The 55,624-nt window shown below is 72.2% G+C and carries 57 protein-coding genes and 1 pseudogene (1 of these 58 cut by a window edge); 23 read left to right on the plus strand and 35 right to left on the minus strand.

The features are described 5' to 3' along the window. Positions 1–129: 129 nt before the first annotated feature. Both AB0J72_RS19245 and AB0J72_RS19250 read right to left on the minus strand, forming a co-directional pair. A complete protein-coding gene (locus AB0J72_RS19245; protein ID WP_363400464.1) occupies positions 130–684 on the minus strand; it encodes a DM13 domain-containing protein in 555 nt (184 codons plus the stop codon). A gap of 71 nt (positions 685–755) precedes the next feature. Next, positions 756–2,150, minus strand: coding sequence for a VWA domain-containing protein (locus AB0J72_RS19250; protein WP_363400466.1), 1,395 nt, complete (start codon positions 2,148–2,150; stop codon positions 756–758). Between the two features lie 167 nt (positions 2,151–2,317). Between AB0J72_RS19250 and AB0J72_RS19255 the strand changes: the two genes are divergently transcribed. Continuing rightward, entirely contained in the window at positions 2,318–2,809 is a 492-nt protein-coding gene (locus AB0J72_RS19255) for a hypothetical protein (RefSeq protein ID WP_363400468.1), read from the plus strand. Between the two features lie 83 nt (positions 2,810–2,892). Further along, on the plus strand, positions 2,893–3,306 hold the full coding sequence (locus AB0J72_RS19260; protein ID WP_363400470.1) for a hypothetical protein: 414 nt from the start codon (positions 2,893–2,895) through the stop codon (positions 3,304–3,306). Positions 3,307–3,360: 54 nt separating this feature from the next. Here the strand turns inward: AB0J72_RS19260 and AB0J72_RS19265 are convergent, their stop codons facing one another. Beyond that, complete coding sequence (locus tag AB0J72_RS19265; protein ID WP_363400472.1) at positions 3,361–3,957, minus strand: DUF308 domain-containing protein; 597 nt, start codon at positions 3,955–3,957, stop codon at positions 3,361–3,363. Between the two features lie 80 nt (positions 3,958–4,037). After that, positions 4,038–4,394 (minus strand): DoxX family protein, encoded by a 357-nt coding sequence (locus AB0J72_RS19270; RefSeq protein ID WP_363400474.1) that lies wholly within the window; start codon positions 4,392–4,394, stop codon positions 4,038–4,040. A gap of 108 nt (positions 4,395–4,502) precedes the next feature. Between AB0J72_RS19270 and AB0J72_RS19275 the strand changes: the two genes are divergently transcribed. Beyond that, on the plus strand, positions 4,503–4,877 hold the full coding sequence (locus AB0J72_RS19275; protein WP_363400476.1) for a helix-turn-helix domain-containing protein: 375 nt from the start codon (positions 4,503–4,505) through the stop codon (positions 4,875–4,877). 7 nt (positions 4,878–4,884) lie between these two features. Here the strand turns inward: AB0J72_RS19275 and AB0J72_RS19280 are convergent, their stop codons facing one another. Further along, entirely contained in the window at positions 4,885–5,646 is a 762-nt protein-coding gene (locus AB0J72_RS19280) for a thioredoxin family protein (protein WP_363400478.1), read from the minus strand. 203 nt (positions 5,647–5,849) lie between these two features. Between AB0J72_RS19280 and AB0J72_RS19285 the strand changes: the two genes are divergently transcribed. Continuing rightward, positions 5,850–6,518, plus strand: coding sequence for a sugar transferase (locus tag AB0J72_RS19285; RefSeq protein ID WP_363400480.1), 669 nt, complete (start codon positions 5,850–5,852; stop codon positions 6,516–6,518). A 52-nt stretch (positions 6,519–6,570) separates the two neighbouring features. Continuing rightward, a pseudogene (locus AB0J72_RS19290) lies at positions 6,571–7,677 on the plus strand (glycosyltransferase family 4 protein); the annotation flags it as partial. Between the two features lie 96 nt (positions 7,678–7,773). Here AB0J72_RS19290 and AB0J72_RS19295 read toward each other — a convergent pair. Further along, a complete protein-coding gene (locus AB0J72_RS19295; protein ID WP_363400482.1) occupies positions 7,774–8,544 on the minus strand; it encodes a DeoR/GlpR family DNA-binding transcription regulator in 771 nt (256 codons plus the stop codon). An 89-nt stretch (positions 8,545–8,633) separates the two neighbouring features. Between AB0J72_RS19295 and AB0J72_RS19300 the strand changes: the two genes are divergently transcribed. The 5 genes from AB0J72_RS19300 (at position 8,634) to AB0J72_RS19320 (ending at position 13,628) form a co-directional block, all read left to right on the plus strand. Beyond that, positions 8,634–9,509: a sugar isomerase gene (locus AB0J72_RS19300; RefSeq protein WP_363400484.1), complete on the plus strand. Its 876-nt coding sequence runs from the start codon at positions 8,634–8,636 to the stop codon at positions 9,507–9,509. Positions 9,510–9,517: 8 nt separating this feature from the next. Next, positions 9,518–10,366, plus strand: coding sequence for a PfkB family carbohydrate kinase (locus AB0J72_RS19305; RefSeq protein ID WP_363400486.1), 849 nt, complete (start codon positions 9,518–9,520; stop codon positions 10,364–10,366). Beyond that, complete coding sequence (locus tag AB0J72_RS19310; RefSeq protein ID WP_363400488.1) at positions 10,347–11,180, plus strand: class II fructose-bisphosphate aldolase; 834 nt, start codon at positions 10,347–10,349, stop codon at positions 11,178–11,180. The genes AB0J72_RS19305 and AB0J72_RS19310 overlap by 20 nt, the downstream gene beginning before the upstream one ends. A gap of 139 nt (positions 11,181–11,319) precedes the next feature. Further along, positions 11,320–12,753 carry a DUF1996 domain-containing protein gene (locus tag AB0J72_RS19315; RefSeq protein WP_363400490.1) on the plus strand — a complete coding sequence of 478 codons (1,434 nt, stop codon included), beginning with the start codon at positions 11,320–11,322 and terminating at the stop codon, positions 12,751–12,753. 179 nt (positions 12,754–12,932) lie between these two features. Then, entirely contained in the window at positions 12,933–13,628 is a 696-nt protein-coding gene (locus AB0J72_RS19320) for a hypothetical protein (protein WP_363400492.1), read from the plus strand. 15 nt (positions 13,629–13,643) lie between these two features. Here AB0J72_RS19320 and AB0J72_RS19325 read toward each other — a convergent pair whose 3' ends face one another. Both AB0J72_RS19325 and AB0J72_RS19330 read right to left on the minus strand, forming a co-directional pair. Then, positions 13,644–13,883, minus strand: coding sequence for a hypothetical protein (locus tag AB0J72_RS19325; RefSeq protein WP_363400494.1), 240 nt, complete (start codon positions 13,881–13,883; stop codon positions 13,644–13,646). Positions 13,884–14,020: 137 nt separating this feature from the next. Next, positions 14,021–15,943 (minus strand): CHASE3 domain-containing protein, encoded by a 1,923-nt coding sequence (locus tag AB0J72_RS19330; RefSeq protein ID WP_363400496.1) that lies wholly within the window; start codon positions 15,941–15,943, stop codon positions 14,021–14,023. Positions 15,944–15,985: 42 nt separating this feature from the next. Between AB0J72_RS19330 and AB0J72_RS19335 the strand changes: the two genes are divergently transcribed. Next, entirely contained in the window at positions 15,986–16,645 is a 660-nt protein-coding gene (locus AB0J72_RS19335; protein ID WP_344501371.1) for a response regulator transcription factor, read from the plus strand. Here AB0J72_RS19335 and AB0J72_RS19340 read toward each other — a convergent pair. The 7 genes from AB0J72_RS19340 to AB0J72_RS19370 all read right to left on the minus strand — a co-directional run bounded on the left by AB0J72_RS19340 (position 16,611) and on the right by AB0J72_RS19370 (position 23,509). After that, positions 16,611–16,967, minus strand: a complete 357-nt coding sequence (locus AB0J72_RS19340; RefSeq protein WP_363400499.1) for a response regulator transcription factor — start codon at positions 16,965–16,967, stop codon at positions 16,611–16,613. The genes AB0J72_RS19335 and AB0J72_RS19340 overlap by 35 nt on opposite strands. Positions 16,968–17,158: 191 nt before the next feature. Beyond that, positions 17,159–18,160, minus strand: a complete 1,002-nt coding sequence (locus tag AB0J72_RS19345) for a hypothetical protein (protein ID WP_363400501.1) — start codon at positions 18,158–18,160, stop codon at positions 17,159–17,161. Between the two features lie 64 nt (positions 18,161–18,224). After that, positions 18,225–20,264 carry an ATP-binding protein gene (locus tag AB0J72_RS19350; protein WP_363400503.1) on the minus strand — a complete coding sequence of 680 codons (2,040 nt, stop codon included), beginning with the start codon at positions 20,262–20,264 and terminating at the stop codon, positions 18,225–18,227. After that, positions 20,261–20,623 carry a response regulator gene (locus tag AB0J72_RS19355; RefSeq protein ID WP_363400505.1) on the minus strand — a complete coding sequence of 121 codons (363 nt, stop codon included), beginning with the start codon at positions 20,621–20,623 and terminating at the stop codon, positions 20,261–20,263. The genes AB0J72_RS19350 and AB0J72_RS19355 overlap by 4 nt, the downstream gene beginning before the upstream one ends. 50 nt (positions 20,624–20,673) lie before the next feature. Continuing rightward, the gene (locus AB0J72_RS19360) at positions 20,674–22,008 is read right to left on the minus strand and encodes a hypothetical protein (protein WP_363400507.1); all 1,335 of its coding nucleotides are present in this window, start codon (positions 22,006–22,008) and stop codon (positions 20,674–20,676) included. Continuing rightward, positions 22,005–22,226 (minus strand): hypothetical protein, encoded by a 222-nt coding sequence (locus AB0J72_RS19365; protein ID WP_360559930.1) that lies wholly within the window; start codon positions 22,224–22,226, stop codon positions 22,005–22,007. Before AB0J72_RS19365 ends, AB0J72_RS19360 begins: the two co-directional genes overlap by 4 nt. Before the next feature lie 59 nt (positions 22,227–22,285). Next, positions 22,286–23,509, minus strand: a complete 1,224-nt coding sequence (locus AB0J72_RS19370) for an MFS transporter (protein ID WP_363400509.1) — start codon at positions 23,507–23,509, stop codon at positions 22,286–22,288. Positions 23,510–23,521: 12 nt separating this feature from the next. Here AB0J72_RS19370 and AB0J72_RS19375 point away from each other — a divergent pair, with 12 nt between their 5' ends. Next, positions 23,522–24,145: a VTT domain-containing protein gene (locus AB0J72_RS19375; protein ID WP_363400511.1), complete on the plus strand. Its 624-nt coding sequence runs from the start codon at positions 23,522–23,524 to the stop codon at positions 24,143–24,145. Between the two features lie 79 nt (positions 24,146–24,224). Beyond that, positions 24,225–25,232, plus strand: coding sequence for a hypothetical protein (locus AB0J72_RS19380; RefSeq protein ID WP_363400513.1), 1,008 nt, complete (start codon positions 24,225–24,227; stop codon positions 25,230–25,232). Positions 25,233–25,236: 4 nt separating this feature from the next. Here the strand turns inward: AB0J72_RS19380 and AB0J72_RS19385 are convergent, their stop codons facing one another. Both AB0J72_RS19385 and AB0J72_RS19390 read right to left on the minus strand, forming a co-directional pair. Then, positions 25,237–26,310, minus strand: a complete 1,074-nt coding sequence (locus tag AB0J72_RS19385; RefSeq protein WP_363400515.1) for a branched-chain amino acid aminotransferase — start codon at positions 26,308–26,310, stop codon at positions 25,237–25,239. Positions 26,311–26,391: 81 nt separating this feature from the next. Next, positions 26,392–27,237: a fused MFS/spermidine synthase gene (locus tag AB0J72_RS19390; RefSeq protein WP_363400517.1), complete on the minus strand. Its 846-nt coding sequence runs from the start codon at positions 27,235–27,237 to the stop codon at positions 26,392–26,394. Between the two features lie 121 nt (positions 27,238–27,358). Between AB0J72_RS19390 and AB0J72_RS19395 the strand changes: the two genes are divergently transcribed. Genes AB0J72_RS19395 through AB0J72_RS19425 form a run of 7 tightly spaced genes read left to right on the plus strand, consistent with a single transcriptional unit; the run spans position 27,359 to position 34,727 of the window. Next, the gene (locus AB0J72_RS19395; RefSeq protein WP_363400519.1) at positions 27,359–28,237 is read left to right on the plus strand and encodes a xanthine dehydrogenase family protein subunit M; all 879 of its coding nucleotides are present in this window, start codon (positions 27,359–27,361) and stop codon (positions 28,235–28,237) included. A 2-nt stretch (positions 28,238–28,239) separates the two neighbouring features. After that, positions 28,240–28,725 carry a (2Fe-2S)-binding protein gene (locus AB0J72_RS19400; RefSeq protein WP_344501358.1) on the plus strand — a complete coding sequence of 162 codons (486 nt, stop codon included), beginning with the start codon at positions 28,240–28,242 and terminating at the stop codon, positions 28,723–28,725. Next, on the plus strand, positions 28,722–31,091 hold the full coding sequence (locus tag AB0J72_RS19405) for an aerobic carbon-monoxide dehydrogenase large subunit (RefSeq protein WP_363400522.1): 2,370 nt from the start codon (positions 28,722–28,724) through the stop codon (positions 31,089–31,091). The genes AB0J72_RS19400 and AB0J72_RS19405 overlap by 4 nt, the downstream gene beginning before the upstream one ends. Further along, entirely contained in the window at positions 31,088–32,002 is a 915-nt protein-coding gene (locus AB0J72_RS19410; RefSeq protein ID WP_363400524.1) for an XdhC family protein, read from the plus strand. The genes AB0J72_RS19405 and AB0J72_RS19410 overlap by 4 nt, the downstream gene beginning before the upstream one ends. Next, complete coding sequence (locus tag AB0J72_RS19415) at positions 31,999–32,865, plus strand: MoxR family ATPase (protein ID WP_344501355.1); 867 nt, start codon at positions 31,999–32,001, stop codon at positions 32,863–32,865. Before AB0J72_RS19410 ends, AB0J72_RS19415 begins: the two co-directional genes overlap by 4 nt. Then, positions 32,852–34,015: a VWA domain-containing protein gene (locus tag AB0J72_RS19420; protein WP_363400526.1), complete on the plus strand. Its 1,164-nt coding sequence runs from the start codon at positions 32,852–32,854 to the stop codon at positions 34,013–34,015. The genes AB0J72_RS19415 and AB0J72_RS19420 overlap by 14 nt, the downstream gene beginning before the upstream one ends. After that, entirely contained in the window at positions 33,999–34,727 is a 729-nt protein-coding gene (locus AB0J72_RS19425; RefSeq protein WP_363400528.1) for an SRPBCC family protein, read from the plus strand. The genes AB0J72_RS19420 and AB0J72_RS19425 overlap by 17 nt, the downstream gene beginning before the upstream one ends. Before the next feature lie 85 nt (positions 34,728–34,812). Here AB0J72_RS19425 and AB0J72_RS19430 read toward each other — a convergent pair whose 3' ends face one another. Beyond that, positions 34,813–37,308, minus strand: a complete 2,496-nt coding sequence (locus tag AB0J72_RS19430; protein ID WP_363400803.1) for a glycoside hydrolase family 9 protein — start codon at positions 37,306–37,308, stop codon at positions 34,813–34,815. Positions 37,309–37,442: 134 nt separating this feature from the next. Next, positions 37,443–37,892: a DUF6328 family protein gene (locus AB0J72_RS19435; protein ID WP_363400530.1), complete on the minus strand. Its 450-nt coding sequence runs from the start codon at positions 37,890–37,892 to the stop codon at positions 37,443–37,445. Between the two features lie 104 nt (positions 37,893–37,996). On the opposite strand from AB0J72_RS19435, the gene AB0J72_RS19440 reads away from it, so the two are divergent. Then, entirely contained in the window at positions 37,997–38,320 is a 324-nt protein-coding gene (locus AB0J72_RS19440; RefSeq protein ID WP_363400532.1) for a DUF6401 family natural product biosynthesis protein, read from the plus strand. A 54-nt stretch (positions 38,321–38,374) separates the two neighbouring features. Here AB0J72_RS19440 and AB0J72_RS19445 read toward each other — a convergent pair whose 3' ends face one another. The 3 genes from AB0J72_RS19445 to AB0J72_RS19455 are packed head-to-tail and all read right to left on the minus strand — an operon-like array spanning position 38,375 to position 40,864. Continuing rightward, complete coding sequence (locus AB0J72_RS19445) at positions 38,375–39,562, minus strand: esterase-like activity of phytase family protein (protein WP_363400534.1); 1,188 nt, start codon at positions 39,560–39,562, stop codon at positions 38,375–38,377. 55 nt (positions 39,563–39,617) lie between these two features. Then, entirely contained in the window at positions 39,618–40,136 is a 519-nt protein-coding gene (locus AB0J72_RS19450) for a hypothetical protein (protein WP_363400536.1), read from the minus strand. A gap of 20 nt (positions 40,137–40,156) precedes the next feature. Then, positions 40,157–40,864 carry a CAP domain-containing protein gene (locus AB0J72_RS19455; RefSeq protein ID WP_363400538.1) on the minus strand — a complete coding sequence of 236 codons (708 nt, stop codon included), beginning with the start codon at positions 40,862–40,864 and terminating at the stop codon, positions 40,157–40,159. Between the two features lie 227 nt (positions 40,865–41,091). Here AB0J72_RS19455 and AB0J72_RS19460 point away from each other — a divergent pair, with 227 nt between their 5' ends. Together AB0J72_RS19460 and AB0J72_RS19465 are read left to right on the plus strand one after the other, a co-directional pair. Beyond that, entirely contained in the window at positions 41,092–41,292 is a 201-nt protein-coding gene (locus AB0J72_RS19460; protein WP_344501347.1) for a PspC domain-containing protein, read from the plus strand. A gap of 65 nt (positions 41,293–41,357) precedes the next feature. Further along, positions 41,358–41,705: a DUF6401 family natural product biosynthesis protein gene (locus AB0J72_RS19465; RefSeq protein WP_363400540.1), complete on the plus strand. Its 348-nt coding sequence runs from the start codon at positions 41,358–41,360 to the stop codon at positions 41,703–41,705. 490 nt (positions 41,706–42,195) lie between these two features. On the opposite strand, the gene AB0J72_RS19470 is transcribed toward AB0J72_RS19465, so the two are convergent. From AB0J72_RS19470 to AB0J72_RS19530, 13 genes are all read right to left on the minus strand, one after another. Then, positions 42,196–44,100, minus strand: a complete 1,905-nt coding sequence (locus AB0J72_RS19470; RefSeq protein ID WP_363400542.1) for an MFS transporter — start codon at positions 44,098–44,100, stop codon at positions 42,196–42,198. A gap of 4 nt (positions 44,101–44,104) precedes the next feature. Next, a complete protein-coding gene (locus AB0J72_RS19475) occupies positions 44,105–44,815 on the minus strand; it encodes an LppX_LprAFG lipoprotein (protein WP_363400544.1) in 711 nt (236 codons plus the stop codon). A gap of 78 nt (positions 44,816–44,893) precedes the next feature. Continuing rightward, positions 44,894–46,369, minus strand: coding sequence for a glycoside hydrolase family 3 N-terminal domain-containing protein (locus tag AB0J72_RS19480; protein WP_363400546.1), 1,476 nt, complete (start codon positions 46,367–46,369; stop codon positions 44,894–44,896). An 86-nt stretch (positions 46,370–46,455) separates the two neighbouring features. After that, entirely contained in the window at positions 46,456–46,920 is a 465-nt protein-coding gene (locus AB0J72_RS19485) for a DUF4442 domain-containing protein (RefSeq protein ID WP_363400548.1), read from the minus strand. 29 nt (positions 46,921–46,949) lie between these two features. Then, the gene (locus AB0J72_RS19490) at positions 46,950–47,759 is read right to left on the minus strand and encodes a hypothetical protein (RefSeq protein WP_363400550.1); all 810 of its coding nucleotides are present in this window, start codon (positions 47,757–47,759) and stop codon (positions 46,950–46,952) included. A 20-nt stretch (positions 47,760–47,779) separates the two neighbouring features. Beyond that, complete coding sequence (locus tag AB0J72_RS19495) at positions 47,780–48,007, minus strand: hypothetical protein (protein ID WP_363400552.1); 228 nt, start codon at positions 48,005–48,007, stop codon at positions 47,780–47,782. Positions 48,008–48,064: 57 nt separating this feature from the next. Beyond that, positions 48,065–49,384 (minus strand): ABC transporter ATP-binding protein, encoded by a 1,320-nt coding sequence (locus tag AB0J72_RS19500; protein ID WP_363400554.1) that lies wholly within the window; start codon positions 49,382–49,384, stop codon positions 48,065–48,067. Positions 49,385–49,549: 165 nt separating this feature from the next. Then, a complete protein-coding gene (locus tag AB0J72_RS19505) occupies positions 49,550–50,422 on the minus strand; it encodes a DUF4230 domain-containing protein (protein WP_363400556.1) in 873 nt (290 codons plus the stop codon). Between the two features lie 68 nt (positions 50,423–50,490). After that, positions 50,491–51,651, minus strand: a complete 1,161-nt coding sequence (locus AB0J72_RS19510; protein ID WP_363400805.1) for an acyl-CoA dehydrogenase family protein — start codon at positions 51,649–51,651, stop codon at positions 50,491–50,493. Between the two features lie 1,312 nt (positions 51,652–52,963). Beyond that, complete coding sequence (locus AB0J72_RS19515) at positions 52,964–53,254, minus strand: type II toxin-antitoxin system VapB family antitoxin (protein WP_033364898.1); 291 nt, start codon at positions 53,252–53,254, stop codon at positions 52,964–52,966. Positions 53,255–53,321: 67 nt separating this feature from the next. Next, positions 53,322–53,927 carry a nitroreductase family protein gene (locus tag AB0J72_RS19520; protein ID WP_363400558.1) on the minus strand — a complete coding sequence of 202 codons (606 nt, stop codon included), beginning with the start codon at positions 53,925–53,927 and terminating at the stop codon, positions 53,322–53,324. After that, positions 53,914–54,852 carry an aldose 1-epimerase family protein gene (locus AB0J72_RS19525; RefSeq protein WP_363400560.1) on the minus strand — a complete coding sequence of 313 codons (939 nt, stop codon included), beginning with the start codon at positions 54,850–54,852 and terminating at the stop codon, positions 53,914–53,916. The genes AB0J72_RS19520 and AB0J72_RS19525 overlap by 14 nt, the downstream gene beginning before the upstream one ends. A gap of 16 nt (positions 54,853–54,868) precedes the next feature. Further along, a protein-coding gene (locus tag AB0J72_RS19530) for an MFS transporter (protein WP_363400562.1) crosses the window boundary here: on the minus strand, positions 54,869–55,624 show its 3' portion. The gene runs 480 nt beyond the window's last position; the window shows 756 of its 1,236 coding nt (coding positions 481–1,236); its start codon lies off the right edge, out of view; it ends in the stop codon at positions 54,869–54,871.

Raw genomic sequence — 55,624 nt, forward strand, 5'->3', positions numbered from 1 at the left:
CGCTTACGCGGTGCGGGTGGCCACCGCCCAGCTCAACACCCACGCCAACCCCTGGATCTGGGGACGGCCCGCACCACCGAACCGCACACTCCGCCACAAGTTCGTGTACCACCTTTAACGAACGTTGCACTAGGCGAGCTGCGCCGCCCCGAACGACACGGAGAAGCGCTTGCACCAGATCGTCACGGAGCGCAGGCTCGCGAGGTCGGTGCCGGCGGGGATCGCGTAGGCCTGGTCGCCCTTGTTGCCCTTCAGCCTGCCGAGTTCGACGTATTTGCCGTCGTCGAAGACCCGCCAGCCCGCCTTGCCCGCGACGACCTGCTGGTCGGTGAGCCAGACCCGCAGGTCCGGCCCGTCGGAGGTGCTCAGCCCGGCGATCTCCAGCCGGTGGGTGCCGTCGGCCGCCCGGACCAGCCGCGCCGTCCCCGACGTGTCGTGCTCGTGCGTGACGAACGCGCCGCTCGCCACGACGACCGGCGCCGCGGCGGTGCCGCTCCGCGTCGCTTCGGCGCTGCCCTGCACCTGACCCGTCGCGGTCGGCACTGTCGGCACTGTCGGCCCGGTCGGCGCCGTCAGGGCCTCGTGGACGGTGGTGTCGGTGAACAGGCGCCACGGCGCGAACCAGTACAGGCCGAACCCCAGCACGGCGACGAGGACGGCGGCGACGACCAGCTTCCATCTCATGCGCTTCAGTGAACCGGCCGCCCGTTCCGCGCGGCAGCCTCCGCGCGCTTACCGGGTGCTTACGGTTCGCCCTATGCGGGCAGGATGCGGGCCGCGGCGGCGGCGGTGTGCCAGCGGCTGACGAAGCCGAAGATCTGGCCGTACAGCTCGTCGTCGGAGAACTGGTCGATGTCGTCGATCGGGATGAAGCCCGCGTTGTCGACCAGGCCACCGCGGACGTTGTCGAGGCGGGCGAGGACGCCGTAGTCGGCCACGCCGAGGCCGAGGAACATCCAGTACACGGGGCGGTCGCTCGAACGGACCAGCAGCTCCGTGATCTGCTTCTCCGCGTGGACGCCGCCGTCGGACCAGAACAGCACGAGCGTCGGGTGGGGTGACGGCTCGGCGGCGGTCCAGTCCAGGATCTCCTTCATGACGCGGGGCTCGAAGTTGCCGCCCTCGGCGCGCTTCTTGTCGGCGGCCAGGCGGTCGAGGTAGTCGTGGGCGTCGGCGACGCGGACCGGGGCGGAGCGGACCGGGAAGTCGCCGAAGAACCACACCTCCATCTCACCGTTGTCGTCGAGGAGGTCGGCGATCACGACCATCCGCTCCAGGGAGCGCTGCATGACACCGGTGCGGAAGAGCTTCTTCGTGGAGCCGCTGCAGTCGATCGCCAGCACTACCCGGAACGTGCGCCCGTCGAGGCCGCTCTTGACGAGGGAGACGGCGACGGCGTACTTGCGCAGGTCGACGTTCGACGCGCCGGGCGCGGGCTTGGCGAGGCTGATCTGCTTGGCCTTCGTGAGGCCGACGGCCGGCGCCGCAGGCGACGGGCCCGCCGACGGTGGAGGCGGCGCGAAACCAACCGGCGCGGCGGCCGGAGCGGCCGAGGGCGGTGGGGGCGCGAAAGCCGGGGGCGCGAAGGCCGGCGCCGCAGTGGCCGGGGGCGCAGTGGCCGGGGGCGCGGGCTCCTCGTCGACCGTCAGGCCGGCGTCGGTGACCAGGCCGCGCAGGCCGTCGGTGAAGCCGTCGCCGACGCAGCGGACCTTGATCGCGTCGCGGTGGCGGTAGACGTCGCCGACGATGAGGGCGTCCTGGACGTCGGGGGTGCCGAGGTCGAGGCCGTACAGCTCGCCGTCCGGACCGTGCACCGAGGCGCGCAGCCCCGGCACCGCGGCGAAGGTGCCGCCGGCGACGGTCAGGCCGATCCTGACCCGGACCGTGGAGCCCGACCAGCCGCCCGGGGTGACCTGGAGTTGGTGCCGGGTGACGCCGGCGACGGTCTGCGGCGGCAGCCACCGCGCCCCCGCCCCGCCGGGCTGGTTGTAGAAGACCATCGCCTCGTCGCCGGGGGCCCGGCCGGACTCGTCCAGGAGAAACGCGACCAGGTCGACCTCGGGTCCCGCCGAGTGGCTCACTTCCACGGTGTACGACGCCGCCACCGGCAACGCCGTGTTCTGCCCTCGGGCCAGGATCGCAACGGTCACGCCGACGATTGCACCACAACGCGGCCAGTCCCGGACCGGCCTGGCCGGACAGACTGTCATGCCGCCCGGGTGGGGTGCATACCCGTGCACCACAGGAATCTGGAACTCGTAAGCGCACGGGCCGACGCCATGGCCCGTGACGACGGATCGCTGATCAGGGAGTACCCATGACCAGTTCCACTGCCGAGCGCGGCCGCACCGAGACCAGCGAGCGCGAAGAGGAAGGCCCGCTGCACCCGCTGCTGCTGGCCGCGCTCATGTCCCGCCGCGAGGAGCGCGGCGAGGGCATCTTCGAGCACCCGCTCCTCCTCGCGGCGCTCGCCCGGCGCCGCGGCGAGGAGGGCGAAGGCAGCATGATCGAAAACCCGCTGCTCCTCGCCGCACTCGCCCGGCGACGCCGCGAGGACGACAGTGAGAGCATGATCGAACACCCGCTGCTGCTCGCGATGCTCGCCCGACGCCGCGGCGAGGAGGGCGAGAGCAGCATGATCGAACACCCGCTGCTGCTCGCGATGCTCGCCCGACGCCGCGGCGAGGAGAGCGAAGGCAGCATCATCGAACACCCGCTGCTGCTCGCCGCGCTCGCCTCGCGGAAGCGGCGGGGCAAGAACATCATCGAGCATCCGCTCCTGCTGGCCGCGCTGATGGCGCGCAGCTGACCCGACCCCATCCCGGTCCCGCCCCCGGCCGCACCGCGCGGCCGGGGGCGGGGACGTTCGCCGACATCAAGGGAGGCACCATCGTGGCGGCTGAATCGTCGACACCACACGATCCCGAACAGCCACAGCAGGTCGAAGCACTCATCGACGAACTGATCCTGGAGATCCTCGACAGCGCCGACCAGGGGCACATCACGAAGACCCCCGGCCGGGGCCGGGGCCGCGGCCCGATGCCCGGAGGCCTGCTGGAGAGCGTCCGGGCCGGCATGGCACGGGGCGGCATGGCACGGGGCGGATCGACGCTGGAGCGGCTGCTCATGGCCGAGGCCCTCGCCGGGGTGCTCGCCGACGCGCTCGCACCCGCTCTGGCGGAGGCGCTCGCCCCCAGGATCATGAAGGTCCTGCAGGGCGAGGAGGAGGACGAGCCGGCCGGCGACGCGCGGACACCCGCGAAGACGCCGAGCCGGTCGCACACCCGCAAGTCGGAGTCGAAATAGCGCGGCGGCCGCTCCCCCACAGGAGAGCGGCCGCCTTGCTCGGCACCTACCGTGTTACGGGTGGGCCACCGGCCGGACCGCGGCGGCATCGCGGCGCATGATGAAGGCGCACGCGATCTCCGCGCACCCGATCACCAGCGCGCTGATCCCGGCCAGCAACACCATCGCGGTGAGCGTGGCGCCCGGCCACATGACGAACACGAGTCCGACGACCAGCGAGGCCACGCCCATGGTCGTGAGCCACACCCGCGTCCTGCCGTGCGTCATCAGCCCGATGCCGATCTCGGACAGCCCGGTCAGCAGCCAGGCCAGCCCGACGATCAGCGCGAGGGCCGTCACGCCGGCGATGACGTCGCGCAGGCACGCGATGCCCACCACCACCATCGCCGCGCCCACCACGCCGGTCATCAGTCGCCGCCCCGCCGCCTGATGGTCGGTGAGGGCCGCCGCGAGCCGCATGACGCCCGCGACGAGCAGCCAGATGCCGACCAGCGCGCCGAGGACCCGCAGGGTCTCGCCCGGCCAGACGAGCACCACGAGCCCGAACAGCGCGGTGGCCACGCCGAGCACCAAGGTCTGCCGGAACGGCACCGCCGCCGCCTGCGACGACTTCTGCACCGCACCGCCGTGTCTCGCTGAGAACGTCGCCATGTCCCCTCCTTCTCACCTTCGTTCCACCCCACGATTCACCCGCGCACGGGCCACGTCATCGCCCGCGGAGGGTGGGGATGTCAGAAGGCGAGCCAGACGGCCGCCGCCGCGGCCACGAGCAGGCCGATGTTGAGCCCGATCAGCCGGGCCTCGCCGCGCGACAGGTGCACCGCGATGCCGCCGACCTGGATCAGCACCAGACCCGCCGCCGCCGCGACGGCCAGCCACGGCGCGATGCCGGTCAGCCGCGGCAGGATCAGGCCCGCCGCGCCGAGGACCTCCAGCACGCCGATCGTCCGGACGAGCGGCATCGGGACCCGGTCGACCCAGCCCATCATCGGCAGCAGCCGCTCCTGGCTCTGCACGGCTTTCTTGCCGCCGGCGTACAGGTAGAACACCGCGAGCAGCCCGCCGACGATCCAGTACGCGATCTCCATGTGCGCCCCTCACCAGGATGGTTACCAGTCGTAAGTGACCACATGGTGCGTCACTATTGAGGGGCTTACAAAAGGCACACGCGTGTGCGTGACGCACGAGGGATGGTCATGTCCGAGTACGAGCACACCTGCATGATCCGGGGCGACGGCGGCCGGACGATCCGCGCGATCCTCGACCAGATCTGCAACAAGTGGACCCTGCTGATCGTGGCCACCCTCGACCAGGGGACGCTCCGCTTCACCGACCTGCACCAGCAGATCCCGGGCATCTCGCAGCGGATGCTGACCCTGACGCTGCGCCACCTGGAGCGCGACGGCCTGGTCGCCAGGACGGTGCACGCCGAGGTCCCGCCCCGCGTCGAGTACACGCTGACCTCGACCGGCAAGAGCCTCATCGCGCCCGCGCTCGCCCTCGCCGGCTGGGCCATGGAGCACGTCCCGCACATCGAGGCGAGCCGGGCGGCCTACGAGGCGCGGTCCTGACCGGCGGTCAGTACTCGTCCTTGCGCCGCCACCAGATGCCGGTCTCGTTACGTCCCAGCGGCGCCCGGTCGAGCCACTGGTACATGCCCCAGATCGCGTCCACGCCGCGCTCGTAGGTGGAGTACGTGTGGTGGACGGCGCCGTCCTCGTCGCGCACGAACGCGCTCAGGCCCGGGCCCTGCTGCCGGTAGGTGGACCAGTCGACGCCGACCCCGCCGGCGAGCTCGAGCACGTCGGGGCGCATCTCCCCGGACTCCGGCGGCCGGACGTCCATCTGCCGGTAGTTGTACTCCACGCTGCCGGACCGCCACTCCTCGGCGGAGTGCGTCACGCGGAAGTCGTAGTTGAAGTCGCTGCCGGCCGACGACGCCCACGGGAACGTCCAGCCCATCCGCTCCCGGTAGGCCAGCAGCTTCGCCAGCGGCGCCTGCGACACGGCGTGCAGCGTCACGTCGTGGTTCGCGAGGTGGACGACGGATCCGTTGAAGCCGTCCGCGATCGAGGAGCACGACGGGCAGCCCGCGGTGTAGTCCGGCCCGAACATGAAGTGGTAGATCAGCAGCTGTGACCTGCCGCGGAACAGGTCGGCGAGGGTCGCCGGCCCGTCCTCGGTGTCGAAGCGGTACTCCTTGTCGATCCGCACCCACGGCAGCTCCTGCCGCTGCCGGGCCACGGCGTCGCCGCGCCGGGTGAGCTCCTTCTCGGCCTCGAGCAGCTCCAGCCGCGCCGCCAGCCACTCCTCGCGCGTCCCGACCTTGTGGTCGATCATCTCTTCCCCCTGACTCAGGTCTCTGTAGCAACCCAACGGTTGCACAATCTCCGACCTAACGCAACCAAAAGGTTGCGTCAGTTTTCGTGTAAGCAATGCGACACGGGCTTGCGGACCGGTCGCCGACTACGACAGCGTGCACTCGTACTTTCACTGACCGCGATGTATCCGTACGCCTTGCACAGTCACGGGGGTGACCGAGCTTGACGGTTGAGTTCGCCGCGTTTCCCGAGGGGGAAGTGCTCGCCAGGCGGTCGGCGCGGCAGCTCGCGGAGGCGGTGGCGGCGCTCGCGCTCATCGTGCTCTTCTCGCCGCTGCTGCTGGCGGCCTACGCCGCGGTCGCCCTGACCAGCCCCGGGCCCGCCCTGTTCCGGCAGGACCGGGTCGGCCTGCGCCGCCGGGTCTTCACGATGTTCAAGTTCCGCACCATGTACGACGGCAACGACGACACCGAGCACCGCCGCCTCATGCGCGAGCAGCTCGTCGCCGAGGTGCCGCCCACCGGCGGCGAGCCCGGCATCTACAAGTTCGCCCGCGACCCCCGCGTCACCCCGGTCGGGCGGCTGCTGCGCCAGTACAGCGTCGACGAGCTCCCGCAGCTGTGGAACGTCGTGCGCGGCGAGATGTCGCTGGTCGGCCCGCGCCCCTACGTCCCGTGGGAGGCGGAGCTCTTCCCCGCCGACATCGAGCGGCGCTTCAGCGTGCGGCCCGGCATGACCGGGCTGTGGCAGGTCAGCGGCCGCAGCACGCTCGACTTCCGCAGCGCGCTGCGGCTCGACGTGCACTACGCCGACCACCGGTCGCTCTGGCTGGACCTGCGCATCCTCGCCCGCACGGCGATCGTCGTGTTCGACCGCTCGGCAAGCCGGTAGCCGGGTGCCTCGGCGTCCCCGCCGGCCACGGGTCCGGCACATCGCGATCGTCGTGGCCAACCTGCCCGCCGAGCGGGACCGCCGCGTCATCCGCGAGAGCCTGTCGCTGGAGTCGCGCGGCTACGGGGTGACGATCATCGCCCCGCGGGGCGCCGCGCGGGGGACCCTGCCGGGCAGCCGCGACGTGCGCCTGCGCCCGTACCCGCTGCTGGTCACCGGCTCCGGCGTCGTCACCTTCGCCCTCGAGTTCGTGTGGTCCTTCCTCTGCGTCGCCGTCCGCCTCGCCGGCGAGGTCCTCCGCGGCCGCGCCCATGCTGTGCAGGTCTGCAACCCGCCCGACGTGTACTGGCCCCTCGCCCTGGTGTTCCGGCTGCTGCGCCGCCCCTGGGTCTTCGACCACCACGACCTGTGCCCCGAGATCCTGGCCACCCGCAGCGGCTCGGACGGCGGGGGGCTCGCCTTCCGCGTCCTCGTCCTCTTCGAGTGGCTCACCCTGCGCACCGCGACCGCGGTCTTCGCCACCAACGAGTCGTTCCGCGCCAACGCGCTGCGCCGCGGCGTCCCCGCGGACAAGGTGACCGTCGTGCGCAACGGGCCCTCGGCGCGCGAGGTCGGCGTGGCGTCCCCCGCTCCCCCGGCCGGGCACCGGATCGCCTACCTCGGCGTGCTGGGCCCCCAGGACAACGTCGAAGGCGCCGTGCTCGCCGCCGAGGAGCTCACCCGCCGCCGCGGCCGCACCGGCTGGCGCATGGTCATCGCCGGCGACGGCGAGTCCCGGCCCGCCCTCATGAAGCTCACCGCGGACCGCGGCCTGTCCGACGTCGTCGAGCTCCCCGGCTGGCTCGACGCCGTCGAGGTCGACGCCCTCCTGCACACCGCGACCGTCGCCATCCAGCCCGACCTCCCGACCCGCATGAACGACCGGTCCACGATGGCCAAGACCGTCGAGTACCTGGCCCGCGGCGTCCCGGTCGTCGCCGCCGACCTCACCGAGACCCGCCGCACCGCCGCCGGCGCGGCGCTCTACGTCCCCGCCGCCACCCCGGCCGCCTTCGCCGCAGCCCTCGACGCGCTGCTCGACGACCCGCCCCGCCGCGCGGCCATGAGCGCCGCCGGCCGCCAGCGCTTCGAGACCTTCCTGTCCTGGGACCACCAGGCCGAGGCCTACCTCGCCGTCTGGTCCCGCCTCCTGCCCACCGCCGCCACCCGGATCCCCGCCCAGCGCCCGTCCCCCGACCCGGCGCCCCGCCGGGGGTCAGACGCAGATGACGGCGACGCCGGTGGCGCGGACGGCGGCGAGCTCGGCCGGGTCGGCGGTGGAGTCGGTGACCAGGGTGGAGACCTCCGCCAGCGGGGCGATGGTGGCCAGGCAGTCGCGGCCGATCTTTGAGCCGTCGGCGACGACGATGACCTGGGTGGCCCGGCGGAGCATGGTGGCGTTGGTGTTGGCCTCGATGTCGTCGTGGGTGGTGAGGCCGCCGGTGGCGGTGATGCCGTCGACGCCGATGACGGCCACCTGCAGGTGGAGTCCGTTCAGGGTGCGGTCGGCGATGGGGCCGACGAGCTCGTAGGACTGGGTGCGGGTGACACCGCCGGTCATGATCAGCTTCAGCCTGGGGCGCAGCGCCAGCTCGGCGGCGATGTTGACGGCGTTGGTGACGACGGTCAGGTCGACGCGGGTCGCCAGGAGCCGGGCGAGCAGGTGGGTGGTGGTGCCGCCGGTGAGGCCCAGGGTGAGCGGGCCGTGCGGGAGCAGCTCGAACGCGCGCTGCGCGATGCGGGCCTTGGCCTCGCGGTGCTGGCCGGTGCGGTAGCGGACCGGGAGCTCGGCGAGGGACGGGGACGCGGCGACGGCGCCGCCGTGGGTACGGGCGAGGAGCTGCTGGTCCTCGAGCGTCTGCAGGTCGCGGCGGATCGTGGCGGTGGAGACGCCGAACTCCGAGGCGAGCGCGCCGGCGTCGATGGAGCCGCTGCCCGAGACGCGGGACAGGATCGCCGAGACGCGGTCGGCGCGGCGGCGGCTCACCCGATCACCGAACAAAACGCGCAGTTCAGAATGTCCACTTGTGCAAGATACCTTGTGAGGCGAACAGGAAACGCGCAACCCTGGTTGGCATGACGGACACCGCGAGGGAGATCGCCAGCCAGCCCGAGACCTGGGCGCGAGCGGCGACCGTGGATGGCAGCGCGCTCACCGGACGGGGCGAGCGCACCCTGGTGCTGGGGTGCGGCACCTCGTGGTTCATGGCGCAGAGCCTGGCCGAGCTGCGCGAGGCCGCCGGCTTCGGCGAGACCGACGCCGTGTGCGCCTCCGAGTTCGTGCCGCGCCGCCGGTACGACCGGGTCATCGCCCTCACCAGGTCGGGCACCTCGACGGAGGTGCTGGACGCACTGCGGCGCATCCCGGGGAGCCCGCACCGGGTGGCGGTGACGGCGGTCGACGGGGAGCCGGTCGACGACCTGGTCGACGAGCGGATCCTGCTGGACTTCGCCGACGAGCGCAGCGTCGTGCAGACCAGGTTCCCGACGACGCTGCTGGCGGTCGCCCGCCACGCGTACGGCGAGGACCTGTCGCACCTGGTCAAGGATGGCGAAGCGGCGCTGGCGGCGGAGCTGCCGGCGAGCGTGCGTGACGTCGGGCACCTGGTGTTCCTCGGCACCGGCTGGACCGTCGGGCTCGCCCACGAGGCGGCGCTCAAGATCCGCGAGGCCGCGCAGGCCTGGTCGGAGTCCTACCCGGCGATGGACTACCGGCACGGTCCGGTCGCGGTCGCCGGGCCGGAGAGCCTGGTGTGGGCGTTCGGCGCGGTGCCGGACAGCCTCGACGACACGATCCGCGGCGCCGGCGCCACCCCGGTGCGCAACGGCCTCGACCCACTGGCCCAGCTCGTGCTGGCGCAGCGCTTCGCCGTCGCGCTCGCGGAGCACAAGGGCCTCGACCCGGACCGGCCGCGGCTGCTGACCCGGTCCGTGATCCTGACCCAGCCATGATCCTCACGGTGACGCTGAACCCCGCGCTCGACGTCACGTACACGGTGGACGCGCTGGTGCCGCACGCCACGCACCGCGTCACGGCGGTGCGGGAGCGGGCCGGCGGCAAGGGGCTCAACGTCGCCGCGGTGCTGCACGCGCTCGGCGAGCCGGTCCTCGCGACCGGGCTGCTCGGCGGGGCGACGGGCGCGGCCGTCGCCGCCAGGACCGCGGTGCCGCACAGCTTCACGGCCATCGGCGGGGAGACCCGGCGGACCGTGACCGTCGTCGACCGGGCCGACGCGACGGGACTGTGGGAGCCCGGGCCGGCCGTCACGCCGGACGAGTGGAGCGCGTTCCAGGAGCACTACGCGGCCCTCGTCAAGGACGCCGAGGTGGTGGTGCTGTCCGGGTCGCTGCCGCGGGGGCTGCCGGCGGACGCCTACGCGACGCTGGTCGGGCTCGCCCGCCGGTACACCTGCCGCAGCGTCCTCGACTCCAGCGGCGACGCGCTCCGGATCGGCGCCGCCGCCGGCCCGGACGTCGTGAAGCCCAACGCGGCCGAGCTGCACGACATCCGGACACCGCTCCGGGCGGTCGTCGAGACGCACGGCCCGCGCGGGCTGATCGCGAGGACGCCCGAAGGGTCGTGGCGGGCGACCCCACCCGAGGTGGTGACCGGCAACCCGACCGGCGCCGGCGACGCGTGCGCGGCCGCCCTCGCCCGGGGGCTGCGGGACGGCACGCCGTGGCCGGAGCTGCTCGCCGACGCGGTCGCCCTGGCCGGCGCCGCCGTCGCCGCACCGGTCGCCGGAGAGATCGACATCAACCACTATCGAGCAACGAGGGAACGGGTCCATGTTCAGCCCCACGGGTGAGATCGTCGAAGCGGCACGCAGCGCGAACGTGGGCGTCGGCGCGTTCAACGTCATCACCGTCGAGCACGCCGAGGCGATCGTCGCGGGGGCGGAGGCGGCGGGCCGCCCCGTCGTGCTGCAGATCAGCGAGAACGCGGTGAAGTTCCACGGGGGGCGCCTGGCGCCGATCGCGGCCGCGGCCCGCCGGGTCGCCGAGCTGTCGTCGGTGCCGGTGGGGCTGCACCTCGACCACGTCGAGAGCGACGAGCTGTTCGACCAGGCCGCGGCGCACGGGTTCGGATCCGCGATGTACGACGCGTCGAAGCTGCCGTTCGAGGCGAACGTGGCCGCGACGAAGGCGGCGGCCGGGCGCGGGCGGGCGGCCGGGATCTGGGTGGAGAGCGAGCTCGGCGAGGTCGGCGGCAAGGACGGCGCGCACGCGCCCGGCGTGCGGACCGACCCGGCGGAGGCGGCGGCGTACGTGGCGGCGACCGGCGTCGACGCGCTCGCCGTCGCGGTCGGGTCGAGCCACGCGATGACGACCCGGACGGCGGCGCTGGACCACGCGCTCATCGCCGCCCTGACGGCGGCGGTGCCCGTCCCCCTGGTGCTGCACGGCTCCTCGGGCGTGCCCGACGACGAGCTGCGCGCGGCGGTCCGCGGCGGCCTCGTGAAGATCAATATCGGCACGGCGCTGAACGTCGCGTTCACCGGCGCGGTGCGGTCGGCGCTGGAGGACGCGGCCGTGGTCGACCCGCGCAAGTATCTGAAGGCCGCGCGGCAGGCGATGGCCGACACGGTGACGCACGCATTGCGGGTCGTGACCGAGCTTTAGGCCACCTTTACGTTCGACTTAGATCTCCCCCGAACGCTTGAGAGAGCGCTCTCCTGGTGTCTACGGTCGCGGTGCTCGCATCGACCAGACCCGTTCCGGAGGGCTCATGCCGACCCAGCGGCAGACCAGACGACGCACCTTGCTCGCACTTCTCGCCGTGCCGGTCGTCGGCGCGGTCGCCACGACCGTCATCGTCACCACCACCGCCGGCGCCGAGCAGGCCGACACCGCCGGGCTGCTGCAGGCCGAGGCGTGGAGCGCCCAGTCCGGCGCCAGGACCGAGAACACCGGCGACACCGGCGGCGGCAAGAACGTCGGCTGGCTCGCCAACGGGGACTGGATGCGCTACGACGGCGTGGACCTCGGCGGCACGGGCTCGCTGACCGCCGGCGTCCGGGTCGCCGCGGCCAGCCGGGCCGGCGGCACCGTCGAGCTGCGCGCCGGCACGCAGACCGGTGAGCTGCTCGCCAGCTACCCGGTGAACTACACCGGCGGCTGGCAGACGTGGACCACGAAGACCGCCGTCAGCCCGACCGCACTGACCGGCAAGCAGACCGTCTTCGTCGTGCTCAAGAGCGACCAGCAGAGCGACTTCATCAACATCAACTGGCTGCGGTTCGAGCGGACGCCGACGGCGACGATCCCCGGCTCGCCGACCGGCGGCACCACCACCACGCCGCCGACCAAGCCGCCGACCAGCGCGCCGCCCGCGCCGCAGACCGGCTGGCCGACCGTCGACCCGGCGAAGCAGGCCGCGGACACCGCCGCGTTCTTCGCCCGCAAGCCGAAGCCGGTCACGAACAACCCGGTGAAGGTCCCCGAGTTCAACGCGCAGTGCACGGTGAGCCACCACAACAACGACGACCCGATCGTCTTCCCCGGTCTGACCGGCGCCGCGCACAACCACACGTTCTTCGGCAACAAGACCACCGACGCGGCCTCGACCACCGAGAGCCTGCTGGCGGGCAACACGACCTGCAACCCGACCGGTGACCACTCGGCGTACTGGATCCCGACGCTGTACCAGAACGGCAAGGTCGTCGACCCGAAGGGCGCGGTCACCGTCTACTACGGCTCGCGGCTCAAGGACCCGAGCAAGACGCAGCCCTTCCCGACCGGCCTGCGGATGATCGCCGGCGACGCGAAGACCCAGACGGACACGCCCGACAAGCAGGGCAACCACTTCTGGTGCGCGGGCATCGGCGGCGCCACCGGCCGCACGCCGGACGGCGAGTACCCGGTCTGCGCCCCGACGGCCGAGCTGGTCCGCCAGATCACGTTCCCCGACTGCTGGGACGGCGTGCACCTGGACAGCCCGAACCACAAGGACCACATGGCCAACGGCGACTACACCGGCGCCTGCCCGAAGTCGCACCCGGTGCCGATCCCGTCGGTGTCGTTCGTCATCGCGTACCCGCTGAACACCAACACCACCGGGATCACGCTCTCGTCGGGCAACGGCTACTCGATGCACGCGGACTTCTTCAACGCGTGGGAGCCGGAGGAGCTGGCCCGGCGGGTCCGGGACTGCCTCGACCAGGGCTACAAGTGCAACTCGGCGGGCAACTTCTAGCCGCTTCCCGTCAGAGCTCGGAATGGCCACCCGCCGCCACGGGTGGCCATTCCGCCGTTCGGGGGGTGGCCGGGTTTCACAGCCGGCTGCCAACCTCGCCGGACCGGGTCCACAGGGACGGGCCCGAGAGTTGCTTCCAGCGGCCCTCCGGGAGCGGGCCGACCGAGACCGGGAGCGACATGATGACCAGCACCGAGCAGCCCACCCCCGTCTGGGCCACCCCCGTCAACAACACGCCTGTGCCGGACATGACGGCGCCGGCCCACCAGGGCCAGGCTCCGGCCGCGGTCATCGAGGGGCCGCCCGCACAGCGCCCGGCGGTCAGGTCGTCGCGGCTCAAGACGGCGATCGTCGGGGCGGTCGCGGCGCTCGTCATCGGCGGCGGCGGGTTCGCGGTGATCAGGGCGTCCGGGGACAGCGCGGCGCCGGCGAGCCAGCAGGCCGGCGCGCAGAGCGGGCAGGGAGCGCAGGGGGCGCAAGGGGCGCAGGACGGTCAGGGGGCCCAAGGGGCGCAGGGCGGCGCACCGGACGGCGGTCAGGGTGGGCGCGGCGCGATGGGCGGCGGGATGGGGCGGGGTGCCGGTGGGCTCGCCGGTGTCATGTACGGCGACTTCGTCGCCGCCGACAGCAACGGCGGCTACATCACGCGGCGGATGCAGACCGGAACGGTCACGGCGGTGAGCGCCACGTCGATCACCGCGAAGAGCGCCGACGGGCACGCGACCACGTTCGCGGTGACGTCGGCGACGACGGTCAGCGGTGGAGGCACGATCGGCGACGTGCAGGTCGGCGACACCGTGACCGTGGTCGGCACGGTCACGGGCGACACCGCGAGCGCCACCGCGATCACCGCCACCGTTCCTGCGGGGAACTGAGGAACATCGGGCGGATCAGGCGGCGGCCAGGGCGCGGGTGCACAGCGTGCGGGCCCACTGGATGCGGTCCAGGGCCACCTCGGGGCGGTCGCCGAAGACCTCGGCGGCGCGGGCGTAGCACTCGTCGGGACCGAGCTGATCGAGGGTCCGGTCGACGGTGTCGCGGACGGTCGCGTCGTCCAGGTCCGCGTGGTTGGGAGTGTCGGAGACGAACAGGGCCATGCACAGGACCGGGTCGACGAGGCAGGTCGTCATGGTGGCTCACCTCTCGGAGAGGTCGTTGTTGTCCTGTCCACCGTCGCTCGGGTGAGGGGGCGGGGCATCTGCGCCAGCATGCGTCCGGGGCTGCGGGTTTCCGGACCCGGAGATACCGGCTGGCTGCCACCGGCATCTCAACTGGACTCACCCTTCACGGACTCGTCCTTCAGGGGAATTCTGCAGGACAATGTGGTGCCGTGACCGGGTCGGCTGGCGATGTGCATCGTGCCGCCGAGTGCGGCGACCCGGTCACCGAGGCCGATCAGGCCGGTGCCCAGGTGCGGGTCGGCGCCGCCGGCGCCGTCGTCCTCGATCGAGAACTCCAGCGCGCCGCCGTCGAGGTCGTCGGCGACGGACCCGCGGACGGAGATCAGCGTGGGGTGGGCGTGCCGGATCGCGTTGGTGAGCGCCTCGGCGATCACGTAGTACGCGCCGATCTCGATCTTCGTGTCGAGCCGGGAGGGCAGGTCGAGCCGCACCTCCACCGGCACCGGCGACCGGCGCCCCAGCGACTTGACCGCCGGCACCAGCCCGCCGTCGGACAGGATCGACGGGTGGATGCCGCGGGCGAGCTCGCGCAGCTCGTCGATCGCCTCGGCCAGGTCGGTGCCGATGTGCGACAGCCGCTCCCGCAGGTCGCCGCCGGCCTGTGCCTCGGTTGCCCGCAGCTGCAGCAGCAGCGCGATCAGCCGCTGCTGGGTGCCGTCGTGCAGGTCGCGTTCGATCCGGCGGCGGCCCTCGTCGGTCGCGGCGACGACCCTCGCCCGCGAGGCGGTCAGGTCGGCGCGGGCCTGCGAGCTGGCGATCGAGCTGGCGACCAGGTCGGTGAACTCGGCGGCGCGGGCGGCGTCGTCCTGCAGCAGCGGCCGGGCGCAGGTCGACAGGGCCTTCAGCACGCCCCAGGTGCGGCCGGCGACGAGGACCGGCGCGCCGATCGCGGAGCGGATCGAGAGGTCGCCGAACTCCCGGGCGAGGAAGCCCGCGGTCGGGGGCCTCTCGATGTGGACCGGCTTGCCCGAGTGCAGCACCCGCCCGGCCACGCCCTCGCGATCCAGCGCCACCTTGCCCGGCGAGATGCGGTGCGCGGCGTCGGCGCTCCAGGTCGCCACGACCGTGCCCTCGCCGTCGGGTTCGAAGCGGACCAGGGCGGTGGCGTCGGCGCCGAAGAGCTTGCCGGCCTCCTCGGTCACGGCGCCGAACACGGCCACCGCCGGCCGGCCCTTGGCCGCGACGGTCGCCACCCGGCGCAGTGCCGCCTGCTCGGCGGCCACCGAGCTGAGCGTGGAGCGGCTGCGTCGCAGGGCGCCGACCATCGAGTTGAACGTGCGCTGCATGCTGCCGATCTCGACCGCCCCGTCGGTGGCGACCCGGACGCTCAGGTCGCCGCTGGCGACTTCGTCGGCCGCCGAGACGAGCCGGCGCAGTGGCCGCACCACCATCACGGCGAGGGAGCGGGTCAGGATCGCGACGCCGAACATGGCGGTGGTGAAGCCGCCGATGCCCGCGACGAGGGCCCGCCTCCCGGCGAGCATCGACTCGCGGCGGCTCTGTTCGACGGTGCGGCGCTGGGCGGCGGCGAAGTCGTCGAACTCCTGGCGCAGCGCGGAGATCTGCCGCTGCCCCTGAAGGACCGACGTGGGGCTGATGTTCTTCGGTACGGCACCCTCCTCCAGGGCGATGGAAGGGTCGGCGTAGTCGTCGAGATAGTTGGTGATGTCCAGGTTGAGCACGGCGACGCGGGCGGTCTGCACCCGGTCGCCGGCGACGGTCGCGGCCAGCTCCTGCTGCTGCGCCGGGATCTGCTCCTGGGCGGCCTTCCACGGCACGAGCACCGCGGGGTCACGGGTGAGCGCGAAGCCGCGGCGGCCGGCCTCGACGTCCAGCAGGAGTCGCTCGAGGGTGGTCGCGGCGGAGACCGATCGCTCGGCCCGGGTGACCGCGAGGACGGATTCGCGCAGCTGGTAGACCGACAGGAGGATGGCGGCGAACGCCGTGCTGATCAGCAGTGTGAACAGCGCGCAGGTGACCCCTAGGCGGAGCGTCAACCCCCCGTGCATGGGGGTGTGCTTACCCCCTAACGCGGGGATATGTTGGATTTGATGACATCTGTGGTGGTCGCTGACGATGACGTGCTGCTCCGAGAGGGCCTCGCCAGCCTGCTCGACCGTCATGGGTACACCGTGGCCGGAGTTGCCGACGACGGATCGCACCTGCTGCGGCTGGTCGAGGAGGTCAGGCCCGACCTCGCGGTAGTGGACATCCGCATGCCCCCGACACACACCAACGAGGGGCTGGCCGCGGCACGGGAGATCAGGAGCCGGTTCCCGTCCGTGGCGATCCTCGTGCTGTCGGCGTTCGTCGAGGTGGAGCACGCGATCGAGCTGCTGGCCAGCGGCGAGCGGATCGGGTACCTGCTGAAGACCCGGATCACCGACGTCGAGGAGTTCCTCGAGACGCTGCACCGGGTGCAGGACGGCGGGACCGTGGTCGACCCGGCGGTGGTGCAGGAGCTCGTCGCGGCGCACCGGCGGCGGGACCCGCTCGACGTGCTGAGCCCCCGGGAGCGGGAGGTGCTCGCGCTGATGGCGGAGGGCCGGTCCAACGCGGGGGTGGCGAAGCAGCTGTGGGTCACGGAGGGAACCGTCGAGAAGCACGTCAGGTCGATCCTGACCAAGCTCGACCTGCCGGAGACCGACGAGACCCACCGCCGGGTCCTGGCGGTGCTCACGTTCCTTGAAGCCGCGTCAGCAGGCACTTGATCGCCGCGGCCGACAGGTGCTCCTTCGGCAGGAAGCCGATCGCCCGGCTGTCCTCGAGCAGGTCGGCCACCTCTTCCGCGGAGAACGCCGACACCATGATGACGGGGCTCTCCTCGATCCGGGCGGCGAGGTCGAACCCGCTCTCCGCCCCGAGGCCGACGTCCACCAGCACGACATCCGGGCGCTGCGCGTCGATGGCCTGCAGCGCCCCCTGGCTGTCCGCCGCGTCCCCGACCACGGCGATCCCCTGCGCGGTCAGCAGACGTTTGGCTCCCGCGCGAAAGCGTTCCGAGTCGTCGACGATGACGCAGCGGATCGTCATACCTTGAACGGTGCCAGCCCAGCCGCCCGCTGACCTTACGGCTAACCGGAAAGACCGGATGTCACCATCACGCCTACCACCCCGGGGCCGGCGGGGCGGCCGATCGCCATGAGCCCGGACGCCACTGTTGCCGGCCCCCGATGCGGGCCGGGCGAGGCGCCGGAGCGCCCTGCCCGGTGTCGAAACGGAAGCTAGACGGTCACGAGATCAGCCGCTGGCTCCGCCGCGACGGGGCGGCGAGCGGTGCGCAGCGCCGCCAGGCCGGCGAGGGCCAGGCCGAAGGCCGCCCAGCCGAGCAGGACCCAGACGTGCCCGGCGGCGGCGTGGCCGTCGAAGAAGGCGGTGCTGCGCAGCAGGGAGCCGGCCGCCCCCGGCGGGAGGAACTGGCCCAGGGCGCCCCAGCCCGACGGCAGCATCTCCGGGGCGCTGGTCAGCCCCGACAGCGGGTTTCCCAGCAGCATCATGGTCGCCGCGCCGAGGCCCAGGCCGGCCGGGCCGAGCAGGGACTCCAGGCCGAGGATGGTCAGGGCGGTGGCGGCGATGCCGAGGGCGACGGCGCCGGCGTTGAGCCAGTAGGAGCCCTCGACCGAGCCGAGCCAGAACTGCAGGATGCCGACGAGCGCGAGCCCGCCGGTGACCGAGAAGGCGAGCGCGCCCGCGAGGCGCCGGCCGGCGCCGACGACGACGGCGGTGAGCAGGCCCGCGGCCGCGATCCCGCCGAGGACGAGCGGGAGCGCGCCGGCGGCCAGGCCGGAGCCGCGCGGGTCGTCGGCGGGCAGCGGGACCAGGTCGCGGACCGGGACCGCCGGCTCGGCGGCGCCGAGCGCCTGGGCGACCTGCTGGAGGGCCTGGGCGACGGACGGGCTGGCGGCCGAGGCGATGATCAGCTGCGGCCGGCCGGTGGAGAGGTCGATGGCGCCGTAGACCTCGCGGTCGAGGATCAGCCGCTCCGCGGCGGCGGTGTCGCCGACGACGGTCACGTCGAAGGTGCCGGGGCGCTTCGCCGCCAGCTGCTGGGTGACCTGCGCGGTGGCGGCGGTCGGGCCGGCGACGGCGATCGGGATGTCGTGCACGCTGGACCGGCTCGCGGGCCAGGCGAACGCGATCATCATGACGCTGAGCAGCGCGGTGAGCAGGAGCACGAGCGCGCCGACGCGGGGCCAGGCCGACGGTGGTGCGGCGGTGGTTGCCATCGGAAGTCTCCTAAAAAGAACGTTCGTTCGCGTACAACGAGCATGCGCCGCCCTGCGGGACGCGTCAAGAACGAACGTTCGCTTTAGCGGCGTGGTGTACGACACTCCGCGTCGCCTTCGGCAGCGTGAACGCGAACCTGGTGCCGCCGCCGGGGTTGTCCACGGCCACGATCTGGCCCCCGTGCCGCTCCACGATCCGCTTGCAGATCGCCAGGCCGAGGCCCGTGCCGGCGTACCCGGCGGAGCGGTGCGCCCGGTGGAAGTTGTTGAAGATCGCCTCGTGCTGCCCGGCGGGGATGCCGATGCCGTTGTCGGCGATCTCGACCCGGACCAGCTCCGCGTCGACGCGCACCGAGCCGATCTCGATCCGCGGCACGACGCCCGGCGCGGTGTACTTCACCGCGTTGCCGACCAGGTTGTCGACGAGCTGGCGCAGCAGCACCGGGTCGGCGTGCACGTCGTGCAGCCGGCCGAGGACGAACTGCGGCGCGGCCGCGTCGCCCGCCGCCGCCAGGTCCGCGCGGGCCATGGTCACGTCCGCGACGAGGTCCCGCAGCGGGACGTCGACGGGCGCGATGACGGCGTTGCGGGTGGTGGTGTACGCGAGGAGGTCGTTGATCAGGTGCCGCATGCGGCCGGAGGCACGCACGATCCGGCTGAGGCTGTCGGTGGCGTCGTGCCGCTCGGCCGACTCGGGCATGCCGCGCAGCGTGTCGTCGAGGTTCTCGGCCCAGCCGTCGATCGTGGTCAGCGGGTTCAGCAGGTCGTGCGCGACGACCCCGGCGAAGGACGCCAGCTCGTCGCGCTGCCGGCGCTCGGCCGTGACGTCGTGGAAGACGACCACCACGCCGTCGTCGCCGTGCAGGCGGCGCGCGCTGACGCTCACGATCCGCCCGTCGGGGACGCCGCTGTTGCGCACCAGCAGCTCCACGTTGCGCACGTCCTCGCCGGCGAGGGCGCGGGTGTGCGCCATCTCCTCCTGCGGCAGCCGGGTGCCGTCGGGGAGGAAGAGGCCGTAGTGGTCCGGGTCGGCGACGGCGCCGGTGCCGCTGGTCACCCCGCCGAGCAGGGCGACCGCGGCCGGGTTGCGCATGGCCCAGCCGCCGTCGGCCCGGATCACGGCGAGGCCGTCGCTCATCGAGTCGACGATCGTGGTCAGCAGGCCGGCCTGCGCCGCCGCGGCCCGGCCGGTCTCGGTCAGCCGGTCCAGCAGCTCGGCGCGCTCGTCGCGGCCCAGCGCGATCGACAGCCCGACGATCGCGACCATGCCGACGAAGGCCTGCGCGACCAGCGCCCGCGTCTGGTGCGACGCGATCGTGGCGAACGGGCCGTCGCCGTGCAGCGTGAACAGGACGGCGAGGGTGCCCAGGCACAGGTCGTGCAGGACGACGAACGTGGTGTGCGGCCGCAGCGCCGCCCAGACGGTGACGGCGAGCAGCGGAAACGCCAGCGGCAGGCCGTGGTTGAGGGCGAAGCCGACGACGTACGCGCTGATCGAGCACACGACCAGCGCGAGGTACTCGGCGAGCCGTACCGGCGCGATCCGCCTGAGGCGGATGCCGTTGCGCCAGTGGTGACCGACCCGGAGCCCGACGGCCAGGATGAGCAGGATGCTCACGGTGTTGCGGGTGAGCCAGACGGCCGCGTCCATCCAGGAGAAGTGGCCGGAGACGAGCCAGACCGCGGTCGGCCCGATCGTGGCGCCGGCGAGCGCGCCGGCGCCGGTCGCGACCAGCATCCGCCAGAGGTCGGCGGAGCGGGCGAGCGGCTCGTCCCCGCCGGCGCCCCACAGCCGCGGGCTGAGCCGCGCGTGCACCCGCAGGAACACGGCGACCTGGACGAGGTTGGCGACGAAGAACCACAGCGCGAGGACGAGCGGCGCGCCGGTCGTCACGTTGGCCACCACGGTGATGACCCCGAGCATCACCGGGTCGGCCCAGCGCAGCCGCGCCCTGCGCTGCATGGAGAACCACAGGACGGTGACCCCGGCGGCCGGCCACACGAGGCTGAGGCTCGTGCCGTCCATGATGGTGAGCCGCCCGGCGAACGTGGCGAGGAGGCAGAGCGCGGACCAGGCCGCGGTCCGCGCGAGTGAGCCCGTCATCCGGGCACCAGCACCATGTCGAGCGCGGTGCGCAGGCTCTCGCTGGTGAAGGGTTTGCGCAGGTACAGCGCGCCGGTGTCGCGGACCCGGGCCACCACCGTGCCGTCCCACAGCACGGTGAGGAACATGGCGGGCAGGTCGGCGCGCTGCCGGCGGAGCAGGTGCAGCAGCTCGATGCCGTCCATGCCGGGCAGGTCGACGTCGAGGATCGCCGCCTCGGGCAGCCCGTGCACGGCGACCGCCTGGAGCGCCTCGGTGCCGGTGCCGGCCGCGAGGACCTCGTGCCCGTCGGCGCGCAGGCGCTTGACGATCAGCTCGAGGACGTCCTGCTCGTCGTCCACGACGAGAATCCGTGCCATGCCGGCCCCCTGCCTGTCCTCCTGCTGATCGACAGGCGGGGGGCCGATGTTCAGCGTTTCGTGGGAACGACGTCCTGCAGGTGGCGGCCGTTGACCGAGGACCGGCGGCCGGCGTCGACCTCGCGCTTCCAGGTGCGCACGTAGTTGGACGCGGTCAGCCGCTCCACGTCGTTGAGCTCGAGGAGGTCCCCGACGAACGAGGTCAGGGCCATCGTGTCGCGGGGGTCGTTGTCCGGGACGTGCTCGTGCAGGGCCGCGTGCACCTGGCTGCGCAGGGACCCCTCCCGGATCGACCTGGTCGGCGTCAGCGTGGGCTCCTCGGCGATGTCGACGGTGGTCGTCACCTTGGACTGGCCGCGCGGGCGCCGGGGCGTCGGCGGCGGGAGGATCTCGGCGATCTCGCCGCGCCACTCACCCAGCGGCGAGGCGGCGGGCTCCCGCGGCTCAGGCGCGGGAGCGGGCTCGGGCGCTTCAGGCGCCTCGGCGGCCTCGGGCGCCTCGGGCAGGGTCAGCTGCTCCTCGGCGGGCTCCTCGACCACGGCCTCCGCGAGCACGGGGCGCCGCGCGGGCTCGTCGACGACCGAGATCACCCGGGCGTCCGACGCGAGGCGGGCCGGGGCCAGGTCGGCGGCGATGAGCGCGGTGAGCCCGTCGTAGTCGGCGCCGTCGGCGAGCCGCACGGCGATCTCGTCGAGGTCGTAGACGGCGACCGCGATGTCCGCCGTCGTCGGGTCGACCGCGGCGCGGATCTTGCGGTGCAGCACCTTGGCGATCGCCTTGGTGCGCACCTCCTTGCGCTTCTCCGCGCGGGCCGCGGCCAGGGACGTGTAGAGCCCGAGCCGGTCGTCGGCCTTCGCCAGGTTCTTCGCGCGCAGGGTCATCCAGGGGTGCCGGATCCAGTGGCCGACCACCTCGTACGCCGGCGTCGTGGGCGGCAGGTCGCCGGTGGCCCGCAGCCGGTCGCGGCGCTGGTTCTCGGTGTGCATCAGCCACACCAGGTAGCCCAGCGCGGACATGCCCGCGAAGAAGCCGGCGAGCAGCTTGTTCTCGTGCGCCAGCCAGTTGAAGGCGACCGCGAAGCCGGCGATGGCGGCGGACAGCACCCGGGAGGCCGTCGCCCGCTCGCCGAGCCGGCGCCGCACGTCGGCGTTGGCCAGGACCACGATGCCGCCCAGCTCGAGCGCGCCGACGGCCGGGACGGCCCACAGCAGCGGGATGCCGAGCGCTTCGACCGCTCCGGACACCTGCCCGGCGAGGGCGACCAGCAGCACCACGAAGTAGAACAGCTGCCGCATGTATGAGGTGCGCCGGACCGTGCGCTGCAGGTCGGCGTCGAGTTCGACGATTCCGGGTCGTGAGGTGCGGTGGGCGTCCGGTGCGGTCACCGGTTTCTCCTGTCATCCGTTGCCGGCAGCGGGTAACCCCGCGCCGCGAGGAACTCGGCCAGCGCGAGGTCCACGGAGCTCTGCACCGTGGTGTTGTGGTCCTCGACGAAGCGCTGCAGGGTCTGCTCGATCTCGACCCTGACCCGGGTGTTGAGCTGCACCCGCTCGGACCGGGCGCGCTGCGGCGGCATCGCCACCGCGTTGTCTGTCAGTTCCAACCCACACTCCTGCTAGCCGTTTGCTAGCGGGGACGCTAGCAAAGGACGCGTCGATATCCTCAATCGACGCGCCGACCCCGCAGGGCGACCCCGGTGAGTAAGGCACACGTCACTCCGCCGGCCCCGGCGGCGATCAGGGTCGCCGGGGCGCCGGCGGCGTCGATCAGCAGGCCGCCGGCCACGTAGGACAGCGCGGCGGCGGCCCCGACGGCGCCGTACAGGTTGGCGAAGACCCGCCCGAGCAGCGCGTCGGGCACGAGCCGCTGCAACAGCGTGTTGCAGCCCACGTCGATCGCGGCGATGCCGAGCCCGCGCGCGGCCTGCATCGCGAACACCACCGCGGCGGCCCCCGCGACGTGCGCGAACGCGCCCGTGAGGAGGTTGCCGGCGGCGCTGACCGCGAGCCCGGCGGCGAAGAGCACGGTCATCCGCGCCCGGCCGGCGCGCCCCGAGAGCAGCGCGTAGCCGGCGGTGAGACCGAAGCCGACCGCGCCGAGCAGCAGCGCCGCCACGGAGTCGCCCGCCCGCAGGTCCTCCTTGGCCAGCACGACGAGGGCGACGTCGTCGACGCCCGTACACAGGACGACGGCGCAGAAGCCGAGCGCGACGACCCGGACCGTCCGGTGCCTGGCCAGATACCCCAGACCGGTCCGGGCGCCCTTCCACAGCGACTCGGCGTCCAGCACCGACGGCCGGATGCGCGGCAGCCGGGTCAGCAGGGCCGCCGAGACCACGAACGACGCCGCGTCGGCGGCGAGCACGCCGCGGGTGCCGAGCCACGGCAGCAGGGCGGCGGCGAGCAGCGGCCCGGCGAGCTCGGCGACGTTGGTGACCAGGCCGAGCCGGGCGTTGCCGGCGGCGAGCCCTTCGGCCGGCACCAGCGACGGCACCGCCGCCCGCGACGCCGACTGGAAGACCTGCCCGGCGACCGCCCGGGCGGCGACGAGCGCCAGCAGCAGCCACAGCGACGGCAGGAACAGCGCGATGGCGGCGACCACCAGCGCCTGGACGAGCTCGCAGCCGATCATCAACCGGCGCCGGTCGAACCGGTCGGCGAGCGCCCCCGCGAACGGCGCGACGAGCGACGGCACGAAGTCCCCGGCGAGCAGCAGCGCGGCGACCGCGAGCCCCTGACCCGTCGCGCCGGCGACGTGCAGCATCAATGCGACCATGCTGAGGGTGTCGCCGGCGTACGAGATGCCGCGTGCCCCGAGAAGGGCACCCAGACCCCTCGGGGTTGTCTCGGGGTCGCTCCCTGATGCGTCTCTTATCCGCGCGGCCATACCTTCATCCACATGACCGAGTGGCTCGAACCGCTGTACAGCCTGCCCGCCGCACTGCTGGGGCTGGCGCTGGGGCTCGTCATGCTGCTCGACTCCATCCCGCTGCTCGGCATCCTGATCCCGGCCGACGTCGCCATCCTCACCACGGCCGGCGCGGCCGACCCGGTCAGCAGCCTCGGCTGGATCATCGCAGGCTGCCTCGCCGGCTGGTCACTGAGTTTCCTGGCCGGCTGGGCCTTCGGCCAGCGGCTGCGCGAGGGCCGGTTCGGCCGCTGGATCGGCGAGGCGCGCTGGGCGAAGGCCGACCACGTGGTGCGCACCGGCGGCAGCCGCATCCTGGTGACCGCGCCGTTCCTGCCGTTCCTCAACACGCTGGTGCCGCTCGCGGCCGGCGGGCTGCGGATGCCGTACCTGCGGTTCCTGCGCTCCGCCGCGCTCGGCTCCGCGCTGTGGGGCGGGCTCTACGTCGGGCTGGGCGTGCTCGCGACCCGGCTGTCGGGACTGCTCCCCACGGGCAACCTGACCACGGTCGCGACCATCGGCTTCGGCCTCACGTTCGGCTGGGTGGCGCTCTTCACGACCCGCCGCATCGTCGCCGTAAACGGTGCAGAGCTGACGGCTACGGTCAGTAGCTGACCGGACGCGTTTCTCGGTCCTGTGCTTCCGGATGGCAGTCGGTAATCTGACGGCTGACCAGCCCCCGGAAGGGACTCCGTTGCGCAAGCGCATCATCGCCTCGCTTCTCGCGGCGCTCATCGTGCTCGGCGCCTGGGCGGTGCCGGCCGGCGCGGCGCCCGGCGACCCGACGGCCGCCCCTGACGAGGGCAGCGCCAACATGACCCTCGGTGAGCTGCTGGACAAGGCCAACGGCGAGTTCCTGGACGCCCAGGGCATCCTGGAGGTCTCCAAGCAGCGCCAGGCGGAGCTCACCACGAAGGTCGCCGCCATGCAGGGCGAGCTGGACGTGATCCTCGCCGAGGTCAACATCATCGCCGGCGCCGCCTACCGCAGCGGCGGCATCCGCACCACCGCGGCGCTGATCCAGAGCCAATCGACCGAGTCCTTCATCGAACGCACGATGATGGTCAACACCGTCGCCCGGTACAACGACCGGAAGATCGGGCAGCTGACGAAGCTGCAGAAGGAGCTCGGCGAGGCGAAGAAGGCCGTCGACGCGGAGGTCGCGCAGCAGCAGGCGCAGACCGACATCATGGCCAAGAAGAAGAAGGACGCCGAGGCGGCGCTGGTGAAGATGGGCGGCCGGGCCAACGGCTACGTCAACGTCAACTCACCGCTGGCGACCCCGGCCCCGCGCAACGCCAACGGCTCGTGGCCGAAAGAGAACTGCATCATCGACGACCCGACCACGACCGGCTGCATCACTCCCCGCACGATCCACGCGGTGAAGGAGGCCCAGAAGGCCGGCTTCACGCGCTACTACTCGTGCTTCCGGCCCTCCGGACCGTATGAGCATCCGAAGGGCCGGGCCTGCGACTTCGCCGCCCAGTCGGGCGGCTTCGGCGGGGTGGCCAGCGGCGGCGACAAGACCTACGGCACCAACCTCGCCGCCTACTTCGTCAAGAACGCGAGCGCGCTCGGCGTGCTCTACGTGATCTGGTTCCGCCAGGTGTGGACGCCGGCCGCCGGCTGGCACTCGTACAGCGGCGGCAACGGCGACCCGTCCAGCGACCACACCAACCACGTGCACCTGTCGATGATCTGACCCCCTACAGGGGCACCCGCCAGCCGAAGGGGTCCTCCTCGGTGCCGCGCTGGATGCCGACGAGCGTGTCGCGGATCTTCGCGGTGAAGGGGCCCTCGACCGCGCCGGCGATGGTGAACTCGCCGTCGGCGGTGCGGCCCGTGCCGATCGAGCTGATGACGACGCCGGTGCCGCTGGCGAAGGTCTCCTTCAGCCGGCCGGAGCGGGCGTCGTCGCGCCACTCGTCGAGGCTGTACGGGCGCTCGGTGACCGTGTACCCCAGGTGGGCGGCGAGGCGCAGCACCGAGTCGCGGGTGACGCCCGGCAGGATCGAGCCGTTGAGCGGCGGGGTCACCAGCTCGCCGTCGTAGACGAAGAACAGGTTGTTGCTGCCCGCCTCCTCGATGTAGCGGCGCTCGACCGAGTCGAGGAACACCACCTGGTCGCAGCCGGCCTCCTGGGCCTGCGCCTGCGCGCGGAGGCTGGCGGCGTAGTTGGCGGCGGTCTTCACCGCGCCGGTGCCGCCGGGCGCGGCCCGCGAGTACTCCTGCGAGACCCACATCGTGACGGGCTTCGCACCGCCGGCGAAGTAGGCGCCGGCCGGCGAGGCGATGACGGCGTACAGGTACTCCGACGACGGCCGGACCCCGAGGAACGGGTCGGTCGCGATCATGAACGGACGCAGGTAGAGGCTCTGCCCCTCGCTCGTCGGCACCCAGTCGCGGTCCGCCTCGACGAGCACCCGCAGCGACCGCAGGAAGAGCTCCTCGGGCAGCCGCGGCATCGCCAGGCGCTCCGCCGTGACGTTGAGCCGGCGGGCGTTGGCGTCCGGGCGGAAGAACGCGACGCCGCCGCCGGGCTGGGCGTAGACCTTGAGACCCTCGAAGATCTCCTGCCCGTAGTGCAGGGCGGCGGTCGCCGGCGAGAGCGCGAGCGGGCCGAACGGCTCCAGCTTCGCGTCATACCAGCCCTTCGTGTCGGCATACCGCACGGTGACCATGTGATCGGTGAAGACGCGACCGAAACCGGGGTCGCTCATCAGGGCGGCGCGCTCCGCGGCAGAACGGCGGGTGGCGGCGACGGTGGCGAATTCGAGCATCCCGCGACTGTATTCGCTCACTGAACGATGCCTAAGCTCCTTCCCGGGGACTGGGCGGTAGCTTCAGCGGCGGCGGCCGCTTCAGAATAGGTCCTTCGGGGGCAGGGGCGACTGGGTGGCGACGTCGTCCGTCACCACGCGGGCGCCGGCGACGAGACGGTCCAGGTCGCCGCCGTGGACGAGCCGGGCCGGGAACGCGTCCCCGGCACCCGCCCGGGCGAAGCCGGCGATGGGGAGCGGGGCCGCCGACGCGGCCAGCACGACGTTGCCGAAGCGGCGGCCGCGCAGCACGGCCGGCTCGGCGATCAGGCACACGTCGGCGAAGAGCCGGCGCAGCGTCGCGACCTGGCCGCGCGCGAACGCCAGGCCGGTGCCGTCGGCGAGGTTCGCGGCGTACACGCCGCCGGGGCGCAGCAGCCGGGCCGCGGCGGTGACGAACTCCAGCGACGCGAGGTGGGCCGGCACCCGGGCGCCCCGGTAGACGTCCGTGATGACCAGGTCGAAGCGGCCACCCGACATGGACTCCACGGCGGCCCGGGCGTCCATTGCCCGGACGCGGATGTCGGCGCCCCGGGGCAGCGGCAGCTCCCGCCGCACCAGGTCGATCAGGGCCGCGTCGAGCTCGACGACCCGCTGCGAGGAGCCGGGCCTGGTCGCGGCGACGTAGCGGGCCATCGTCAGCGCGCCGCCGCCGAGGTGCAGCACCGACAGCGGGGCGCGCGCGGGTGCGATCCCGTCGACGATCGAGGCGAGGCGGCGCATGTACTCGAAGTCCAGCCGGGTCGGGTCGTCGAGGTCGACGGCCGACTGCGGATAGCCGTCGACCAGCAGCGTCCACCTGCCCGGCCGCCCGTCGTCGGGGAGCAGCTCGGCGACACCGCCGTCGATCTCACTGACGATGCCGGACCCACGCTTCTGACGACCCATGGATCACACCGTAGTTACAGTTCACGAGAAGAATTTTTGTCACCGGGTGTTGTTCAATGTCGCCTTTAGGACGAACATCGTCCCGTTGGTGCCCGAACGACACTCCTCACGCGGAGGCGCGATGCAAGTACCCGCCGCATTCGAATACGCGAAAGCGACGACGGTGAGCCAGACCCTCGAACTGCTGTCCCAGTGGGGCGAGGACGCCCGGGTCATCGCCGGCGGTCACAGCCTGATCCCGATGATGAAGCTCCGCCTGGCCCGGCCGACCGCGCTGATCGACATCAACGACGTCAGCGAGCTGTCCTACATCCGGGTCGAGGGCGGCGAGCTGCGGATCGGTGCGCTGACCCGGCACGCCGAGCTGCTCGACTCCGCGCTCGTCGAGGAGCACTACCGAATCTTCCGGGACGCGGAGCGGGTGATCGCCGACCCGATCGTGCGCAACCGCGGCACCGTCGGCGGGTCGCTGTGCCAGGCGGACCCGGCCGAGGACCTCTCCGCCGCGTTCGCCGCGGTCGACGCGTCGGTCGTGATCCAGGGTGCGCGGGGGTCGCGCACCGTGAAGCTGACCGAGTTCCACGTCGGCCCCTACGAGACGGTCGTCGAGGCCGGCGAGCTGCTCACCGAGGTGCGCGTGCCGATCCGCCCGGGTGGCGGCTCCGCGTACACGAAGGTCGAGCGCCGCGTCGGTGACTGGGCGGTCGCCGCGGCCGGCGCCGCGATCTGGACCGACGCCGCGGGCACCGTCAGCAACGTCGGCATCGGCCTGGCCGCCGTGGGCGCCGAGCACTTCCGGGCCGCGGAGGCCGAGGCGTACCTCGTCGGCAAGCCCGCCACGGAGGAGAGCTTCGCCGAGGCGGGGCGGATCGCCGCCGAGCACAGCAACCCGGTCGCCGACCAGCGCGGACCGGTCGACTACAAGCGCCACCTCGCGGGGGAGCTGACCGTGCGCGCGCTGCGCGCCGCGGCCGCCCGCGCGCGTGGGCAGGAGGCCTGATCATGCAGATCACCGTGACGGTGAACGGCGAAAGCCACACCCGCGACGTGGAGCCCCGGCTGCTGCTGGTGCACTTCCTGCGCAACGAGCTCGGCCTCACCGGGACGCACTGGGGCTGCGACACGTCCAACTGCGGCGTGTGCACCGTGACCCTGGACGGCGTGCCCGTCAAGTCCTGCACCGTCCTGGCGGTGATGGCCGACGGCAAGCAGGTCGGCACCGTCGAAGGGCTCGAGCGCGCCGACGGCCTGGACCCGGTCCAGCAGGGCTTCGTGCAGTGCCACGGGCTGCAGTGCGGCTTCTGCACCCCCGGCATGATGCTCACCGCCCGCTGCCTGCTCGACAAGAACCCCGACCCGTCGGAGCAGGAGATCCGCGAGGCGATCTCCGGCCAGCTCTGCCGGTGCACGGGTTACGAGAACATCGTCCGCTCGGTCCGCTGGGCGGCGGAGCACGAGGCTGCAGCGAAGGCCGAGGTGACGTCATGACCGTGACCGAGACCCCCATGGGCTTCGGCCGCATGCACCGTAAGGAAGACGCGCGGTTCGTGCGCGGCAAGGGCAACTACGTCGACGACGTCAACCTGCCCGGCATGCTGCACGGCTCGTTCCTGCGCAGCCCGTACGCCCACGCGAAGATCGTCTCGATCGACACGAGCGCAGCGGAGGCTCTGCCCGGCGTCAAGGCCGTCATCACGGGTGCCGTCCTGGAGACGCTGAAGCTCGCGTGGATGCCGACCCTGTCCTACGACACGCAGGCCGTGCTCGCGACCGACAAGGTCCGCTTCCAGAACCAGGAGGTCGCCTTCGTCGTCGCCGAGAACCACTACATCGCGCGGGACGCGCTCGAGCTCATCGAGGTCGAGTACGAGCCGCTGCCGGTCGTGGCGGACGCGAAGCAGGCCCTTGCCCCGGGCGCCCCGGTCATCCGGGACGACAAGGAGGGCAAGACCGACAACCACATCTTCGACTGGTCCGCCGGTGACGCGGAGAAGACCGACGCGGTCTTCGCCTCGTCGGAGGTCGTTGTCGGCGAGGACATCCTGTACCCGCGGGTGCACCCCTCGCCGCTGGAGACGTGCGGCGCGGTCGCCGACTTCGACAAGGTCAGCGGCAAGCTGACGATCTACTCGACCACCCAGGCGCCGCACGCGCACCGGACCGTCTACGCGCTCGTCGCGGGCCTGCCGGAGCACAAGATCCGGGTCATCTCCCCCGACATCGGCGGCGGCTTCGGCGGCAAGGTCGGCATCTACCCCGGCTACGTCCTGGCGATCGTCGGCTCCATCGTCACCGGCAAGCCGGTGAAGTGGATGGAGGACCGCAACGAGCACCTCACGGCCACCGCGTTCGCCCGCGACTACCACATGCGCGGCGAGATCGCGGCGACGAAGGACGGCAGGATCCGCGCCCTGCGGGTCAAGGTCCTCGCCGACCACGGCGCCTTCAACGGCACCGCCCAGCCGACCAAGTTCCCGGCCGGCTTCTTCCACATCTTCACCGGGTCCTACGACCTGGAGGCGGCGTCCTGCGACGTCACCGGCGTCTACACCAACAAGGCCCCGGGCGGCGTCGCGTACGCCTGCTCCTTCCGGATCACCGAGGCCGCGTACCTCGTCGAGCGCATGATCGACGTGCTGGCGTTCGAGCTGAAGATGGACCCGGCCGAGCTGCGGCTGAAGAACCTGCTCAAGCCGGAGCAGTTCCCGTACACCACGCCCACCGGCTGGGAGTACGACTCCGGCGACTACCCGCGCGCGCTCCGGCTCGCCATGGACATGGTCGAGTACGACAAGCTCCGCGCGGAGCAGGCCGACAAGCTCAGCCGCGGCGAGTACATGGGCATCGGCATCAGCTTCTTCACCGAGGGCGTCGGGGCCGGCCCCCGCAAGCACATGGACATCCTCGGCCTGGGCATGGCCGACGGCGCCGAGCTGCGGGTCCACCCGACCGGCAAGGCGGTGCTGCGGCTGTCGGTGCAGACCCAGGGCCAGGGCCACGAGACGACGTTCGCGCAGATCGTCGCGGAGGAGCTGGGCATCTCGCCCGACGACATCGACGTGGTCCACGGCGACACCGACCAGACCCCGTTCGGCCTCGGCACCTACGGCTCGCGCTCGACGCCGGTCTCCGGCGCGGCGACCGCGATCGTGGCCCGCAAGGTCCGCGACCGGGCCCGGATCGTGGCGTCGGCGATGCTCGAGGTGTCCCCGGACGACCTGGAGTGGGAGAAGGGCAAGTTCTTCGTCAAGGGCGACCCCGACCAGGCCAAGACGATCCAGGAGATCGCGATGGCCGCGCACTCCAGCCTTGAGCTGCCCGAGGGCGTCGAGGGCCACCTGGACGCGACGACGGTCTACAACCCGCCGAACCTGACCTACCCGTTCGGCGCGTACATCTGCGTCGTCGACGTCGACCCGGCCACCGGCCAGGTCAAGGTCCGCCGGTTCATCGCGGTCGACGACTGCGGCGTGCGGATCAACCCGATGATCGTCGAGGGCCAGGTGCACGGCGGCCTCGCCGACGGCATCGGCATGGCGCTCATGCAGCTCATGGCGTTCGACGAGGACGGCAACCACCTCGGCGCGTCGCTCATGGACTACCTGCTGCCGACCTCGCTGGAGTGCCCGTCGTGGGAGCTCGGCGAGACGGTCACGCCGTCGCCGCACCACCCGATCGGCGCCAAGGGCGTCGGCGAGTCCGCGACGGTCGGCTCGCCGGCCGCCGTGGTCAACGCGGTCCTCGACGCGCTGAAGCCCCTCGGGGTCCGGCACGCCGACATGCCCCTCACCCCGTCCAACGTGTGGCGCGCCGCGCAGGGCCGCCCGATCCGAACGGACCTCGCCATCTCATGACCGACCTCCTTCATCGCGCCGACCGGTTGCGCGCCGACCGCACCCCGTTCGTCCTCGCGACGGTCGTGCGGGCCGAGCGGCCGACCAGTGCCAAGGCGGGAGACCGCGCCCTCGTGCTGCCGGACGGCACGATGGAGGGGTTCGTCGGTGGCACCTGCGCCGAGTCGACCGTCCGTCTCCAGGGGCTCCGGCTGCTGGAGACGGGCGAGTCGACGCTCCTGCGGATCACGCCCGACGGCTCCGACGTCACTTCCGAGCGGGAAGGTCTGCTCACCGTCTCCAACCCGTGCCTGTCCGGCGGGACCCTCGAGATCTTCCTGGAGACGATGATTCCGGCGCCGCTCGTGTACGTGCAGGGCGAGGCTCCCGTCGCCCGCGCGATGGTGGACGTCGCGCGATCCATCGGCTGGGAAGCGGTCAGCGGGCCCGCTTCGGCGGTGCCGCTGGACGCGTCCGCGGTCGTCGTCGCCTCCCACGGGCGCGACGAGATCGAGTCCCTCACCGCGGCGGTCAGGGCGGACGTGCCGTACATCGCGCTGGTCGCCAGCCGTAAGCGGGCGCTTGCGGTCATCGGCGAACTGCCGCTGACCGACCTGGAGAAGGCGCGCATCCACGCGCCGGCCGGGCTGGACATCGGCGCGCGGACGGCGCCGGAGATCGCGCTGTCCATCCTCGCCGAGGTCATCTCCAAGCGGCCCCGGCAGACCGCCCCGCCGCCCGGTCGTATCGAGCTTCCGCTGCTGCAGGTCCCCGCCGTCTCGAAGGTCGCCGTGGCGAAGGACGTCATCTGCGCGATGGACGTGGCGATCTCGCCGGACGCGCTGCAGTACGAGCACGAGGGCACCATGTACTACTTCTGCGGCTCCGGCTGCCGGCGGGCGTTCATCGACAACCCGGCCCGGTACCTGTGACGGCCTCGGTCGAGGAGCTGGTCGACGGCCTGTCCGAGCAGGGCTACCTCGCCGACCAGGGGCTCGCCACGGCGCTGTTCCTGTCGGTGCGGCTCGGCCAGCCGATCCTGCTCGAAGGGGAGCCAGGCGTCGGCAAGACCGCCGCCGCGGGCGCCCTCGCCGCGTCGCTGGACACCCCGCTCATCCGGTTGCAGTGCTACGAGGGGCTCAGCGCCGCCGAGGCCCTGTACGAGTGGAACTACCCGCGCCAGCTGCTGGGGATCCGGCTCGCCGAGGCGCGCGGCGAGGTGCCCCGGGAGGCGGACCTGTTCGCCCCCGAGTACCTGCTGCGCCGGCCGCTGCTCGCCGCGATCGAGCACCCCGGGCCGCGCCCGGCGGTGCTGCTCATCGACGAGGTCGACCGGGCCGACGACGAGTTCGAGGCGTTCCTGTTCGAGCTCCTGGCGGAGGGCTCGGTGACCATCCCCGAGCTGGGGACGCGGACCGCGGTGGTGCCGCCGATCGTCGTGCTGACCAGCAACCGGACCCGCGACCTGCACGACGCGCTGCTGCGGCGCTGCCTGTACCACTGGATCGGCTACCCCGACGCGCACCGGGTCGCGGCGATCATCCGGCAGCGGGTGCCGGGCGCCGACGAGCTCCTCGCCGCCCAGGTCGCCGGCGCGGTGTCGCGGCTGCGCGGGCTCGACCTCACCAAGCCGCCCGGCGTCGCCGAGGCGATCAGCTGGGCCAACGCGCTGCGCCTGCTGGGCCTGCCCCTGGACGAGAAGTCCGCCGGCGCGACCCTCGGCGCCGTCCTGAAGTACCGCGAGGACGAGGAGCTGGCCCGCCGGACGGGTCTGGCGGACCTTGCCACGGGGTGACCTGGCCGGGCTCGTCGCCGCCTTCGGCGCGGCGCTGCACGACGCGGGCCTGCCCGTCGGGCCGGACCGTGGCGAGCGCTTCGCCCGCGCCGTCACGCTCCTCGCCCCCACCACCACCGCGGAGCTGCACCGCTGCGCGCGGGCGACGCTGACCTGCCACCCCGAGCAGTTCGAGATCCTCGACCGGGTCTTCGACGCGGTCTTCCGCGGCTACGCCGACGACCCGGCCGACTTCCGCGGCGACCCCAACGCCACCGGCACGTCCACGACCACCAAATCCGGCGGCTTCTCAAGCGCTGGACCGTCTTCCGAGTCGTCGTCCTCCTCGACGGCGCCCGCCCGCGAGGTCGAGGTCCCGGTCGCCACCGTGGGCAGCGCGGCGGAGCGGCTCGCCTCCCGCGACTTCGCCACGCTGACGCCCGAAGAGCTCGCGGCGCTGCAGGACCTGATGCGGCGGCTCGCCGTCGCCACCCCGCCGCGCCGGACCCGCCGCATGCGCGCGAGGCCCTTCGGCGACGCCGTCGACCTCCGGGCCACCCTGCGGCGGGCCAGGCGCTCGGGCGGGCATCCGGTGCGGCTGATGCGCCGGGAGCCCCGGCTGCGGCCGCGGCGGCTCGTCGCGCTGTGCGACATCTCCGGATCCATGGAGCCCTACGCCAGGGCGATGCTGCAGCTGCTGTACTGCGCCGCCGGCACCTCGCACGCCGAGGTGTTCACGTTCGCCACCCGGCTGACCCGGCTCACGAAGGTGCTCGCCCGCACCCGCCCGGCCGTGGCGCTCGCCCGCGCCGGGCAGGCCGCCCCCGACTGGTCCGGCGGCACCCGCATCGGGGCCGCGCTGAAGGCCTTCAACGACGGCTACGGCCGCCGCGGGATGGCCCGCGGCGCGATCGTCCTCATCGTCTCCGACGGCTGGGAGACCGGCGACCCGGCGCAGGTCGGCGTCGAGATGGCCAGGCTGTCCCGCCTCGCCCACCGGATCGTGTGGGTCAACCCCCGGACCCAGAGCCCCCGCTACCGGCCCCTCGTCGGTGGCATGGCCGCCGCGTGGCCCTACTGCGACGCGGTGGTCAGCGCCCACTCCCTCACCGCTCTCGCCCCCCTCCTCGCTGCTCTTGAAGGACGTGACCGTCATGCTGCTCACCAATGAGTTCGTCGTCCACCGCCCCCTGGAAGAGACCTGGGCGGTGCTGACCGACCTGGAGCGGATCGCCCCCTGCATGCCCGGCGCCCAGCTGACGTCGGTGCAGGGGGAGGAGTACCACGGCAAGGTCAAGGTGAAGGTCGGCCCGATGACCGCCCAGTTCTCGGGCGTGGCCACCTTCAAGGAGCGCGACGACGCGGCGCACCGGGCGGTGATCGACGCCCGCGGCCGCGACGCGTCCGGCAAGGGCCGCGCGTCGGCGCTCGTCACGGCGGTACTGACGGCGGAGGGCGAATCGACGAAGGTCGCCGTCGAGACGGACCTGACGATCGCGGGCCCCTTGGCGCAGATGGGCCGCAGCACGATCGGCGACATCAGCACCCGGCTGCTCGGTCAGTTCGTCACCAACCTGGAGGCGCAGCTGGCCGACACCTCCCCCTCCGCCGAGGAGCCGCCTTCTTCCCCCTCCGCCGAGGAGCCGCCTTCTTCGGCCGAGCACGTCGAGCAGGTCGAGGCGATCGTGCCGACCGCTCCCGTCCCCGACGCGAACGGCGTGACGACCGCGCCCGCGCAGCAGGCCGTCCGCGTCATCGAGGGACCGGAGGCGGCCCCCGTCGACCTTCTGGAGACCGCCGGGACCACCAACATCGTGAAGATCGCGGTGCCGGTCGTCATCCTCGTCGCGGTGATCGTCGCGCTGGTCGTCTGGCTGGTCTGAACGACCCCGGAACAGGGCAAGGGGCACCGGCCGGGTTGCGGCCGGTGCCCCTCCTTTCCTCACCCCATCCGATGCGGCCGCCCAATCAACCGCAGGTGAAGACCGCCGGGGCCGCGTTCGGACCCCACGCCACCTTGCCGACGAGCAGGATCGTCGTCGACTCGCCCGGCTTCAGCCGGCTCTGCCACGGCTTGACCTTCACCGAGGCGCCGGTCTGCGTCGCGGTGCCGTTGACCGCGAGGTCGACCTTCTGCGTGCCGGTGTAGGCGAAGCCCAGCGCCCAGTCGTTCAGCGTCTGGCGGGACGTGTTGCGGACCGTCACGGAGGCGATGTAGACGCCGCCGAGGTCCAGGACCTTGGTGTAGGTGACGGTGCACGGCTGCTTCGCGACCGCGCCGCCCTCACCCTGGTCCGCCAGGAACGACGCCACGAACGACAGCGCCGAGTTCCAGTTGATCGTGATCTCGTTGGTCGACCACGACTCGATGTCGTCGACGTAGCAGAACTGCGGCTTGCAGCCCGCCAGGATCTTCGACGCGACCGGGTCCTGGATCGAGGAGTTCGGCCCGCCCGACAGCGACCCGGCCGGCGGGTTGGGCAGCGCCGGGTTGAGCTGGTGGGCGTACATCCGCGAGTGCTGGTTGTGCGACGCCCGCTCGCCGTAGCCGGTCACGTAGGACTGGTTGAGCGCGTTGCGGCCGAGGATGTAGTCCATGCCGGTCAGGACGCCGTCGCGGAACGCCGTGTCGCCGCTGATGTCGTACGCCGTGGCGACGACGGCCAGGTTGTTCACGACCAGGCCGTTGGAGCCCCAGTCGAACTTCCCGTTGGACGGGTTGTAGGCGATGTTGTACGCGTTGCCCCGCAGCGTCTGCAGGTAGCCGCGGGCACCGTCCACAACGGACTGCCGCACCCGCGCCCGGTCGGGCAGCGCGTTGGGCACGGTCGCGAGGTCGAGCCGGCCGGCCGTCGCGGTGAACTTCCAGTCGAAGCCCTCCGGGCGGAACACGTCGGCGGTGTGCCACGGCGACGCCACGACCGCGTCCTGGTAGGCCTTCTCGCCGGTGCTGATGAACAGCTCCGCCGCGGCCCAGTAGAACTCGTCGGTCACGTTGTCGTCGTCGTACGCGCCGCCGCCGGTGCCGTCCGTGACGAGGGCGTAGCGGGCCGGGTTGGCGACCGCGGCCGCGTACGCCGTCTTCGCCGCGGCGAGCAGCTTCGCGGCGAACGCCTTGTCGTAGGGCTGGAAGAGCCGGGCGCCCTGGGCGGCGGTCGCGGCGAGGTTCAGCGTCGCGGCCGTCGACGGGGCGTGCAGCTCCCGCGGCTGCGGGTCGGCGGCGGGGTCGAGCGGCAGGCCGGTCCAGGCGGCGTCGTGCACCTTGTGGTGCACCATGCCGGCGAGGGGCTTACCCGCCGGGACCTGCATCCGCAGCATGAACTCGAGCTCCCAGCGCGCCTCGTCGAGGACGTCGGGCACCTGGTTGCCGTGCTCCGGGATGCGCAGCGAGCCGTCGCCGAGCTTGTCCGCGCGGGCGCCGGTGGCGACCTTGGTCCGCTCGAAGGTGCTCAGCAGCTGGTACACCGAGATGCCGCCGTTGACGACGTACTTGCCGTGGTCGCCGGCGTCGTACCAGCCGCCGCGCACGTCGAGCCGGTAGTCGCACAGGCCCGGCTGGCACGGGACGTCCGTGTCGCCCTGGTTGGGCGCGACGCCGAGGTGGCCGGCCGCGCGGCCGTAGCCGGGGGCGATGCTGTCGAGGATCTCGATGCCGCTGCGCTGGGTGTAGTACCAGGACAGCGAGTCGGCGCGCAGCTTCTCGTAGGCCGCGTTGACGCCGATGTCGAAGGGCACGCTGGTCTCGCCGTCGGCGGTCAGCGTGTATCCGGCGCCCTTCACCCTGTACGCGCTGAAGTCGGCCGTCTGGACGTTCTGGCCGGAGGTGGCGTCGACCCCGGCCGGCGTGGTCGTGCCGGTGGCGACGACCGTGCCGGCGGCGTTGCGCAGCTGCCACGGCAGGCCGGTGGTCGCCTCGGTGACGACGGTGGCGGCCTTCGGGCCGTCGGCGAGGTAGCCGACCTGGTTGACCCGCACGCGGGGGCCGGTGTCCGGGACGTACACGGGCGGCGGAGCACCTCCCTGCAACGAGATGTCGTCGAGGCACAGCGTCCAGGCGGTCGCGCTGCCGCCGACCTGGAACGCGACCTGGCCCGCGTCGGTGTCGGCCGCCGCGGTGAACGTGTAGCTGTAGGACTGCTGCGCCGCGGTGAGGGCCGGCGCCGCGGAGAGCTCCTGGGTGTACGGCGGCGCCGCGAGCTGGACGTTGGCCCGGATCGTCACCGGCGTGCTGGCGCTGGCCTTGAAGGCGAGCCTGTACGACTCGCCGGCCTGCAGCTTGACGGCGTTCTGCCCGATGATGGCGTCCCACGGGTTGGTGGTCCCGGCGGGGATGGCCGCGCACAGCTGCCCGCCCACGACGGAGGCCGGCGCGTTGCCGGTCCACCACCACGGGTCTGTGCCGCTGTCGAAGGTGCCGTTGACGAGCTGTTCGGCCGGATCGGCGAATGCGGCGGACGCGGTCATCGGCACGACCAGGACCGCCGCGACTAAGGCGAGCGAGAGTTTGCGCTTCACACAGACACCCCTTGTGGCGGAAGGGAAATGGGAGCGCTCCCACTGTGTCTTACCGCACACAAGGGTGTCAATACTCAAGCTGCCTAGCGTTTCAGGGTGGGAAACACATACCAAACCAGCACGAACAACACCCCGAGCGTGACGGCCGCCGCGATCGCCCACGAGACCGCGACGACGACCTCGAACACCAGGAACACGGCGCCGACCACGGAGAGCCACAGGAACACGAGCCCGATCTGCGCGAGCGTGTCGCTCGACTCGACGAGCTGCTCCTTGCGCCCCCGGCGGAACAGGATCCGGTGATGGCTGACCGGGGCGATCAGGCACAGCGTCGCCAGGGCGGTGAGCACCAGCGTCACGATGTACGTTCCACGCTGGACGGCCGTGATCTCCGCGAACCGCTGGCTGAACGGAATCGTCAGCAGGAAGGCGAACAAGATCTGCACGCCGGTCTGCGCGACCCGCAGCTCCTGCAGCAATTCGGTCCAATTCCGGTCGGAACGCTCAACGGGGCTCTCGTCGCGATCGGCCATGCGGGTTCTTTACCCAACGGGTCGCCAGAACGAAACTGGCGATCGGGTCAAACCCGGCGCGTCGGGGCTGCGACCGGTTGCATGCTGGGCATATGGTCGCAAACGTGAGCGCACCCTTCGATGAGTTGACGTCCGGTCGACGCGCGTGGATCGCCCGGGCCGGGCTGGCCGAGCTCGCCTCCGCCGTCGGGCGCCCCGGCCGTGTGGCGGTCTCCGTGCGGCCCGACCTGCTGGCGCGGGTCGACCAGCACGCCGCCGCGGTCCGCGAGTCCCTTGGTGGCACGCTGCTCGACCCGGTTGCCCTCGCCGGTTACGCGGCGGCGATCCGCGACGCCGCCAGGGACGCGGGCGAGACCCTCGACGACTGGTCCCGCCCGACCTGGGCGATGCTCCGCCTGCTGGCGGTCTGCTCGCTGATCCCCTCGTAGGCGCTTGTTCGGCGCTTACTTCAGGAAGCGCCCTCGTAGGCGCTTACTGGGCGCTTACTTCAGGAAGCGCTTGTCGGCGTGCAGCGGGTCCGTCAGCCGGATGGTGATGAACTCGTTGTTGTCGGGCTGGCCCGGCGTACGCCCGTTGGAGAACGGGAAGTTGTTGTCGTTGACCACGCCGAGGGTCTTGTCGTCGAGGATGACGACGTCCTCGATGGTCTGGAACGGGAACGTGAACGTGCCGGTGTCCCCACCGAGGTGGCGCGGGTCGGCGAGGTTCATGAGGTCCGCCACGAGGGTCTTGTCGAGCTTGCCGTCGCGGTTACGGTCGCGCTTGTCGGCGAGGTAGATCCGCTTGAACTTCGCGGTCGCGCCCTGGCCGTTGTCGCGCTCGATGACGAGGAAGCGGTCGTCGTCGACGGCGATCGCGTCGCCGATCGCGTTGGCCGGGTCCTCCAGCTGGTAGATCCAGCGCTTGCCCGTGTACGCGCGGGACGCGACGTCGAACTCGTTGAGCCGCAGGCCGCCGGGCGCGTCGCCGGCGACGACACCCTCCAGCAGCGCGTACAGCTTCCGGCCGTCGGGCGACTGGGCGAGGCCCTCGAAGCCCTTGCTGCTGTTCAGGTTCGGGTTGCCGGCCGGGTTCTCCGGCGCGCGGACCCCGTCGAGCGGGATCGGCGCCTGCAGCAGCCGCCCGGCGCGGTCGAAGTGCAGCAGGTACGGGCCGAACTCGTCGCCGATCCAGTACGTGCCGTCCTTCGCCCGCTGGATCGACTCGACGTCGAAGTCCGAGCCGGTGAGCACCCGGTCGGGGCGGGTCAGCGCGAACGGCACGAGACCGTTCGGGTCCGTGAGGTTGATGCCGCCGACCACGTCCACCGTCTGGTTGCCGTAGTCCGGGGCCACCCGGTGGATGCGCAGGACGAAGTCGGCGCTGTTGGCCTTGTTGCCGTAGCCGTTGTCCGAGAGCACCTCGAACGTGCCGTCCCCGAGCTGGGCGATGCCGCTGAAGCCCTGGACCGGCTGGTCGGCGAACGGCGGCGTGATCCCGTTGGACGGCGTGCCGCCCAGCAGCGAGCCCGACGGGTCGCTGGCGGAGACGAACGTGGTCGCCGGCAGCGCGGCGAAACCGGTCAGGGTGGCGCGGCCGTAGGTGTCGTGCGCTTCAGCGCTCGGCGCGGCGAGGGCCAGCGTCAGCACGCCGATACCCAGGCCGGCACCGGCACGTCGGAGATTCCTCATGGGCCGCGACGCTAAGCGGCTCGGGTGAACCACCCAGGTGCTTCCGGTGATCGGCCTACGTTTTCTTGGTGATCGCTTCCTGGAGCGTGCGCAGCCGCGCGACGACGGCCGGCGCGTCGGTGATGCTGCCGCCACCCTGGTAGTACACGAACGACACGCGCACGACGAGCTCGCCGCTGGCGGCCTCCACGTACGCCTCGTTGTCGCCGGCGACCGAGAACGTCGACGCGTCGATCGACTTCGCGTCCTTCGCCGCGTTCTTGTCGTAGGCCACCTGCTGCGCGGCGCCCGACGAGGGGCGGACCAGCGTCAGGAACAGGTAGAAGTTGCCGGAGGCGCCGTCGACCGCGCACGCCTTGAGCGAGTCGGTGTCGCGGCGCTCCCTGGTGCCCGGCGCCTCGCCGAGCGCGGCCTTGAGCTGGTCGTCGGTGGCGATGCCGCACATGTCGGCGGTGTCGTAGACGGCGCCGTTGCGCTTCGCGTCCTGCGGACTGCCCTGCCCTGCCGGGTCGTCGCCGCAGCCGGCGAGCGCCAGTACGACGCCCGCCGACAGCACGGCTTTACGTATGGTCACGCAGTGTTTCTACACGGTTTTCAGACGCGGCCGAAGTCCTGGGTCCAGTACGGGGTCCCGTCCGCCTTGTACGCGAGGCCGACGCCGACCGCGACGCTGCTGCAGTTGAGGATGTTGGCCCGGTGGCCCTCGCTGTTGATCCAGCCGGTGACGACCTCCTGCGGCGACCGGTAGCCCCAGGCGATGTTCTCCGCCGACGCCCCGGTGGTGTACCCGGCGGCGACCTCACGCTGCACGAACGTGCTGCCGTTGGACCCGGTGTGGCTGAAGAAGTTGTTCGTCACCATGTCGGTGCTGTGGTTGCGCGCCGCCGCGACCAGCCGCGAGTCGATGCGCAGGGCGCCGCAGCCGTTGGCCTTGCGGTAGTTGTTGGTCAGCGTCACGACCTCGCTCTCCAGCGAGCTGCTCTCCACCGGCTTGGTGACGGGCGTCGTGGGCGCGGTGGTGGGCGTCTTGGTCGGCGTGGTGACCGGCTTGGTGGTCGGCTTGGTGGCCGGCTTCTTCGTCGGCGTCGTGACCGGCTTCTTGGCGGTCGACTTCTTCTTCTTTTTCTTCTTCTTGGACACCGCGGCGGCGACGTCAGCACCCGCGACCGCGTCACCGGCGGCGGTGACGACCTGCGCGGCGGCGGGGGCGGCCGTCGCCGCGGTGGCGGTGAGCGCGAAGCCGAGCGGCGCCGCGAGCAGCACGGCGGCGAGGATGGTGGCACGGCGAGGGAACCGGGTCACGATGGGAAGACCTTCCGTCGGTGAGCTTGACGGAGTTGGTATCGGGTGCCTCACAGCGCTCGTGAGCAGGTCAACTGGCCCGCAACGGTCGGCAACCGACCGGCTACCCGTGCGGGTGGGTCCCTAGTGGACCGGCCGCCGAAGTTCGGTCAAAGGTTGGAGGGCGGCGCCCCCGGGCATTCATACCGTTGAGCTACAACAACGATCCGCCCGTCGAAGGAGCAGCAATGTCCACTCTGGTCAGGCCCCGGGACAACCGTTGGATCGCCGGCGTCTGCTCCGGCCTCGCCCGCCGGTTCGGCATGTCGCCCAACGTCATGCGGCTCATCTTCCTCATCTCGTGCCTGCTGCCGGGCCCGCAGTTCGTGATCTACATCGTGCTGTGGGTCCTGATGCCCGACGAGTCGAAGTCGCCCAGTTACAACTGAGGTCCGCACGGGTGCGCTCCGGGTTCGCCGGTCAACCGGCCGGCCGACCGGTCGAACTCGGAGGCATGTTCAAAGACCTCGCCGAAGCCACCCGCCACACCGCCGCCCGCTCGACCCTGAACGGCCTGATGACCTGGCTCGGCGAGTCCGGCCTGGCGGCCGCCGCCGCCTCGGCCGGCCTCCAGGCCGCGGTCGACCAGCACGCCGCCTCGGTCCGCGACGCCCTCGGCGACCCGGAGCACGGCCCGAACGCCGTCGCCCTCGCCAGCTACGCCACCGGCGTCCGCGACGCCCTCATCGAGGCCCAGTGGCAGCTGCCACCGACCTCGGAGCTCGACTGGTCGAAGGCCGAGTGGCCCACGGTCCGCCTCATCGCCATCTGCGCCCTGGCCCGCTCCGCCGGCCACATCTGACCAAACCGCCCCACCCCCACCCGCCGCCACCATCCCGGCCCCCACCATGATCCGGAAGACTTTGTGCAGCCCTGCGTGCACAACCTCTTCCGGATCACCGCGAGCCGGCACGCACCGGAGCCGAGCACACACGGGGCCGGGCGCACACGGGGCCGGGCGCACATGCCGAGGGCGGGCGCACATGCCGAGGGCGGGCGCGCTCCACATACGGCGCCGGACCCTTGCGACAGCCCACACGCGCTGCGACTGTCGCCCGTCACGATGGTCAGGGCCACGACCCTCAGCCAACGCCACCGGTCACTCCGCGGGGCGTATCCGTGATCCGGAAGACCTTGTGCCGCCCCAGGTGCACAACCTCTTCCGGATCATCCGAAGCCGCGTCAGCACGCCGGGGCGTGCCGCCCGTCGACGCCCTGGCCGCCGACAGCAGCCCGCCCCACCCATGATCCGGAAGACTTTGCGCTGCCCCAGGTGCACAACCTCTTCCGGATTACTGCTGGCCGGTCGGCGGGGTCGAGCGCTCGCGTGGGCCGCCGATGAACGCGGCCGCGACGGCGCCCGCGAGGCAGACGGCGGCGGTGATCAGGAAGATCTCGCGGTACTCGGTGCGGAGGGCGTCCTGGAGTGCGTTCGCGTACGCGGACATCAGCCGCCGCTGCTCCTCGGCCGGCTTGCCGAAGACCAGCGGGAAGTCGAGGTTCGCGGTCAGCTCGTGGAACCGGTGCAGTCCCCACGCCGTCAGGGCGGCGACCCCGATCAGCATGCCCATCGTCCGCGCCACGACCACCGCCGACGAGGCCACCCCGTGCTGTGACGCCGGGGTCGCCCGCAGCGCCGCCGCCGACAGCGGAGCGATGACCAGGCCCAGCCCGAGCCCCGCGAGCGCCAGGTCCGTGTCCAGCCGCGGCAGGAACCCCAGGTGCCGCGCGGCGAGCACGTCCGCAGGCCAGCCCGCGATGAGCAGATACGCGACCGCCGCCAGCACGAGCCCACCGACGGCGACCGCCCGCTCGCGCACCCGCCCCGCACCCCACCCACCAGCACCGCCACTACCACCAGCGTCGCCGCCACCGCCACCGCCAGCGCCACCGCCAGCGTCGCCACCACCGCCAGCAGCACCGCCAGCAGCACCGGCAGCAGCACCAGCGCCGGCATCGGCAGCACCGGCGCCAGCACCGGCGGCATCGGGGCTGCCCACGGCCGGAAGCTCGGCAGCGCCGAGCATGGCGGCGCCGGGGCGGGCGGGGCTGTCCCACGCGTCCGGGCCGCCCGGGGTGAGCCGGCCCTCGCCGGCGGGAGCGGCGGCCAGGTCGAGAGCTTCCGCGCCGGAAGGGACGTCCCGCACAGCCGCCCGGCGGGACTGGCGGAGCAGCAGGCCGCCCAGGACCGCCCCCACGGGGAGGGCGACCAGGAAGCGGGTCAGCACCAGGGTGGCGTCGACGCCGGACTTGCGCAGGAGGGTCTGCGCGACCAGCTCCACGTCTACCAGCGTGACCATGAGGGCGACGCCGGCGCACCAGCTCGCCACCAGGACCGCGAAGAACGGCAGCTTGGCGGCGCCGGTCAGGTCCAGCAGGCGGGTGCGGGCCCGCCGCTCCCACAGCACGAACAGCACCGTCACGACCGCGGCGCCGGCGAGGACGGGCCAGCCCCACGAGGGCAGGACGGACCGCTCGGGGTCGGGGTTGTACAGGGCGGCGACCACCGCGCCGAGCGCCACCGCCAGGAGCAGCCCGCCGACCAGGTCGGTCTTGCGCGGGGCGGACGAACGCATCGGGCCGCCGGGCACCGTGCGCCAGACGAGGACGATCGCGACCGCGACGAGCGGCAGGTTCAGCCAGAAGATGCCGCGCCAGGAGCCGAGGGCGGCGGCGACCGCCACCCCGTACAGGGGGCCGAGGACGCTGCCGAGCTCCTGCGCCGCCCCGATGTTGCCGAGGACCAGGTGGCGGCCGCGGTCGGGCCACAGGTCGCTGACGAGGGCGACGGTGACGGGCAGCAGCGCGCCGCCGGCGATGCCCTGCAGCGTGCGGCCGCCGGTGAGCAGCCAGATCTCGCCGCCGGAGGCGGCGGCCGTGAGCACGCCGGACGCGGCGGTGAGCGCGGAGCCGGCGGCGAACCCGAGCAGGCTCGCGACCAGCAGCGCCCGGCGGCCGAACCGGTCGGAGAGCGACCCGAGCAGCGGCATCCCGGCGACGTACCCGAGCAGGAAGCCGGTCACGACCGGGGTGACCCGCTCCAGCCGGGTGTCGGCGATGTGCAGGGAGTCCATGATGTCGGTGAGGACCCCGACGATCACGTAGGCGTCGAGCGCGGCGAGCAGCACCGCCACCCCGCCCACGCTGACGGCGAGCCGCCGCTGCCCGCCCCCGGAGGCGGGCGCAGTCGACGTCATCCGCTTACTTCGGCGGGGCGATGGTGACCGGGGCGTCGAACTCCTTGAACTTGATGGTGACCGTGCCGCCCTTGGCCTCGCCGACGGCGGGCAGGGTGAACGCCGCCTTCAGCAGCTTCTTGCCGTCCTTGGCGATCCAGAACTTGCCGGGCACGGAGCCGGTGACGCCGGGCACCACGTTGGCGAGGGTCTGCGAGGAGTTGTCGGTCGAGACCCGGTAGGCCTCCTGGCCGTCGACGCTCTCGGTGGCCTCGGTCTTGCCGTTGGTGGCGGTGCCCAGGACCTTGGCGATGCCGCGGTCGGGCGAGAGGATCGCCGACGGGTCGTAGACCGACGCCGCGAGGGCGAGCGGCAGCTGCTGGTAGTCCCCGGTGGGACCCTTGAGCCACATGGTCTGCCCCACGATGGTGAAGGCCATGTCGACCGTCGCGCCCATCTGCTCGACCTGGGCGGTCCCCTGCGCGTTGCCCTCCTTGGTCAGCACGCCGTCGGCGCGCTTGAGCGCCACGCCGGCGATGGTGCCGTCGGCCGTGATGAGGAACTTCGCGGACGTGATCCCGCCCATCGCGGTCGCGGACTCCTTGAGCAGCCCGTCGGCGGCCGGCAGGTTGGGATCCGCCTTCCCGGCGTCGTCCTCTTTGGACTTGCTGGTGCAGCCGGTCAGGACGAAGAGCAAGGCCGTGAAACCGGCCAGCAGAGCACGAGTGCGGGGCATACCGGCATGCTAGACCGCGCATCGAAACAACGGGCGAGCCGTGACCCTGAGCAGCGGTGAAGTCACCGAGCGACAGCTCTAGCGCCCCGCGAGCAGCTCCGCGACCGCCCGGCCGGAGGCGGCCGTCGCGCCGAACGTGGCGATGTGCAGGTCGCCCCGCGGCGCGGCGGGCACGCCCATCTCGACCACGACCGCGTCGGGGCGCACGGCGAGGGATGCCTTCAGCGCGTCGGTGATCCACGGGTAGCGGTGCGGGTCCCGTACCACCAGCAGCAACGGACGACCGATGGACGAGCGCAACGCGTCGGGCAGGCCCTCCTCCGAGGAGAGTCGCACCCCGGAGGTGTCGGGCACCAGCTCGGCGAGCGGCGCGATGAGCCCCCACGGCGTCTCCGGGGCGATCGCGAAGTTGAGCTCCGGCTGGAACTCGATCACGTACGCGGGCGCGGCGAGCGGGAACGTGGCGTCGGGCGCGGTGATGCGCAGCGCCCGGCGGGCCGCGGACAGCCCGAGCGCGCCCGCCTGCGGGTCCGGCGCCAGGCGGGACGCGTTCAGCGACCAGGCGGCGAGCCGCGCGACCCGGGCGGCGGCGTCGGCGAGCCGCGACTCGGGCAGCTCGCCGGAGCGCACGGCGGCGACGATCGCGTCGCGGAGCAGGTTGGCCGTGTCCTCGTCGGCGTGGTCGCCACCGACGCAGATCGCGTCGGCGCCCGCGGCGAGCGCAAGGACGGTGGCCTGCGCGAAGCCGTAGCGGTCGGAGATCGCCCGCATCTCGATGCCGTCGGTGACGATCAGGCCCTCGAAGCCGAGCTCGCCGCGGAGCAGGTCGGTCATGATCCGCGGGCTGAGGGTGGCCGGCAGGTCCGGGTCGAGCGCGGGGACGCGCAGGTGGGCGCTCATGACGGCGCGCACGCCGGCGGCGATCGCCGCGCGGAACGGCACCAGCTCGGTCGCGTCGAGGTCGGCCCGCCCGGCCTTGATGATCGGCACGTCCAGGTGCGAGTCGACGCTGGTGTTGCCATGCCCGGGGAAGTGCTTCGCGCAGGCGGCGACGCCCGCCTCCTGCAGGCCGGTGACCCACGCGGCGGTGTGCCGGGCGACGCGCTCGGGCTCGGCGCCGAACGCGCGGGAGCCGATGACCGGGTTGTTGGGGTCGGAGTTGACGTCCGCGTCGGGCGCGTAGTCGAAGGTGATGCCGACCGAGGCGAGGTCACGGCCGATGTGGCAGGCGACCTCGCGGGTCAGCGCGGTGTCGTCGACGGCGCCGAGGGCGAGGTTGCCGGGCCACGGGCTGCCGCTGTGCGCATCGATGCGGGTGACGTCGCCGGCCTCCTCGTCGATGGCGACGATGACGTCCTCGCGCTCGGCGCGCAGCGCCGCGGTCAGCTCCGCGACCTGGTCACGGTCGACGACGTTGCGAGCGAAGAGCACGACGCCGCCGAGCCCCTCGGCCAGGCGGCGGCGGACCCACGGCGGGGGCTCCTTGCCCACGAATCCCGGCTGAAGCACGGCGTTCGCCATGCCGACCAGGTCGTCCCCCGTGCTTGCGTCCATGCGTCAACCACCCTTCGCGCCTGGCGAGAATGGTCACATCACAGCTCCGTAATAGTCAAGAAACCTTCCAGTAGTTAACGGCCCGGTCATCGATGGGGGCGGATGGTCCAGACCACTGTCATCTCCGTCGTGACGGCACCGTCGGCCCTCGTGACCTCGATCGTGACGGGAAATTCGGGGCGCTCGCCGGCGGCCAGCTCCGCCAGAACCTCGCTGACGGGCCGGCCGAGCCGGGCGACGGCCTGGACCGGTCCGGCGGCGAGCTTGCGGTACGCGATGTCGCACCGCACCGCCAGCGGCGTGCCCAGCGCGAGGTGCTCGCCGAACGCCGCCATCACCACGGCGCCGGACGCGGTCTCGCCCAGCGTGAAAATTGCGCCGGCGTGCGGCCCGGCGACGTGGTTGTGCAGCCGCTCCTCGTCCGGGAGCGTGGCGGTGGCGCTGATGTCGTCGCCGTCCACGCGCACGTCGGTGATCTCGATTCCGACGGTGCGCGCGAACGGGACTGCGGAGATCAGGTTGGTCGCCAGTACCTTGGCATCAACGGTCATGCGTCGAGGTTACCGACCGGTAGCAAGACCTAGAAGAGCTCGCCGATCGTGTGGATGATGTTGACGTAGAAGTTGCCCTCGATCGGCCGGAACACCTGGAACGGCTCGTGCGGCTCGCCGACGAACGGGCGCAGCGTCCACGCGAGCTGGGTGCCGACGAAGCCGAAGAGCAGGATCCACACGTGCAGCAGCGTCATGCTGGCCGGGCGCTCGCCGGGCGCCAGCGTGACGGCTCCGGTGCGCGGCGTGGGGAGCGGCGGCGCCACCGGGAACGCGTAGCGGCCGTCGGGCAGCAGCAGCGGCTGCTTCGGCGGGTAGACCACCGGCGGCGCCGCCGCGATCTGGACCGTTCCGTTGGCCTGCGGAGACGATGCCGCGGCCCCGGCCGACACCGACGCGGCCGGGACAGCCGCCTTGTCATCGTCTGCGGCGTCGGTACCGGCGGGCGCCGGCGACACCGGTGCGTCCTGCGACACGTTGGCCAGCCCGGCCATCGCCTCCGCTTCGGCCCGCTCCTGCGCCTCCCGTGCCTCCTGCTCCGCGCGCCGCGCCGCCGCGACCGTGGCCGTGTGGGCGTTCAGCGCGTGCATGCCGCTGGTGAGGAACTTCAGCCCGACGAACGCCGTCATGGTCAGGATCGCCACGTTGAGGATCTTGTAGAACGAGTAGCTGAACGCCGTCAGCAGGAAGAACAGGCTGATCGGCGCGAACGCCAGGGACAGCACCGCGGTCACCGTGATCGTGACCATGACCAGCGCGAGTGCCTGCCGGACCTGCAACCTGGCGCCGAACACCAGGTTGAACAGGTACAGCGTCGGCAGGCAGATCGCGAGCGTCATCAGGAACAGCAGCGGCAGTTTCAGCGCCGACAGGCCCGCCGAGCGAAGCTGTGCGAAGCACCCAGCACCGCGCCGTAGCAGGCGAGCGCCAGCACCGAGCTGGTGAGCATCTGCAACGTCAGCTTGCCGAGGTCCCGCTCTTCACCGATCTGGCGCCAGATCGAGTCCCGGTCGCGGAGGATCCGCTCGATGATGAGCAGTCCGCTCCCGGGTTGTTGACCGCCGCCTGCCGTGCCGTATGCCGCCATCGGAGCATCCCCTACGTCGGAGGGCCAATTCGCCGCAGGCTAGAGCAGCCGCGTCACTCAGCGCCACCCCACATCGATGCGTTGTCCCCTTTCATCGAAAAAGTGCAGTGCTTCCATGCGCACAGCGACGGTCAACGGGTGACCGTGCGTGACCGCCGGGTACGGCGCTAGGCGCACCGCGAGCTCCGCCGGGCGACGGTGGTGCCGGCCCGGGTCGCTCAGGACGCTGTCGCGCTGGGGAGCGCGCCGCCCGTTGCGGCCGTTGCCGGCGCCGACCAGCTCCAGGTCCTCCGAGCCGCCGCGGCCGGTGAGCTTGCTGACGAAGCGCTTGAGCCCGCCGCCGTTGATCGGGATGTCGGTCGGCGGCGCGCCGATCTCGTCGACGATCACCGCGGTCGCGCCGATGTCCAGGAACGCGAGCGACTCGTGGCCGTGGTGCTCCAGGTACCGGATGCGCCCGCGCAGCACGTCGCCGCCGGTCGTGTCCGGCACCGGGGTCAGCGCCTCGGCGCGTACGCCGATGACGATCCGCTCGCCGTGGAAGTGCGCGACCTGGCGCGAGCGCAGATCGTTCCACGGCAGGTGGAGCACCTGGTCACCCATGTGCAGCGCGATGTGCCGGTCGAGGTGCACGTAGACCTCGGCCTCGAGCAGGTTCATCCGGGGGCTGCCCAGGAACGCGGCGACGTAGAGCGTGGCGGGCCGGCCGTACACCTGCGTCGGCGTCCCGACGTCCTGCAGGACGCCCTTGCGCAGGATCGCGACCCGGTCCGCCATCGTGAGCGCCTCGGCCTGGTCGTGGGTGACGTAGATGGTCGTGACACCCAGCTCGCGCACGAGACCGGAGATCTCCGCCCGCAGCTCCGCCCGCAGGCCGCTGTCCAGGTTGGACAGCGGCTCGTCCATGAGGAAGAGCTTCGGGCGGCGCACGATGGCACGGCCCATCGCGACCCGCTGGCGCTGGCCACCGGACAGCTGCCCAGGTTTGCGGGCCAGCACGTCACCGATGCCCAGCGCGCTGGCCACCTCGGCGACCTGCTCGGCGCGCGGCTCCGGCTCCACCCCCGACAGCCGCAGGGGGAAGCCGATGTTCTCCCCGACGGTCATGTGCGGATAGAGCGCGAAGTCCTGGAAGACCATGGCGACCCCACGCTCGCGCGGCGGGAGGTCGTTGGCCAGGTCGCCGTCGAGCATGATCGCACCGGAGGTGGGGTCCTCCAGGCCCGCGACCATGCGCAACAAGGTCGACTTGCCGCAGCCGCTGGGACCGAGGAGCACCATGAACTCGCCCTGTCCCACGTCAAGGTTCACTCGGTCGACGGCCACCGTGCCGTCGGCGAAGACCTTCATAACATCTTTGAGTGCGACGGTAGCCACCGTCACCTCCACCCCGAGTCAGCAGTGCAATTCGCGGATAACTCAGTCACCCCGAGTCAAGTACTGTGACGAGGGGCACGCAAGTTGGTCCATCGGGTAAATGACCAGTGTTCAGCGTGTTACCGCACAACTACTGGTAGGAAAGTTGGCAGTGACGGCCGCCGCTCACGACGCGGGGAAGTTTACGGTCACCGACGTGTACCCGAGAGCTCCGAGGAACTGCTGCAGCATCTTCCTGGTGTTCTCCTCGGCCCGCTTGCTGAGACCGGCCTCCTTGGCGGCCGTGCCGATCTTCTCCTCGGCGAGCTTGTAGACCTCCTGCAGCCGGTTCGGGTCCGACTTGAAGGCGTCCGCCAGCCGGTTGAACAGCCCGCGGTCCTCCTGGTAGACGTAGCTGCGGTCGTTGTTGATCCGCACCGGGCGCAGCTGCGGCGCCGGCAGGGTGATCTCGACCGTCCGCCGGTCGTCGGACTCCTTCACCGCGCCCTGACCGATCCCGGCGAAGTCGACGTAGACCTCCACCGACCCGGCGGCCACGAACAGGATCCGCTCGTTGAGCAGGAAGTCCGGGATGTACTTGCGGTCCTTCTGCACGTCGACGATGACCTCGAAGTTGCCCTCGGCCGCCACGTACTGGCTCAGGTCCTGCACGGACTTGAGCAGCGCGGGGCCGCTGCGGTCGGTCTGCTCCTTCGCGAACGGGTTCTTCAGGTCCGGGAACAGGCCGATCGTCTTCGCGCCCAGCACCAGCGCGACGATCAACCCGATCGTCGCCACCAGCCAGAACAGGCCACGCATCGCCCCGCCGCCGGCCTTGACCGGCACGACGATCGGCGCGTCCCGCTCGTTGCGCCCACGCGGGTCGACCGGGTCGCCGATCTTCGGCGACCAGCCCTTGCTCTTCCCGGTGGCCGGCTCGTCGTCATCGGGCCCGGACGTGATCGCGGGGTATTCGGAGGTCTTCGGGTCCGGCCCGCGCCGTTGCGTCGGCACGTCGTCCGAGTCGTCGGGGGTCACGGTTTCGTCGTTGCGGGCCATGCTGACTCCTCCGGGAGGATCTTCTTGCTATCACGGTAGAGGGGTCCGCAAAGGGCCGCGAATCGATCTCAGCCGAACGCCGCCAGCCCGGTCAGCTTCTGCCCGATGACCAGCTGATGGATCTCCGACGTCCCCTCGTACGTGAGGACCGTCTCCAGGTTGGCCGCGTGCCGCATGACCGGATACTCGGCGCTGATGCCGTTGGCGCCGAGCACGGTCCGGCACTGCCGGGCGATCGCGAGCGCCTCCCGCACGTTGTTCAGCTTGCCGACGCTGACCTGCTCCGGCTTGAGCACCCCGGCGTCGGCCCGGCGCCCCAGGTGCACCGCCAGCAGGTACCCCTTCTGCAGCTCGACGGCCGCGTCGGCGAACTTCGCCTGGGTCAGCTGGAACCCGGCGATCGGCCGGCCGAACTGCTCCCGCGCCCCCGCGTAGTCCAGCGCGGTGTGCAGGCAGTCACGGGCCGCCCCGAGCGCGCCCCACACGATGCCGTACCGCGCCTCGGTCAGGCACGACAGCGGCGCCTTCAGCCCCTTCGCGTCCGGCAGCAGCGCCTCCCCGGGCAGCCGCACCCCGTCCAGCACGATCTCGCCCGTACACGAGGCCCGCAGCGACAACTTCTGCTTGACCTCGCGCGCCGTCACCCCCGGCGTGTCCATCGGCACCACGAACCCGTTGATCCCCGCCTCGGTCCGCGCCCACACCACCGCCACGTCGGCGACCGGCGCGTTGGTGATCCACATCTTGGTGCCGTCGAGAATCCAGTCGTCGCCGTCCCGCCGCGCGCGGGTGGTCATCGAGCCCGGGTCGGATCCGTGGTCGGGCTCGGTCAGCCCGAAGCAGCCGATCAGGTCGCCCGCGGCCATGCCGGGCAGCCAGCGGTCCTTGTGCTCGTCGGAGCCGTACTTCCAGATCGCGAACATCGCCAGCGAACCCTGGACGCTGACCAGACTCCGGACACCCGAGTCGCCGGCCTCCAGCTCCAGACACGCCAACCCGTACGCGACGGCGCTCGCCCCGGCGCACCCATACCCGCTCAGGTGCATGCCGAGCAGCCCGATGGACGCGAACTCCTTGGCGAGATCCCGGACGGGCACCTGCCCGCGCTCGTACCAGCCGGCCACGTTGGGCCGCACGTGGTCGTCGACGACCCGCCGCACCACGGCCCGGATCGCCAGCTCCTCCTCCGAGTGCAGCGCGTCAACATCCAGCAGGTCCAGGGGCCGCATCGTCATAACTAACACTGTAAGTCAGCCATCACCCCTCACGGCCAGACGCCACCCACCCCGGGGCATCGACGTCGCGCGATCCACCCACATTTCAGAGATCATTTTGTAGGCGGATCGCGCACCATCTATGGAACAAAAGCCGCAAACCGGGGCATTGACCAACGTCTCAGCGAAGTGGTGGCCCCCTCGCACAACTCGACCCGCCCCGGTCCTGCACCGCCCGACAGCACTCACCACCCAACCCGCCGGCCGACCCCCAACGCCAGTTCCCTCTTTGGACCACAGCACGGGATCCGGCCCGCCGGGCAGGCACGACGCTCAACGCGGCCGGCGTGATCCAAGTCGCCAAGCGGCCGCCCCGACAACCAACTCCGTCCCTGGATCACAGAGCAGACGGCGAACCACCCAGGCGGACACGACACTCGGCACGGCCAGCATGATCCAAGCCGCCAAGCGGCTGCCCCGACGACCAGGTCCCTCCTTGGATCACAGAGCGGACGGCGGAACACCCAGGCGGACACGACACTCGGCGCAGCCGGCGTGATCCAAGTCGCCAGGCGGCCGCCCCGACAACCGACTCCGTCCCTGGATCACGGAGCGGACGGCGGAACACCCCGGGCGGACACGACGCTCGGCACGGCCGGCGTGATCCAAGTCGCCAAGCGGCTGCCCCGACGACCAGGTCCCTCCTTGGATCACAGCACAGGAGCCGGACCGCCGGGCGGACACGAGGCTCGGCACGGCCGGCGTGATCCAAGTCGCCAAGCGGCCGCCCCGACGACCAGGTCCATCCCTGGATCACAGAGCGGACAGCGGACCACCCGGGCGGACACGAGGCTCGACGCGGCCGGCGTGATCCAAGTCGCCAAGCGGCCGCCCCGACGACCAGGTCCCTCCTTGGATCACGGAGCGAACAGCGGAACACCCGGGCGGACACGAGGCTCGACGCGGCCGGCGTGATCCAAGTCGCCAAGCGGCCGCCCCGACGACCAGGTCCCTCCTTGGATCACAGCACAGGAGCCGGACCGCCGGGCGGGCACGAGGCTCGACGCGGCCGGCGTGATCCAAGTCGTCAGGTGGCTGCCCGGGCGACCGGACTCGTCCTTGGATCACGGGCCTTGCATGTGGGGGGAGGCAAGCCGGGAAGCTGTTCTGCAGCGGTGCACCCGGCGGACCGGCCGCGGCGGCGGGTCGCGCGAACAGCAAGACGCGAACAGCGAGACGCGAACGTGCAGAGGCGGAGACGGCCGCTCGGAAGGCGACCGTCTCCAACCCTTGGCACCGAAGGCCCGCCCGCACCGGGGCGCGGGCCTCAGGCCTGGAGGACCCGTGCGTGGATCGAGGTGCGTTGCTGCAGCGCCGCGCGTAACGCGCGGTGCAGGCCGTCCTCCAGGTACAGCCCGTTCTCCCACTGGACCACGTGCGGGAACAGGTCGCCGTAGAACGTGGAGTCCTCGGCGAGGAGCTTGTCGAGCGCCAGCTCCCGCTTGGTGGTGATGAGCTGGTCGAGCCGCACCGGGCGCGGCGGGATCTCGGACCACTGTTTCAGCGTCAGCCCATGTTCCGGATAAGGCCGACCGTCGCGGACCGCCTTGAAGATCATGAACGTCTCACCCCCCTGACCGTGTCAGGGTACCGACTAGGTGCGACAGAAACGCCGCCGAGCGTGTTCAAGACCCCCAGCGGCCGCGGTGCGTGATGGTGCCGGACTCGCGGCGGCCCCGTTTGAGTGACGGCGACTTCACGTCCGGAGCCCGGTAGCCGATGGTCATGGCGCCGATCGGGGTGTACTCGGAAGGCACCCCGAACGCCGCGCGGTAGGCCGCGTCGGAGGCGGGCGGGATGCCGAAGAAGCACGCGCCCAGGCCCTCGTCGACGGCGCCCAGCAGCACCAGCAGGCTCGCCATCCCGGTGTCGATGTGCCAGTAGGGCACCGGCCAGCGGGCCTCGTCGCGGTCGGTCCAGCCCTTGTCGGCCTCGGCGTACCGCGAGAGGTAGGCGTCGCGGTGGCTGTGCGGCACGACGATCACCGGCGCCCGGCTCATCCCGTCCAGCCACGAGGTCGTGGCCGTGTCGGGCGGGGAGGTCGCCGCCCAGAACGTGGCCCGGTCCTCGTCGGAGGTCAGGACCAGGAACTCCCAGCCCTGCGAGAACCCCGCCGAGGGGGCGTGCGTCGCGTACCCCAGCAGCTTGTCGATCACGGCCGGGTCCACCGGCCGCGACGCGTCGTAGTTTCGGACCATCCGCCGCCGGCGGATCGCCTCAGACAGTTCCACGGATCCCCCAAACCCCGTGCCAGGACGCTCCCGGCTCCAGGGTCACCACATCACGCCCGGACCGGAACGCGTCAGGGGGGCAGGTCATCGGCTCGATGGCGAGCGCCTTGCGCAGCCGATCGGCGGGAAGCGTGTCGGAGGAGTACACCTGCCACCAGCCGAACGACGAGTCGGCCCAGACCGTGACGCCACGGCCGTCGGGGGCGGTGACCGTGACCTGCGAGCCACCATCGGCGTCGGGGACCACCTCGCCGAACGCCGTGTCCAGGATGGTGCCGCCGAGCCGGCGGCCGTCGAGGAAGTCGTACTCGCCGCCGGCGACCCGGGCGGCGCCGATCGGCAGGAGGCGCGCGTCGACGAGCAGGCGGCTGCGGGCCGGGACCTTCAGGGTGAGGTCGTCGACCGCGACGCCCGGCACCAGCACGTACGGGTGGGTGGCCAGCCCGAACGGCGCGTCCTCGGCGCCGACGTTCGTCACCTCGTGCTCGGCCCGCAGGCCGCCCTCGCCGACCGACCATGTCGTGCGCAGGCGCAGCGGCCACTGGTACCCCGGCTGCGGCACCAGGTCGTGCTCGACGGTCACGCTGTCGGGCGCGGCGTCGACGAGGCGCCAGCGGACCCAGTTGACCAGGCCGTGGATGGCGTTGTGGCGCTCGGGCTCGGTCAGCGGCAGCTGCAGGTGGTCGCCGCCGAACGCGTACTGCCCGTCGCGGATGCGGTTGGGCCACGGGGCGAGGACCTGACCGGCGCTGCCGACCGCGTGCTCCCCCTCGGCGTAGCCGGCGACGACGTCGGCGCCGTCGACGGTGTAACTGCGCACGCCACCGCCGACCTCGACGATGACGGCCTCATGGCCGCCCGAGGCGATCGTCCACTGTGTACCGGAAGGGGCGTGCGAGAGCTGCGCGGCGGCGGCGGTGTCCATGGCCGCGACAATATCGTCAGTCCGACCGGTCGGTGTACCGAAGCAGGACGGGAAATGTCAGGCCCAGGAGGACGGCCACCGCGGCGGCCGCGATCCCGCCGCTGACCCAGGAGAAGGTGGCGCCGGTCGCGTCGGCCACCGAGCCGGCCCGAAGGTCACCCAGACGTGGACCTCCTGCGACGACGGCGAAGAACACTCCCTGCAGCCGCCCGCGCATCTCGTCGGGCGCGCTGAGGAGCACCGTCTGCCGGTACACCCCGCTGATCATGTCCGCCGCACCGGCCAGCGCCATGAAAGCTACACACGCCCACAGCCACGGGACCGCGCCGGCGGCCGCGACGGCGAGCCCCCAGCCGACGACGGCGAGCACGAGCGCGACGCCCTGCCGGTGCACGCGGCCGATCCAGCCGGACGTGAGACCGGCGAGCGTCGATCCGATGGCGATCGACGCGTACAGCCAGCCCAGCGACGCCGGGCCGTAGCGCTGGTCGGCGACGACGGGGAACAGCGCCTTCGGCATCGCGAGGACCATCGCGGCGATGTCGATCGCGAACGTCAGCAGGATCACTTTCGAGCCGGCGAGGAACCGCAGGCCGTCGCGGATGTCCCGCAGCCCGCCCGTGGTCTTCGCGACCCCGGCCGGCGGCAGGGCCGGCAACCGCATGGCCGCCCACAGGACGATCGTGAAGAGGACGGCGTCGACGGCGTACGCGACGGCGAAGTCGGCGTTGGCGATGACCAGACCCGCGCCGACCGGGCCGAAGATCGAGGA

The sequence above is a fragment of the Dactylosporangium sp. NPDC049742 genome, from assembly GCF_040674675.1.
Classification (GTDB): domain Bacteria; phylum Actinomycetota; class Actinomycetes; order Mycobacteriales; family Micromonosporaceae; genus Dactylosporangium; species Dactylosporangium maewongense.

Bases quoted from the DNA above. Each gene is read 5' to 3' on its own strand.
- AB0J72_RS19245 (WP_363400464.1), bottom strand. From the start codon at position 684: ATGAGATGGAAGCTGGTCGTCGCCGCCGTCCTCGTCGCCGTGCTGGGG.
- AB0J72_RS19255 (WP_363400468.1), top strand. From the start codon at position 2,318: ATGACCAGTTCCACTGCCGAGCGCGGCCGCACCGAGACCAGCGAGCGC.
- AB0J72_RS19265 (WP_363400472.1), bottom strand. From the start codon at position 3,957: ATGGCGACGTTCTCAGCGAGACACGGCGGTGCGGTGCAGAAGTCGTCG.
- AB0J72_RS19270 (WP_363400474.1), bottom strand. From the start codon at position 4,394: ATGGAGATCGCGTACTGGATCGTCGGCGGGCTGCTCGCGGTGTTCTAC.
- AB0J72_RS19275 (WP_363400476.1), top strand. From the start codon at position 4,503: ATGTCCGAGTACGAGCACACCTGCATGATCCGGGGCGACGGCGGCCGG.
- AB0J72_RS19280 (WP_363400478.1), bottom strand. From the start codon at position 5,646: ATGATCGACCACAAGGTCGGGACGCGCGAGGAGTGGCTGGCGGCGCGG.
- AB0J72_RS19300 (WP_363400484.1), top strand. From the start codon at position 8,634: ATGACGGACACCGCGAGGGAGATCGCCAGCCAGCCCGAGACCTGGGCG.
- AB0J72_RS19310 (WP_363400488.1), top strand. From the start codon at position 10,347: ATGTTCAGCCCCACGGGTGAGATCGTCGAAGCGGCACGCAGCGCGAAC.
- AB0J72_RS19320 (WP_363400492.1), top strand. From the start codon at position 12,933: ATGATGACCAGCACCGAGCAGCCCACCCCCGTCTGGGCCACCCCCGTC.
- AB0J72_RS19325 (WP_363400494.1), bottom strand. From the start codon at position 13,883: ATGACGACCTGCCTCGTCGACCCGGTCCTGTGCATGGCCCTGTTCGTC.
- AB0J72_RS19330 (WP_363400496.1), bottom strand. From the start codon at position 15,943: ATGCACGGGGGGTTGACGCTCCGCCTAGGGGTCACCTGCGCGCTGTTC.
- AB0J72_RS19335 (WP_344501371.1), top strand. From the start codon at position 15,986: ATGACATCTGTGGTGGTCGCTGACGATGACGTGCTGCTCCGAGAGGGC.
- AB0J72_RS19340 (WP_363400499.1), bottom strand. From the start codon at position 16,967: ATGACGATCCGCTGCGTCATCGTCGACGACTCGGAACGCTTTCGCGCG.
- AB0J72_RS19345 (WP_363400501.1), bottom strand. From the start codon at position 18,160: ATGGCAACCACCGCCGCACCACCGTCGGCCTGGCCCCGCGTCGGCGCG.
- AB0J72_RS19350 (WP_363400503.1), bottom strand. From the start codon at position 20,264: ATGACGGGCTCACTCGCGCGGACCGCGGCCTGGTCCGCGCTCTGCCTC.
- AB0J72_RS19355 (WP_363400505.1), bottom strand. From the start codon at position 20,623: ATGGCACGGATTCTCGTCGTGGACGACGAGCAGGACGTCCTCGAGCTG.
- AB0J72_RS19370 (WP_363400509.1), bottom strand. From the start codon at position 23,509: ATGGCCGCGCGGATAAGAGACGCATCAGGGAGCGACCCCGAGACAACC.
- AB0J72_RS19375 (WP_363400511.1), top strand. From the start codon at position 23,522: ATGACCGAGTGGCTCGAACCGCTGTACAGCCTGCCCGCCGCACTGCTG.
- AB0J72_RS19385 (WP_363400515.1), bottom strand. From the start codon at position 26,310: ATGCTCGAATTCGCCACCGTCGCCGCCACCCGCCGTTCTGCCGCGGAG.
- AB0J72_RS19390 (WP_363400517.1), bottom strand. From the start codon at position 27,237: ATGGGTCGTCAGAAGCGTGGGTCCGGCATCGTCAGTGAGATCGACGGC.
- AB0J72_RS19395 (WP_363400519.1), top strand. From the start codon at position 27,359: ATGCAAGTACCCGCCGCATTCGAATACGCGAAAGCGACGACGGTGAGC.
- AB0J72_RS19400 (WP_344501358.1), top strand. From the start codon at position 28,240: ATGCAGATCACCGTGACGGTGAACGGCGAAAGCCACACCCGCGACGTG.
- AB0J72_RS19405 (WP_363400522.1), top strand. From the start codon at position 28,722: ATGACCGTGACCGAGACCCCCATGGGCTTCGGCCGCATGCACCGTAAG.
- AB0J72_RS19410 (WP_363400524.1), top strand. From the start codon at position 31,088: ATGACCGACCTCCTTCATCGCGCCGACCGGTTGCGCGCCGACCGCACC.
- AB0J72_RS19425 (WP_363400528.1), top strand. From the start codon at position 33,999: ATGCTGCTCACCAATGAGTTCGTCGTCCACCGCCCCCTGGAAGAGACC.
- AB0J72_RS19430 (WP_363400803.1), bottom strand. From the start codon at position 37,308: ATGACCGCGTCCGCCGCATTCGCCGATCCGGCCGAACAGCTCGTCAAC.
- AB0J72_RS19435 (WP_363400530.1), bottom strand. From the start codon at position 37,892: ATGGCCGATCGCGACGAGAGCCCCGTTGAGCGTTCCGACCGGAATTGG.
- AB0J72_RS19445 (WP_363400534.1), bottom strand. From the start codon at position 39,562: ATGAGGAATCTCCGACGTGCCGGTGCCGGCCTGGGTATCGGCGTGCTG.
- AB0J72_RS19460 (WP_344501347.1), top strand. From the start codon at position 41,092: ATGTCCACTCTGGTCAGGCCCCGGGACAACCGTTGGATCGCCGGCGTC.
- AB0J72_RS19465 (WP_363400540.1), top strand. From the start codon at position 41,358: ATGTTCAAAGACCTCGCCGAAGCCACCCGCCACACCGCCGCCCGCTCG.
- AB0J72_RS19470 (WP_363400542.1), bottom strand. From the start codon at position 44,100: ATGACGTCGACTGCGCCCGCCTCCGGGGGCGGGCAGCGGCGGCTCGCC.
- AB0J72_RS19475 (WP_363400544.1), bottom strand. From the start codon at position 44,815: ATGCCCCGCACTCGTGCTCTGCTGGCCGGTTTCACGGCCTTGCTCTTC.
- AB0J72_RS19480 (WP_363400546.1), bottom strand. From the start codon at position 46,369: ATGGACGCAAGCACGGGGGACGACCTGGTCGGCATGGCGAACGCCGTG.
- AB0J72_RS19485 (WP_363400548.1), bottom strand. From the start codon at position 46,920: ATGACCGTTGATGCCAAGGTACTGGCGACCAACCTGATCTCCGCAGTC.
- AB0J72_RS19490 (WP_363400550.1), bottom strand. From the start codon at position 47,759: ATGACGCTCGCGATCTGCCTGCCGACGCTGTACCTGTTCAACCTGGTG.
- AB0J72_RS19495 (WP_363400552.1), bottom strand. From the start codon at position 48,007: ATGGCGGCATACGGCACGGCAGGCGGCGGTCAACAACCCGGGAGCGGA.
- AB0J72_RS19505 (WP_363400556.1), bottom strand. From the start codon at position 50,422: ATGGCCCGCAACGACGAAACCGTGACCCCCGACGACTCGGACGACGTG.
- AB0J72_RS19510 (WP_363400805.1), bottom strand. From the start codon at position 51,651: ATGCGGCCCCTGGACCTGCTGGATGTTGACGCGCTGCACTCGGAGGAG.
- AB0J72_RS19515 (WP_033364898.1), bottom strand. From the start codon at position 53,254: ATGATCTTCAAGGCGGTCCGCGACGGTCGGCCTTATCCGGAACATGGG.
- AB0J72_RS19525 (WP_363400560.1), bottom strand. From the start codon at position 54,852: ATGGACACCGCCGCCGCCGCGCAGCTCTCGCACGCCCCTTCCGGTACA.